Origin of the sequence: Pelistega indica (assembly GCF_000506865.1) — a bacterium.
Lineage (GTDB): Bacteria > Pseudomonadota > Gammaproteobacteria > Burkholderiales > Burkholderiaceae_B > Taylorella > Taylorella indica.
The window spans coordinates 1-56,640 of the sequence record NZ_AYSV01000087.1; the positions used below are offsets into that span (position 1 = coordinate 1).

Annotated in this window: 58 protein-coding genes and 7 pseudogenes (1 of these 65 only partly in view); 43 read left to right on the forward strand and 22 right to left on the reverse strand. The window is 38.7% G+C overall.

Annotation, left to right across the window (positions count from 1 at the left end; all coding sequences use genetic code 11):
- Nucleotides 1-213 precede the first annotated feature (213 nt).
- The 3 genes from rpoN to bfr all read left to right on the forward strand — a co-directional run bounded on the left by rpoN (nt 214) and on the right by bfr (nt 2,684).
- Nucleotides 214-1,662 (forward strand): RNA polymerase factor sigma-54, encoded by a 1,449-nt coding sequence (rpoN, locus tag V757_RS21940; RefSeq protein ID WP_023951171.1) that lies wholly within the window; start codon nt 214-216, stop codon nt 1,660-1,662.
- 186 nt (nt 1,663-1,848) lie between these two features.
- Complete coding sequence (locus V757_RS21945) at nt 1,849-2,064, forward strand: (2Fe-2S)-binding protein (protein WP_023951173.1); 216 nt, start codon at nt 1,849-1,851, stop codon at nt 2,062-2,064.
- A gap of 146 nt (nt 2,065-2,210) precedes the next feature.
- Nucleotides 2,211-2,684 carry a bacterioferritin gene (bfr, locus tag V757_RS21950; protein ID WP_023951175.1) on the forward strand — a complete coding sequence of 158 codons (474 nt, stop codon included), beginning with the start codon at nt 2,211-2,213 and terminating at the stop codon, nt 2,682-2,684.
- A 142-nt stretch (nt 2,685-2,826) separates the two neighbouring features.
- Here the strand turns inward: bfr and V757_RS21955 are convergent, their stop codons facing one another.
- From V757_RS21955 to V757_RS21965, 3 genes and pseudogenes are all read right to left on the reverse strand, one after another.
- A complete protein-coding gene (locus V757_RS21955) occupies nt 2,827-3,393 on the reverse strand; it encodes a hypothetical protein (RefSeq protein ID WP_023951177.1) in 567 nt (188 codons plus the stop codon).
- Between the two features lie 21 nt (nt 3,394-3,414).
- A pseudogene (locus V757_RS21960) lies at nt 3,415-5,032 on the reverse strand (peptide chain release factor 3).
- Nucleotides 5,033-5,159: 127 nt separating this feature from the next.
- Nucleotides 5,160-5,711, reverse strand: a complete 552-nt coding sequence (locus tag V757_RS21965; protein ID WP_081710676.1) for a LysE family translocator — start codon at nt 5,709-5,711, stop codon at nt 5,160-5,162.
- 191 nt (nt 5,712-5,902) lie between these two features.
- Between V757_RS21965 and V757_RS21970 the strand changes: the two genes are divergently transcribed.
- The 4 genes from V757_RS21970 (at nt 5,903) to V757_RS21980 (ending at nt 7,903) form a co-directional block, all read left to right on the forward strand.
- The gene (locus tag V757_RS21970; RefSeq protein WP_023951181.1) at nt 5,903-6,508 is read left to right on the forward strand and encodes a LemA family protein; all 606 of its coding nucleotides are present in this window, start codon (nt 5,903-5,905) and stop codon (nt 6,506-6,508) included.
- 106 nt (nt 6,509-6,614) lie between these two features.
- Nucleotides 6,615-7,160 (forward strand): TPM domain-containing protein, encoded by a 546-nt coding sequence (locus tag V757_RS27580; RefSeq protein WP_245587005.1) that lies wholly within the window; start codon nt 6,615-6,617, stop codon nt 7,158-7,160.
- Nucleotides 7,105-7,422, forward strand: coding sequence for a hypothetical protein (locus tag V757_RS28725; RefSeq protein ID WP_147628862.1), 318 nt, complete (start codon nt 7,105-7,107; stop codon nt 7,420-7,422). Before V757_RS27580 ends, V757_RS28725 begins: the two co-directional genes overlap by 56 nt.
- Complete coding sequence (locus V757_RS21980) at nt 7,358-7,903, forward strand: TPM domain-containing protein (RefSeq protein WP_162146573.1); 546 nt, start codon at nt 7,358-7,360, stop codon at nt 7,901-7,903. Before V757_RS28725 ends, V757_RS21980 begins: the two co-directional genes overlap by 65 nt.
- Before the next feature lie 74 nt (nt 7,904-7,977).
- Here the strand turns inward: V757_RS21980 and V757_RS21985 are convergent, their stop codons facing one another.
- The 5 genes from V757_RS21985 to V757_RS22005 all read right to left on the reverse strand — a co-directional run bounded on the left by V757_RS21985 (nt 7,978) and on the right by V757_RS22005 (nt 12,445).
- Nucleotides 7,978-9,351, reverse strand: a complete 1,374-nt coding sequence (locus V757_RS21985) for a DUF3482 domain-containing protein (protein WP_023951185.1) — start codon at nt 9,349-9,351, stop codon at nt 7,978-7,980.
- Nucleotides 9,352-9,354: 3 nt separating this feature from the next.
- Nucleotides 9,355-10,725, reverse strand: coding sequence for a DUF2868 domain-containing protein (locus tag V757_RS21990; protein ID WP_023951187.1), 1,371 nt, complete (start codon nt 10,723-10,725; stop codon nt 9,355-9,357).
- A gap of 23 nt (nt 10,726-10,748) precedes the next feature.
- Nucleotides 10,749-11,090, reverse strand: a complete 342-nt coding sequence (locus V757_RS21995; RefSeq protein WP_245587006.1) for a YkvA family protein — start codon at nt 11,088-11,090, stop codon at nt 10,749-10,751.
- A gap of 112 nt (nt 11,091-11,202) precedes the next feature.
- Entirely contained in the window at nt 11,203-11,448 is a 246-nt protein-coding gene (locus V757_RS22000; RefSeq protein ID WP_023951191.1) for a GlsB/YeaQ/YmgE family stress response membrane protein, read from the reverse strand.
- A gap of 94 nt (nt 11,449-11,542) precedes the next feature.
- A complete protein-coding gene (locus tag V757_RS22005; protein WP_023951193.1) occupies nt 11,543-12,445 on the reverse strand; it encodes an EamA family transporter in 903 nt (300 codons plus the stop codon).
- Between the two features lie 213 nt (nt 12,446-12,658).
- Between V757_RS22005 and V757_RS22010 the strand changes: the two genes are divergently transcribed.
- From V757_RS22010 to V757_RS22020, 5 genes are all read left to right on the forward strand, one after another.
- On the forward strand, nt 12,659-13,426 hold the full coding sequence (locus V757_RS22010) for an ABC transporter substrate-binding protein (RefSeq protein ID WP_245586996.1): 768 nt from the start codon (nt 12,659-12,661) through the stop codon (nt 13,424-13,426).
- A 19-nt stretch (nt 13,427-13,445) separates the two neighbouring features.
- Nucleotides 13,446-13,625: a hypothetical protein gene (locus V757_RS29290; protein ID WP_245586997.1), complete on the forward strand. Its 180-nt coding sequence runs from the start codon at nt 13,446-13,448 to the stop codon at nt 13,623-13,625.
- Nucleotides 13,626-13,728: 103 nt separating this feature from the next.
- A complete protein-coding gene (locus V757_RS29295) occupies nt 13,729-14,631 on the forward strand; it encodes an ABC transporter permease (RefSeq protein WP_245586998.1) in 903 nt (300 codons plus the stop codon).
- A gap of 28 nt (nt 14,632-14,659) precedes the next feature.
- Nucleotides 14,660-15,370, forward strand: coding sequence for an ABC transporter permease (locus V757_RS29300; protein ID WP_245586999.1), 711 nt, complete (start codon nt 14,660-14,662; stop codon nt 15,368-15,370).
- On the forward strand, nt 15,358-16,401 hold the full coding sequence (locus V757_RS22020; protein WP_023951195.1) for an ABC transporter ATP-binding protein: 1,044 nt from the start codon (nt 15,358-15,360) through the stop codon (nt 16,399-16,401). Before V757_RS29300 ends, V757_RS22020 begins: the two co-directional genes overlap by 13 nt.
- Here the strand turns inward: V757_RS22020 and V757_RS22025 are convergent.
- Nucleotides 16,398-17,315: a LysO family transporter gene (locus V757_RS22025; protein ID WP_023951197.1), complete on the reverse strand. Its 918-nt coding sequence runs from the start codon at nt 17,313-17,315 to the stop codon at nt 16,398-16,400. The two genes, V757_RS22020 and V757_RS22025, sit on opposite strands and share 4 nt — an antisense overlap.
- A gap of 8 nt (nt 17,316-17,323) precedes the next feature.
- Nucleotides 17,324-17,941 carry a GNAT family N-acetyltransferase gene (locus tag V757_RS22030; RefSeq protein ID WP_023951199.1) on the reverse strand — a complete coding sequence of 206 codons (618 nt, stop codon included), beginning with the start codon at nt 17,939-17,941 and terminating at the stop codon, nt 17,324-17,326.
- A gap of 123 nt (nt 17,942-18,064) precedes the next feature.
- Here V757_RS22030 and V757_RS22035 point away from each other — a divergent pair, with 123 nt between their 5' ends.
- The 5 genes from V757_RS22035 (at nt 18,065) to V757_RS22055 (ending at nt 21,990) form a co-directional block, all read left to right on the forward strand.
- The gene (locus V757_RS22035; RefSeq protein ID WP_023951201.1) at nt 18,065-18,850 is read left to right on the forward strand and encodes a transporter substrate-binding domain-containing protein; all 786 of its coding nucleotides are present in this window, start codon (nt 18,065-18,067) and stop codon (nt 18,848-18,850) included.
- A gap of 90 nt (nt 18,851-18,940) precedes the next feature.
- Nucleotides 18,941-19,630 carry an ABC transporter permease gene (locus V757_RS22040; RefSeq protein ID WP_023951203.1) on the forward strand — a complete coding sequence of 230 codons (690 nt, stop codon included), beginning with the start codon at nt 18,941-18,943 and terminating at the stop codon, nt 19,628-19,630.
- A complete protein-coding gene (locus V757_RS22045; protein WP_023951205.1) occupies nt 19,627-20,361 on the forward strand; it encodes an ABC transporter permease in 735 nt (244 codons plus the stop codon). The genes V757_RS22040 and V757_RS22045 overlap by 4 nt, the downstream gene beginning before the upstream one ends.
- Before the next feature lie 7 nt (nt 20,362-20,368).
- Nucleotides 20,369-21,136: an ABC transporter ATP-binding protein gene (locus V757_RS22050; protein ID WP_023951207.1), complete on the forward strand. Its 768-nt coding sequence runs from the start codon at nt 20,369-20,371 to the stop codon at nt 21,134-21,136.
- A 26-nt stretch (nt 21,137-21,162) separates the two neighbouring features.
- Nucleotides 21,163-21,990: a sulfite exporter TauE/SafE family protein gene (locus V757_RS22055; protein ID WP_023951209.1), complete on the forward strand. Its 828-nt coding sequence runs from the start codon at nt 21,163-21,165 to the stop codon at nt 21,988-21,990.
- A 71-nt stretch (nt 21,991-22,061) separates the two neighbouring features.
- Here the strand turns inward: V757_RS22055 and V757_RS22060 are convergent, their stop codons facing one another.
- On the reverse strand, nt 22,062-22,904 hold the full coding sequence (locus V757_RS22060) for a DUF3025 domain-containing protein (protein ID WP_023951211.1): 843 nt from the start codon (nt 22,902-22,904) through the stop codon (nt 22,062-22,064).
- Nucleotides 22,904-23,398, reverse strand: a complete 495-nt coding sequence (locus V757_RS22065) for a CreA family protein (RefSeq protein ID WP_023951213.1) — start codon at nt 23,396-23,398, stop codon at nt 22,904-22,906. Before V757_RS22065 ends, V757_RS22060 begins: the two co-directional genes overlap by 1 nt.
- Nucleotides 23,399-23,563: 165 nt before the next feature.
- Between V757_RS22065 and V757_RS22070 the strand changes: the two genes are divergently transcribed.
- The 9 genes and pseudogenes from V757_RS22070 (at nt 23,564) to sstT (ending at nt 31,859) form a co-directional block, all read left to right on the forward strand.
- Complete coding sequence (locus V757_RS22070; RefSeq protein ID WP_023951215.1) at nt 23,564-23,956, forward strand: RNA-binding S4 domain-containing protein; 393 nt, start codon at nt 23,564-23,566, stop codon at nt 23,954-23,956.
- A 35-nt stretch (nt 23,957-23,991) separates the two neighbouring features.
- Nucleotides 23,992-24,363 carry an MliC family protein gene (locus tag V757_RS0114230; protein ID WP_031274615.1) on the forward strand — a complete coding sequence of 124 codons (372 nt, stop codon included), beginning with the start codon at nt 23,992-23,994 and terminating at the stop codon, nt 24,361-24,363.
- A gap of 110 nt (nt 24,364-24,473) precedes the next feature.
- A complete protein-coding gene (locus V757_RS22075; protein ID WP_023951217.1) occupies nt 24,474-24,917 on the forward strand; it encodes a hypothetical protein in 444 nt (147 codons plus the stop codon).
- A 64-nt stretch (nt 24,918-24,981) separates the two neighbouring features.
- Nucleotides 24,982-25,941, forward strand: a complete 960-nt coding sequence (locus V757_RS22080) for an AEC family transporter (RefSeq protein ID WP_023951219.1) — start codon at nt 24,982-24,984, stop codon at nt 25,939-25,941.
- A 224-nt stretch (nt 25,942-26,165) separates the two neighbouring features.
- Complete coding sequence (locus tag V757_RS22085; protein ID WP_023951221.1) at nt 26,166-27,509, forward strand: alanine/glycine:cation symporter family protein; 1,344 nt, start codon at nt 26,166-26,168, stop codon at nt 27,507-27,509.
- Between the two features lie 231 nt (nt 27,510-27,740).
- On the forward strand, nt 27,741-28,718 hold the full coding sequence (locus V757_RS22090; protein ID WP_023951223.1) for a TRAP transporter substrate-binding protein: 978 nt from the start codon (nt 27,741-27,743) through the stop codon (nt 28,716-28,718).
- 3 nt (nt 28,719-28,721) lie between these two features.
- Nucleotides 28,722-29,230 (forward strand): annotated as a pseudogene (locus V757_RS22095) (TRAP transporter small permease).
- Between the two features lie 5 nt (nt 29,231-29,235).
- Entirely contained in the window at nt 29,236-30,534 is a 1,299-nt protein-coding gene (locus tag V757_RS22100; protein WP_023951225.1) for a TRAP transporter large permease, read from the forward strand.
- Between the two features lie 104 nt (nt 30,535-30,638).
- Nucleotides 30,639-31,859, forward strand: coding sequence for a serine/threonine transporter SstT (gene sstT, locus V757_RS22105; RefSeq protein ID WP_023951227.1), 1,221 nt, complete (start codon nt 30,639-30,641; stop codon nt 31,857-31,859).
- A gap of 246 nt (nt 31,860-32,105) precedes the next feature.
- Here the strand turns inward: sstT and ubiA are convergent, their stop codons facing one another.
- A complete protein-coding gene (ubiA, locus tag V757_RS22110) occupies nt 32,106-33,023 on the reverse strand; it encodes a 4-hydroxybenzoate octaprenyltransferase (RefSeq protein ID WP_023951229.1) in 918 nt (305 codons plus the stop codon).
- A 191-nt stretch (nt 33,024-33,214) separates the two neighbouring features.
- On the opposite strand from ubiA, the gene V757_RS22115 reads away from it, so the two are divergent.
- From V757_RS22115 to aspS, 4 genes and pseudogenes are all read left to right on the forward strand, one after another.
- On the forward strand, nt 33,215-33,703 hold the full coding sequence (locus V757_RS22115; RefSeq protein ID WP_023951231.1) for a GAF domain-containing protein: 489 nt from the start codon (nt 33,215-33,217) through the stop codon (nt 33,701-33,703).
- Between the two features lie 25 nt (nt 33,704-33,728).
- Nucleotides 33,729-35,019: pseudogene (locus V757_RS22120) on the forward strand (putative Na+/H+ antiporter).
- A 114-nt stretch (nt 35,020-35,133) separates the two neighbouring features.
- Nucleotides 35,134-35,340 (forward strand): annotated as a pseudogene (locus tag V757_RS22125) (FmdB family zinc ribbon protein); the annotation flags it as partial.
- A gap of 111 nt (nt 35,341-35,451) precedes the next feature.
- The gene (aspS, locus tag V757_RS22130) at nt 35,452-37,248 is read left to right on the forward strand and encodes an aspartate--tRNA ligase (RefSeq protein WP_023951235.1); all 1,797 of its coding nucleotides are present in this window, start codon (nt 35,452-35,454) and stop codon (nt 37,246-37,248) included.
- Between the two features lie 251 nt (nt 37,249-37,499).
- Here the strand turns inward: aspS and V757_RS22135 are convergent.
- The 3 genes and pseudogenes from V757_RS22135 to acs form a co-directional block, all read right to left on the reverse strand.
- Nucleotides 37,500-38,526: pseudogene (locus tag V757_RS22135) on the reverse strand (methionine synthase).
- A 19-nt stretch (nt 38,527-38,545) separates the two neighbouring features.
- Nucleotides 38,546-39,523 (reverse strand): DUF1852 domain-containing protein, encoded by a 978-nt coding sequence (locus V757_RS22140; protein ID WP_023951237.1) that lies wholly within the window; start codon nt 39,521-39,523, stop codon nt 38,546-38,548.
- 497 nt (nt 39,524-40,020) lie between these two features.
- A pseudogene (gene acs / locus V757_RS22145) lies at nt 40,021-41,986 on the reverse strand (acetate--CoA ligase).
- 172 nt (nt 41,987-42,158) lie between these two features.
- On the opposite strand from acs, the gene V757_RS22150 reads away from it, so the two are divergent.
- Genes V757_RS22150 through ypfJ form a run of 3 tightly spaced genes read left to right on the forward strand, consistent with a single transcriptional unit; the run spans nt 42,159 to nt 45,052 of the window.
- Nucleotides 42,159-42,959 (forward strand): 3-hydroxybutyrate dehydrogenase, encoded by an 801-nt coding sequence (locus tag V757_RS22150; protein ID WP_023951238.1) that lies wholly within the window; start codon nt 42,159-42,161, stop codon nt 42,957-42,959.
- Nucleotides 42,959-44,128 carry a patatin-like phospholipase family protein gene (locus tag V757_RS22155; protein ID WP_023951240.1) on the forward strand — a complete coding sequence of 390 codons (1,170 nt, stop codon included), beginning with the start codon at nt 42,959-42,961 and terminating at the stop codon, nt 44,126-44,128. The genes V757_RS22150 and V757_RS22155 overlap by 1 nt, the downstream gene beginning before the upstream one ends.
- Nucleotides 44,129-44,161: 33 nt before the next feature.
- Nucleotides 44,162-45,052, forward strand: coding sequence for a KPN_02809 family neutral zinc metallopeptidase (gene ypfJ / locus V757_RS22160; RefSeq protein WP_023951242.1), 891 nt, complete (start codon nt 44,162-44,164; stop codon nt 45,050-45,052).
- Here the strand turns inward: ypfJ and V757_RS22165 are convergent, their stop codons facing one another.
- Entirely contained in the window at nt 45,053-45,424 is a 372-nt protein-coding gene (locus V757_RS22165) for a glycine zipper domain-containing protein (protein ID WP_023951244.1), read from the reverse strand.
- Nucleotides 45,425-45,526: 102 nt separating this feature from the next.
- Between V757_RS22165 and V757_RS22170 the strand changes: the two genes are divergently transcribed.
- Genes V757_RS22170 through V757_RS0114255 form a run of 5 tightly spaced genes read left to right on the forward strand, consistent with a single transcriptional unit; the run spans nt 45,527 to nt 50,270 of the window.
- Nucleotides 45,527-46,171, forward strand: coding sequence for a site-2 protease family protein (locus V757_RS22170; protein WP_023951246.1), 645 nt, complete (start codon nt 45,527-45,529; stop codon nt 46,169-46,171).
- 44 nt (nt 46,172-46,215) lie between these two features.
- Nucleotides 46,216-47,166, forward strand: coding sequence for a lipopolysaccharide heptosyltransferase I (waaC, locus tag V757_RS22175; protein ID WP_023951248.1), 951 nt, complete (start codon nt 46,216-46,218; stop codon nt 47,164-47,166).
- Nucleotides 47,166-48,524, forward strand: a complete 1,359-nt coding sequence (locus V757_RS22180) for a 3-deoxy-D-manno-octulosonic acid transferase (RefSeq protein WP_023951249.1) — start codon at nt 47,166-47,168, stop codon at nt 48,522-48,524. The genes waaC and V757_RS22180 overlap by 1 nt, the downstream gene beginning before the upstream one ends.
- A gap of 7 nt (nt 48,525-48,531) precedes the next feature.
- The gene (locus V757_RS22185) at nt 48,532-49,410 is read left to right on the forward strand and encodes a biotin--[acetyl-CoA-carboxylase] ligase (RefSeq protein ID WP_023951251.1); all 879 of its coding nucleotides are present in this window, start codon (nt 48,532-48,534) and stop codon (nt 49,408-49,410) included.
- Nucleotides 49,411-49,421: 11 nt separating this feature from the next.
- The gene (locus V757_RS0114255) at nt 49,422-50,270 is read left to right on the forward strand and encodes a type III pantothenate kinase (protein WP_023951253.1); all 849 of its coding nucleotides are present in this window, start codon (nt 49,422-49,424) and stop codon (nt 50,268-50,270) included.
- On the opposite strand, the gene V757_RS22190 is transcribed toward V757_RS0114255, so the two are convergent.
- Entirely contained in the window at nt 50,243-50,890 is a 648-nt protein-coding gene (locus tag V757_RS22190) for an alpha/beta hydrolase (protein ID WP_023951255.1), read from the reverse strand. The genes V757_RS0114255 and V757_RS22190 overlap by 28 nt on opposite strands.
- Entirely contained in the window at nt 50,890-51,051 is a 162-nt protein-coding gene (locus V757_RS22195; RefSeq protein WP_023951257.1) for a hypothetical protein, read from the reverse strand. Before V757_RS22195 ends, V757_RS22190 begins: the two co-directional genes overlap by 1 nt.
- 141 nt (nt 51,052-51,192) lie before the next feature.
- Between V757_RS22195 and V757_RS22200 the strand changes: the two genes are divergently transcribed.
- The 5 genes and pseudogenes from V757_RS22200 to V757_RS28455 all read left to right on the forward strand — a co-directional run bounded on the left by V757_RS22200 (nt 51,193) and on the right by V757_RS28455 (nt 54,633).
- On the forward strand, nt 51,193-52,548 hold the full coding sequence (locus tag V757_RS22200) for a D-alanyl-D-alanine carboxypeptidase family protein (protein ID WP_023951259.1): 1,356 nt from the start codon (nt 51,193-51,195) through the stop codon (nt 52,546-52,548).
- 26 nt (nt 52,549-52,574) lie between these two features.
- A pseudogene (locus V757_RS22205) lies at nt 52,575-53,454 on the forward strand (aminotransferase class IV).
- Nucleotides 53,451-53,804 carry a DUF493 family protein gene (locus tag V757_RS29305; protein WP_023951260.1) on the forward strand — a complete coding sequence of 118 codons (354 nt, stop codon included), beginning with the start codon at nt 53,451-53,453 and terminating at the stop codon, nt 53,802-53,804. The pseudogene V757_RS22205 and the gene V757_RS29305 overlap by 4 nt, the downstream one beginning before the upstream one ends.
- Before the next feature lie 12 nt (nt 53,805-53,816).
- The gene (lipB, locus tag V757_RS22210) at nt 53,817-54,452 is read left to right on the forward strand and encodes a lipoyl(octanoyl) transferase LipB (protein WP_023951262.1); all 636 of its coding nucleotides are present in this window, start codon (nt 53,817-53,819) and stop codon (nt 54,450-54,452) included.
- 28 nt (nt 54,453-54,480) lie between these two features.
- Nucleotides 54,481-54,633, forward strand: a complete 153-nt coding sequence (locus V757_RS28455; RefSeq protein WP_023951264.1) for a hypothetical protein — start codon at nt 54,481-54,483, stop codon at nt 54,631-54,633.
- A gap of 6 nt (nt 54,634-54,639) precedes the next feature.
- On the opposite strand, the gene V757_RS22215 is transcribed toward V757_RS28455, so the two are convergent.
- The 3 genes from V757_RS22215 to hemB form a co-directional block, all read right to left on the reverse strand.
- Complete coding sequence (locus V757_RS22215) at nt 54,640-55,011, reverse strand: hypothetical protein (protein ID WP_023951266.1); 372 nt, start codon at nt 55,009-55,011, stop codon at nt 54,640-54,642.
- Nucleotides 55,008-55,499 (reverse strand): type VI secretion system amidase effector protein Tae4, encoded by a 492-nt coding sequence (locus V757_RS22220; RefSeq protein WP_023951268.1) that lies wholly within the window; start codon nt 55,497-55,499, stop codon nt 55,008-55,010. Before V757_RS22220 ends, V757_RS22215 begins: the two co-directional genes overlap by 4 nt.
- Before the next feature lie 200 nt (nt 55,500-55,699).
- Nucleotides 55,700-56,640: the 3' portion of a porphobilinogen synthase gene (gene hemB / locus V757_RS22225; protein ID WP_031274621.1), read on the reverse strand. The gene runs 67 nt beyond the window's last position; 941 of the gene's 1,008 nt are visible here — the last part of the coding sequence; the start codon falls outside the window, past its right edge — the gene reads right to left on this strand; its stop codon occupies nt 55,700-55,702.

The following is a 56,640-nucleotide window of genomic DNA, read 5'->3' on the forward strand; positions in this document are numbered from 1 at the left end:
AATCAATTAGGTTAACTGTATAACATTGCTAAGAAAGCAATAGTCTTGTTTAGCGCCAAATGCTAAAATCCATTGTGCAACCATAATCCATAGGATTACACAAATCAGTACCACCACAGAGCGAAGAACTAAGCGTGGAAGGGCGAGCCGAAATAAGGTTTTATTTAGAAGTGAAATGTCTAATTTTTTTGAAGCTGATGGTGTCATAAGATAATGCCAGTAAGTATACGTCAAGGAATTACAGCCACTGTTAGTCAGCAACAGACACTGACCGTTCAACAGCAACAGTCTCTTAAGTTATTGCAATATTCAGGGGTTGAATTAGAAGCAGAATTAAATAAAATGCTGCTTGATAATCCCATGCTAGAACTTGATTTGAATAATGGATTTGATGAAACCAATCAAGGACAGGGAGAATCGGATTCTTTGCTCGAATATGCCAATACAGAGGCTGAAGATTTTTCAATGTATCAATCGACCTTTGATGAGGACGATTATACCCCTGAAATTATAGCAACTATTAGTTTACAAGATTATTTACTTGAACAGTTAAGCACGAGCGACGTGGATGATTTTCAAAAAAGTTTGGTTAGTTATCTAATCGGTGACTTGGATGATAACGGTTATTTAAGTAGTGATTTAGCAGAATTGACAACATTAGTATCAGAGGAGTTGGATAAGGATGTTTCATTGACAGAGCTCCAATATGCTTTAAGGATATTGCAAAGTTTTGAACCGTCTGGGATAGGGGCTCGTAATTTAGCGGAATGTTTGCTATTGCAGCTGGATGATGACATCTTGACACTTTCTTTGGATATTGATGAGGGGATTATTGAAAAAGCGAGACAGATATGTAAACGAGGTTTTGCAGGTCTAGAGGCCTTAGCTAAAGCGGATGTCCAACAATTGTTAACGTGGTTAGAAACTGATATAGAAAGTATAAGGCAAGTCCATCATCTGATTCAGCAGTTGAATCCAAAACCGGGACGCTTATATAGCAGTAAAGAAGCTGATTTTGCTATTCCTGACTTATTATGTCGCTATGTAGAGGGTAAGTGGGAACTTGTTTTAAATCCTCAGGTATTACCTAAATTACGTATTCAACCAGACTATGAACGTGTCATTAAGGTTATGGATAAAAAGCGTTTAGCTGAGAATGCTGCTATGAATGAACAGCTAAAACAAGCAAGGCTCTTTATGTTACAGCTGAATCAGCGGTTTGCAACGATTTTGATGGTTGGACAAGCTATTTTGCAGGAGCAATACGCTTTTTTTGAGCATGGTTTATCCGCCTTGAAACCATTGACTTTAAAGGTGATTGCTGATCAGTTATCGTTACATGAATCAACTATTTCTCGAGCAGTAAATCAGAAATTTATTGCTACTCCTCATGGTATTTTTGAGTTAAAACGATTTTTTACAAATGCGATTGCTACTCAAGAGGGAGAAGATGCATCAGCTGCCTCTGTACAGTTAAAAATTAAGCAACTTATTGAGCAAGAAAATAAAGCTAAGCCGCTATCGGATAGCAAGCTTGTTAATTTGCTGGAAAAACAAGGAATTGTTATTGCCAGACGAACAGTGGCCAAATATCGTGAGGGGATGAATATACCTGCTACATCTATACGTAAAGCGCAAGCATTATTGAGCGGTAGTGAATAAACTCAAACAATCTAGAAGGAACGTTTGTCATTAACATGTTGTCATTTTGCAGCAAAACAACAGACATTAAGGAGTTAATTGCAAACTGTATCATAAAACGAAATGAGAATGATTTTTGCTTGACTTTATCATTGAGCGGACTATAATCAACATTATGTCTTTTCAGAATATAATGAGGCAAACAAAATGTATGTCTGTGTATGCAATGCGATTAGTGAAAAAACAGTCAAAGAGGCTGTGGCTAATGGTGCCCGTACATTAGCTGATTTGCAAGCCCAGCTTGGTGTTGCTACCTGTTGTGGGTGCTGTGCGAGTTGTGCGGAGTCGTATTTACAAACGCCAACGGATTCATCTGCATTAGAAGTTAAAGACGTTACGGCTAAGTGGAAAGAGGTCGCTTAATTAAAATAGTGATTATAATCTATACGATAACTATTCTGTTTTAGGTTAAATTGTTTATTAAAGCCATTCTTAAGTTAATTTTAAATGCTTGAGAGTGGCTTTTTTGCGTGTTAGAATAGAGTAAACCACTCTTCAAGGAGCCTGTTATGAAAGCACCCAAAGAAGTTAATAAATTCTTAAATAAAATTTTAAAAACTGAATTAACTGCCATTAACCAATATTTCTTGCATGCAAGAATGTTAAAAAACTGGGGTGTGGAAAATTTAGGTAAGGCTGAATATAAAAAGTCAATCGAAGAAATGAAGCATGCAGATGAGATTATTGAGCGTGTTTTCTTATTAGAGGGATTACCAAACTTGCAAGATTTAGGCAAAATTCGTATTGGTGAAGATGTTGAGGATATTATTGCCTGTGATTTAGCCTTAGAAAAGGATTTCCATGCTGATCTTAAAGAGGCAATTCAGCATATGGAAGTAGTTAAGGATTATGTGACAAGAGAGTTATTAACCGATATACTCGATGATAATGAAGAGCAAATTGATTGGTTAGAAACTCAACAAGAATTAATCAAAGTAGTAGGCTTGCAAAATTACATTCAATCACAATCTCAGGGTGAATAGTTTTTATCCTGACTCCTAAAACGTATTTTTTGTTAAGTTACCCCCATGGGTGGCTTGAACAACCCCCATAAGTTCAAGTTCACCTATGGGGATAATTTTTACTAAAGAGTTATTTTTTTAATGGTGCTATAGAGAGGGCTAATTAGCGTGCAGGGCAATCACTAATCTTGCCCCAAGCGTTATTGGCGCCACAGTATTTCGCACGAACCGTACTAATACAAGAGGGTCTTTCAGAAAAGCCTAACTGACGACAAGTCGCCATTTCTTTGCGAAACGCTCCTTCCCATGCAAATCCAGCATTATTATTACTAGTATTATTATTACTAATTGGGCGAGTAGTAATATTTTGACTAACAGCACCCGCATTAATAACATTTTCTGTGCTTTTGAGCGGTGCACTATTTGAGAGACTAGAGCCAGAAGATGTTACTGTTTTACCATTCATTAGGTTAGATGATTTTACCTGCCAATCAACGGTGGGTAAGCTTTCTGCTACGCCCATTTTTCCGCTCATAAGTGGTTGTGGCGGTTGATTTAGAATAGGAATTCCATTGGCATCAACTTTTGGTGTAGGGTCGTTCTCATCAATATTAGGTAAATTAGCTTGCTTAGGGGCGTGATCAATTAACCAGTCGCCTGCATATAGACCACCAACGGTTGCTATACCAGCGAGCACTAATAAAGTAAAAAATAATAAACGCCAACTCATAGTAAGAAACCTTTAAAAGAATTAGTTATTGTCATGAAAGACTTGACCACCATGCTCGCGCATTGCATGGAATTTGATATCTGGATTTAATTCCTCGGCGACACGTAATTGTGCCATAGAGCTAATTAAAAACGCTGGTGCATCAACTACATCATAGGCAATATGCTGTGCATTACTCGTCATAAATTTGCGTAATGCCGCTGGGTTATCGCTTGTAAACCATCTTGCCATTGTATAACGAGATGGCATTAAACGTGCATCAACACCGTATTCTGTTTTTAAACGATGAACCACTACTTCAAATTGTAATTGACCAATGGCACCTAGTAATAAAGCGCCACCAGCAGCCTCTGGTCTAAAGACTTGAATAGCGCCTTCTTCTCCTAATTGTGTCAAGCCAGTGCGTAATTGTTTAGAACGCAGAGGATCTTTTACCTCTACAGCTTGGAATAATTCTGGTGCAAAGAAAGGTAGACCGGTAAAGTGTAATGTTTCACCTTCTGTCAGAACATCTCCAAGATGTAAAACACCATGGTTAGGAATACCAATGACATCGCCAGCATAAGCCTCATCAAGTAATTCTCGTCTCTGAGAGAGAAATGACACGACATTATTTGGACGAATCTCTTTATTGGTACGGCTAACTTTTAAACGCATCCCTCGCTCAAAACGCCCAGAGCTTACACGAACAAAGGCGACGCGATCTCGATGAGCGGGATCCATATTGGCTTGAACTTTGAACACAACACCAGTAAATTTTGGTTCGTCAGGTGATACGACACGCTCAAGAGCTTGTCTAGCGCCAGGCTTTGGTGCCCACTCGACAAGCGTATCAAGTACTTCTTGTACGCCAAAATTATTGACTGCGGAGCCAAAGAAAATAGGTGTTTGTTTACCTTCTAAAAAGGCTTGATGAGAAAAGTCTGGTGTTGCTTCTTTGATTAACTCAATTTCCTCAAGGGCTTTTTCATAATAAGCACCAAATTTTTCCTTAATTAAAGGATTATAAAGTCCCTCAATATAATCAGTTTTTTCATTCTAGTCTTTCTTGACCCGCTTTAAAGAGACGCATACGATCGTTGCGTAAGTCAAAAACACCCCCAAAGTGTTTCCCCATCCCAATAGGCCATGAAAAAGGAATCGCATCCATGCCAAGGTGTGATTCAATTTCATTTAATAAGTCTAAGGGTTCTTTAACCTCACGGTCAAGTTTGTTTACGAAGGTAATAATTGGTGTATTACGAGCTCGACAAACTTGTAGCAATCGAATTGTTTGTGGCTCAATACCATTAGCTGCATCAATCACCATAATAGCAGCATCTACAGCTGTTAATACACGATAGGTATCTTCAGAGAAGTCTTGGTGTCCTGGCGTGTCTAATAAGTTGATCACACAGTTTTTGTATTCCATTTGCATCACAGAAGATGCAACCGAAATACCTCTTTGTTTTTCAATTTCCATCCAGTCTGAGGCTGCATGACGACTTGCCTTACGGGCTTTAACACTTCCCGCAATTTGAATGGCTCCTGAAAATAATAGAAGCTTTTCGGTTAAGGTTGTTTTACCGGCGTCAGGGTGAGAAATAATCGCAAACGTTCGACGGCGGGCGACTTCTTGAGCAATGGATAAAGAGGACATCTCTAAATAATAATTTAGTCAACAAAGAGCTTATTTTAATCTGATTTAATGGATAAAACTTACTCTTATTGGCTTAAGTTGAAATGATTTTGCAATGTTTACAGTTATTGGCAATTTGGAGGAGCGATTATTTACGCAGTAATGCCATAAATATTGCCGCCATAATAAATAGAAAACCAAATACTTTATTGAGTCTTGCCGCATGGTGTGGTCGGTGCATAAATTTCATAATTTTTGCCGCTAAACCCGTATAACCAGCCATGATAGTCATATCAGCAATTACTAATGTTGCACAAATAATGATGTATTGTGGAATTACGGGAGCATTGACATTAAGAAACTGTGGAGTAATGGCAATCAGAAACACCGCGCCTTTAGGATTGGTTAAATTAACCAACATACCTTGATAGATTAGTTTTGTAGTAGAAAAGGTTTCTTCTGTAGTAGAAGATGCATCATCAATTCGGATAATGGCGACAGGTGAACGGATTTGTTTATAACCTAAGTAGAGTAAATACAACACACCAACCCATTTAACAATTTCGAAGGCGATGGGGGAGGTTGCAAGAATAGCGCCAACACCAATAATACTAATGAGGTATTGAGTAGCATAGCCAATGGCCAAGCCAACGGCATTCCAATAACCACGAGGGAAGCCATAACGTAATCCAGACGCCATAGATGAAACTGCGCCAGGGCCGGGTGATAGTGAAATAGCAAAGCATAGCAAAACAAAGATTAATCCAGACAGCCCAGGTCATAGTATGTAGTAGGAAATGCAAAAATTGTTAAAATAACAACGGGAAATTATTATATCTCTTATATAATAAGAGCGTCATTAATTTTCTTGTTATAAGGTTATCTCTTTTAATGAAAAAAATTCGTGCTTTTCTAGTTCTAATGGTTGCTACGCTGTTAGCGGGTTGTGGCTATAACGATATTCAAAAGCTTGATGAAAATGTTAAAGCAGCTTGGTCTGAAACACTTAACCAATATCAACGACGTGCAGACTTAGTCCCTCAAATCGTATCAAGCGTGAATGCTTACATGGTACATGAGCGTGAAGTTCTTACTCAAGTAACAGAGGCTCGCTCAAAAGTGGGCTCTATCCAAGTATCTGCCGATAAATTGCCTACTGAGTCAGAATTGGCTCAGTTCCAAGCAGCACAAGGTCAATTAACGTCTGCTTTATCTCGTTTAATTGCTGTAGCTGAGAACTATCCACAATTAAAGGCTGATACAGTATTTCGTGATTTAAATGTACAGCTAGAGGGGACTGAAAACCGTATTGCAACTGCGCGTGGACGTTATATTAAAGAGGTTCAATCTTATAACACGTTTATTCGTCAATTCCCTCAGTTAATCACAGCTAAAATTTTTGGTTATAGCGTAAAACCTAACTTTGGCGTAGATAACCAAGCTGAGATTATGAAAGTGCCTACTGTAAAATTTGATACACCAGCAAAAGCACAATAATGGCGATTTTTCGTTATTTCTTACAGCTTCTCCTTGTATTGCTAGTCAGTACAGGGGGAGTTTTGGCGCAAAATGAGCTGCTATCCCAGCATCAACAAATTATGCAATAGATCAAACAAATACGTTTAGTGCAACAGAATTAGCTTCATTAAATGCCAAGCTAAAAGCGTTTGATGAAGAGACTGGTTCACAAATTTTTGTTTTGATGATTCCTACTGTGCAACCAGAGACAATCGAAACCTATGCAGTACGTGTGTTTGAACAGTGGAAAGTAGGTCGCAAAGGGATTGATGACGGTGTTTTGTATGTCATTGCTAAAAACGACCGTCGACAACGGCTAGAGGTTGGATATGGTCTAGAGGGTGCTATTCCTGATATTCTCGCTTCACGCATCTTAAATGACACAGTAGCACCGTATTTCAAACAAAATCAATACGTCACAGGGATAGATAAGGGTGTGACGCAATTGATGTTATTGATAAAGAATGAAAATCTACCTAGCAAAACTAGTGGGGTAGAGGCAGACACTTTTGAAGAAAGTGATTTACTATCGATGCTTATCATTTTGGGTTATAGCATGTTTAATCGCTGTATTTGTGCATCCAGTCTTTGGTGCAGTTGTTTCAGCTCAATTAGTACTGGGTTTTGTTGACTCTGTTGGATTGGCTATTGGGTTAGCTATTGCTGTATTTGTGATTTCTAGCTTTTTAAGACTATTCTTTAAAAATAATATAAGTACAGCACGCAATCAATCTGCACGCCAAACACGTACACGTTCAAGAAATGATACGTGGGGAGGCTTTGGCGGCGGTGGTTTTGGTGGTGGAGGCTTCGGCGGAGGCGGTTTTGGTGGCGGCTTCGGCGGAGGTGGCGGCGGATCAAGTGGCGGTGGAGGTGCCTCAGGTGGCTGGTAATTTATTAACAAAAATAGGCTTAGGCCATTGGCACGGTAGTTATTTACATCGTAAGTATTTCACCACAGAAGTAGTGAATTCCTTGACTAAACGTATTGAAGCCAGTGAAGATCGTCACGCAGGTGAGCTTGTATTAGCTATTGAAACGCATGCGCCAGTAGCAGGCTTAGTCAGTTCTGAACGGGCATTAGAAATTTTTGGACGCCTGAAAGTATGGGATACTCCCTTTAGAACGGGAGTATTGTTATACATTAACTTATCCTTACATACCATTGAAATTATTGCTGATAATGGTGTGGTAGTTGATGATGCTGAGTGGCAAAAGGTATGTGCTAAGTTATCACAGTCTTTTAGTCAGAAACAGTTTGAACAAGGACTGTTAGCGGCTATTGATGAGATAGAGAGTCTATTAGCGATAAGCTGTGGAGATTTACCTATAAATGCCCAAAATGCGTTACCCAATGAGCCTGTGATATTCTAGTGACTTGTTTTTGGTTTGTATGAGAGTATTGTACGACCATAGCAAGTCACATCAAGGTAACAAATAAAAGACACTTATCGTTTCAATAAATATTGTGCTAAACCATGAATGGCTACATCACGAGCTGATTCCCTTTCATAGTTTTCCCCCATGGTTGACCATTCAGGGTTATAACGGGCTTGACGGATTTGCTCGGGTAAATCACCTTCTTGTAGTTGTTTAACTGATGATTCATTCAATGTAATAATATCTTGAGCAGCATGCCCTCGGTGCTCCAGAGCATCAATAAGTTGCAGACCTCTAATTGCTAACAATCGAATAACAGCATCATCAACACTGAGTTCGTGATAGCCTTGAATGCGTCCCATGATTCGTTTGCCTAGCTTGTCAGCACCTTGCCATACACTGCCAACAATGCCTCCCAGAAGAGCGGCTGTACCCAAACTTAGACCAGCAGTTAGAACATCAATAGCGGCACCAGCCATTGCTCCTGCTGCAAAGCCTTTGCTTAAATGAATACCCATATCAGCCATAGCATCAGGACTAAATAAATCCATCCCCCAACGCTCCCCTTCGATAGGTAGAGATTGGTTAGGATAGTCTTGCACCGAAAAGCGATAATGAGTGAGTAGATTACTGATAAATTTGTTTTCACGCTGTCGAATTTTATCTTGAATAGCTGCCCATTGTGTACTGACACTATGCTCATCCGTTTGACTAGTGACTTTTAATGAGGCCACATCAATTAATAATTCCGCTAGCATATTAAAGGCAACTGTTCTTCTAAGGGAGCGTTGCTGCTTAATGTCTTCAGCCAGCCCTATTAAAGCAGCAGAATGTTTATCTAAAACTAAAGCAAGTTTTTGATAAAGTTGTTCTTTTCCGTCAATAGCAGGAGCAACTGTATCAAATTCAATACTCATATGTAGGCCTAGACGAGCAAGAGTAGTACGCCATTCTTCTAAATAATTATTTTCACTATGGATAAAATTCAAAATGGCGATTAATGGTTTCCCACATCGAGCAAGAATGGCTAATTCATCCTTATGTTTTGCTAATACTGGATCACGAATATCGACTACATAAAGACCAGCATCACAGTCTAAGAGTTTGCGTAAAACACGAGCCTCTTGCTCAAAGCGTTTTGTGCTTTCTGGTGAGTCTAAGAACTGTGTAATGCTCTCAGGTCCATCTACACGAGATCCATAATGTTGTGCTAATTGATCTAAGTAATCATGTAGCCCAATACCATCTTCAAGTCCTGGCGTATCATATAATTCGATTAGTCCTTGCCCATGAACTTGGATGCGAGCGCCTTCAACATGACGTGTAGTACCAGCTGCATTTTTAACCTCACCAAAAGACCTATCTTCTAACAAAGTACGTAATAAAGAGGTTTTACCAGTATTAGTATGTCCAACAATAGCGAGCCTTAATAATTGGTTCATAGCTTACTCCGATATCCAATGAGAGATTTGGCTTGGTTTATTAAAAATATTGTTTATGTTTAAACCAATTGCAGTAAGCGTCTGTTGCCATAAAGCCATACGCTCATGATCGTCATTTTGCTCAATTAAATAAATTGAGGTACGTTCTGCATATCCAGCTACATCTTTAATAAAATAGGCAATACCTCTATCGGGCGTTTGACGACCATCGCAAACAAGTAATAATTCCTTGACAGGATGGTTAATTAGTTTGAGCATTAATTGATGACGTTGTTCACGAGATTCAATTTTACCAACGTCTGTGACAGATGGGTGTAAGATAAATGGAGGCCAAACTTGTTTGCTTGGTATCTCTAGACCTACAATTAAACGCTCAGTGGTCCAGTTAGTTGGTGTGGTTTTATCTATATTCGGTAGCTCATAATTTGGAGCTGAGGCGTCAATATCAATCTTTTCAGCACGCTGTTCAAGGCGTTTTATTAATGTAGAGTAACTTGGTAACGTAATATCAATAGTCGTTCTTTTTATGGTTAAACGAGCTTTGATAAACGAAAAAATAAAGCTGATTAAACGAGTTAGGATTCCCCATACGACTAACTGTCCTAATAGCCATATTGACCATGCTTTTTGCGCATCTATTTGAGAAGCAATATGATTACCACTGGCATGAATAATTTGTACATCTGGAATAGGGAAACCCAATAGTGAAGGAATAAAGCCAATTATTTGTGTAAAACCCACAAAGCCATTGCTTGATAAAATGGTGGTTTCCCAACCAAAAGTATAGCTTTTGGTGGATAGCAACAACAGCATTGTAATTAGGCAGGAAGTCAAACTAATTAGCCAAAAACCATGGCTAATACTACTTAAAATCCAGCGTAGACTTCCTTGTTGATTACTTGTATGAATAAACGATTGCATGGCAAGGGTTGCATCGGGACTACGAGCTAGTTTTTTGCTTAACCATAACCATACACGCCCTAGTAACGTTTGTGTATCCCAAGTCGCAAATAAGGTAAAGAGCCAAAAAATAAAGGTAATAGCATGCAAACCTAATAAAGCGACCAATGCCATAATAACGTTAATATGACTAGTGCTTAATGCACTATAAGCCATGCCTATACCAGATAGTATGGCGAGAAAAATAAATAGGATAAGTGCAAATTTTGACGCACTTATCCATTGATTTACTGTTTCTAATAAACCATCTCGGCGACTTAATAAAAGGGCACGTTGGATAACTTTATCAGCAAGAGAAATTGGTTGGGCACGAAGCTGTAAAACAACGGCATTATCTTCTATAGGTCCCCAGTGTTCCTCGCGCTGTCGTACAGCTTCTGTAACCCATATTTCTTTAAAATTAATTGTTGGCATGAATAAAGTGATAGAAAAACGGTTTACTTAATATCAATGATATTGTCGTTTAAATCATTGATTGGTTGCTTTTTAGAGAACCATTTTGCCATTTTTTCTTTCGCTTGTGCTTTAACTTCAGGGGTAATGTAATAAGAGACTGTTGCTAAAGCGGCTGCAATAACACTTAAATCATCCGTAAAACCGACACCCGGCAAGAGGTCAGGTATGGCATCAACAGGCAGTACTAGATAGGCTAGTGCGCCATAAATCACTTTTCTAGCCCATTTGGGAGTAGAGGGGTTCTTTAAACCATAGTAGAGGTATAGGGCTTTTTCAAGTAGTGGTTCTCCCAGACGTTTAGCGAGTTTACTTAATTGTCCCATTAGATTTTGGGTTTCTTTGACCGATGGATCCTTGTGATTCATTAGGAAAACCTCCAAGAAATAAAAAGCGTGCCATAAAGGCACGCTGTCAGAGGGAGAAAGTAAGCGTGCCTTACTTCTTACTTACGAGACCAAAAATAAATAGTAGGATTAATGCACCTACAACAGAAGCAATCCAACCTGCTTGGCTACCTGCTGGATACATACCAATAGCTTGACCTAAATAAGAGCCTACAAAAGAGCCTGCTACACCTAATAATGTTGTCATGATGAAGCCCATAGATTGAGTTCCCGGCATAATGGCACGTGCGATAAGACCAACGATAAAACCAATAATGATAGCACTAATAATAGACATAACAATCCTCGAACTAAAAAAATGAAAAATAGTTTATTGAAAACTACATAACTATCATTATAAGGATGAATTATGTCGTTTCAATGATTAAATGTTAATTTTTATGAGGATTGAGGGATAATTTAAAAAATTTAACGATTTTTAACCAGAAAACATTAATAATCAATGCCAACATTACTGTAATGACCCCGAACCACTGTATGACAGAAAGCTTTTCGTGGAATGCAATAGCATTAGAAATAATACCAACAATAGGAACCAGTAGTGTTAGTGGTGCAATCAAGTTAACAGGACGAGTGGCTAACAAACGTCCCCACAGGACATAACCCACGAGATTTGACATATAGGCGGAATAAGCAGCGGCTATATAAGCATTGATTGATGCATTGCTTAGACTAGAGGCAATCCGTTCCGGACCTTCAAAGATGTAGGAAGCTAGCATGAACATCGGTGTGGAAATCAGTCCACCCCAGACAACCAAACTGACCATATTTACTTCTCGCATCAATTTGATGGTGATATTACCACATGCCCAAGAAATTGCAGCGCCTACAACACAAATAAGTCCTAGAAAGGGAATGACTGTTTCAGTATTAGCGCCTTGAATCAATAGTGTTATGCCTAGGAATGCAATAAAAATGGCGATTAAGCTGCCCAAGGGAATTTTTTCTTTAAAATAAAGTGCTGCAAAAATGATGGTAAAGAAAGCTTGCATTTGCATTAATAAAGAGGTGAGTCCTCCTGATAGTCCAAAGGCTAAAGAACTTAGCATAAAGGCAAATTGCAAAAAGTTGATGGTAGTCCCATAGGCGATGATTAATTTCCACGGTGCTTTAGGAGGTTTTAAAAAAAATATGGCTGGAAAGGCAACCATGAATACACGAATACCTCCAAACAATAAAGGGGGGAGTTCTGCCAAACCAATTTTGCTAATTAAAAAATTAAGTCCCCATACAATAATGGTCAATAAAGCGGCTAGCCAGTCTCTTAAAGGCATGATGAAGCACCTAGAAAATTGTTAAGTCTTATTAAAATAGATAGACAATTTCAAATAATACACTAATATGACAGGTCGTTGTTTTATGATGAAAAAAGTGTGAAATCAACGTAAAAATTGCTTTACTTGTAGACTGTCACAATCATGAAATATCTGCTCGTTAAGCTACTCGCATCTTGATATAATTTTCGGAATTCTGTATTGGAGAATAGCATGTTTAATAAATTGCTGACTGCCTTAGGTTTGGCGGTATTGTCAGTAGGTGCACAGGCCCAACAACTTACCCTATATACGTCTCAACCTGTTGCTGATGCACAAATGACAGTAGAGGCTTTTGAAAAAGCTAATCCTGGTGTTAAGGTTGAGTGGGTGCGCGATGGTACAACAAAATTAATGACAAAGTTTCGTGCTGAAGTGGATGCTGGAGTGATCAAGCCAGACCTACTATTGATTGCGGACAGTGTTACCCTAGAGCAATTAAAGAAAGAAAATTTACTTGAAGCTTATGACTCAGCAGAAAAAAGTCATTACGATGCTTCTTTATACGATAATCAAGGTTTTTATTATGGTACTAAGCTGATTACAACAGGGATTGCGTATCATAAAGAGGCTAAAGATAAACCAACATCTTGGAATGATTTGTTAAAGCCTGAATATAAAGATTTGGCAGCAATGCCTAGCCCTCTTTATTCTGGTGCAGCATTAATTCATTTATCTGCACTAACGACCAACCCTGAGTTTGGTTGGAAATATTACGAGGGTCTTAAAGCTAATGGCATGAGCCCACAAAAAGGTAATGGTAGTGTATTGACAGCGATTACGTCGGGTGCAAAACCTTATGGCGTATTGGTGGATTATTTAGCAATTCGTGAAAAAGCTAAAGGAGCACCTGTTGAGTTTGTGTTCCCTACTGAAGGTGTCAGTATGGTGACTGAACCAATCGCTATTTTAAAATCTTCTAAAAACAAAGAATTAAGCTAAAAAATTCGTGGACTTTGTATTGTCTGAGGAAGGTCAAAAATTGGTATTAAGCCAAGGTTATCTACCGGCTCGTAATGGTATGCCTTCACCAGAAGGATTCCCTGATCGTAAAGAAATTAAATTATTACCATTTGATGCAAGCAAAGCCTTAGAAAACACTGAAAATGATAAGGCAGGTTTTAGTAAACTATTTGAATAGTTTAAGGTTGTTGATGAAGTGATTTAGTAAAGATATTGTCAGCAATTGTATGACTTTAACAAGCAAAAATAAACTTCCTAGCCCCCTATTATGGGGGTTAGTTTTGTTGATAACGATAATTAGTGTTTTACCGACCGTACGACTAGTGATGCAGGCATTGTCCGATATTAGTTGGCATCACCCCTCTAGTTTATCCAAAGTTATTTCTCAAAAAAATACTTGGTTAGCCTTTAATCACAGTATTTATACCTCTTTCATGGCGATGTGGGTATCGTTATTTCTTGGTGGGGCACTCGCTTTTTTCGTTGTTTTAAGTGATATTAGATGGAAGTCATTATGGGTATTTTTATTTATGTTACCTATGATGATTCCTCCACAAGTCACAGCGCTAAGTTGGTTGCAGCTAATGGGTCCAAGTAGCGTTTTATTAAAAACGTTAGGTATGGCACCAGCCTTAGGTAGTAAACAGCCGTTATATTCTGCTTGGGGTATTATTCTATTGATGGGAATTCAGCATACTTCATTGGTCTTTCTAATATTAAGGAGCAATTTACTCTATATTCCTAAGGAATTGATTGAGGCGGCTCGTTTAAATGGAGCTAGCCAGCAACGTGTTTTTATAGATATTATTTTTCCTTTATGTCGTAATGGGTTAGTGGCTGGAGCGGCCGTTGCTTTTATTTCTGGACTAGGAAATTTTGGGATCCCTGCTATGTTGGGAATTCCTGTCTCTTACTATGTACTTCCTACCTTGATTTATCAAAAAATGGCTGATTTTGGTCCCACGATGATTAGTGAATTATCAAGTTTATCGTTGATTATTGCTGTTCTAGCAGTTGTCGCCGTTTGGGTACAGCATCATTTTCAAAATAAGATGACCTTAATGAGCGCACAAGGAAAACCTTTTAAATTTGAATTAAATCAATGGCGTCTTGTTGTAGAAATAAGCTTGGCAGTGGTTTTGTTAGTCTATTTTAGTTATTCCCTTGCTCGCTTTATTGAGTAGCTCTTTTGTCGCTGCGCAAGGTATACCATTGAGTTGGGAGACTTTTAGTTGGCAAGGGTATATTAATATTTTTAAACCACAAAGTAGTGTTTGGCGAGCATTTACTAATAGTTTTTTCTTATCCTTAATGGCAGCAGTTATTATTGTTTTGATTAGTATCCCATTAGCCTATTGGGGGCAACGAGATTCATCAAGTAAGCTTTATTATGTAAGTAAAGTAATGATGGACATTCCCTATGCTTTACCCGGGGTGGTATTATCAATAGCGTGTATTCTTATCTTTGTGAAGCCTTTGCCGATAGTGAATGTAAGTCTTTATGGTACGTTATGGATTATTTTGTTTGCTTATTTGGCAAGATTTTTAACTGTAGGATTTAAACCCATCCAAAGTAGTATGTTGCAAATGGACGTAGCTTTAGAAGAGGCGGCTCAGCTGTGTGGAGCAAACTTTACCCAGCGATTAAGGGATATTCTTATTCCTTTACTTGCGCCTTCGGTATTTGCAGGAATTATTTTGGTATTCTTGATTGCCTTTAATGAATTAACTGTTTCAGCATTATTGTGGAGCGCTGGGAAAGAAACAGTAGGAGTGATTATTTTTAATATGGACGAAAGTGGCGATGCTATTATGGCTTCTGCTGTATCTGTGGTAGTCGTGCTATTGGTAATCGTATTGATGCTGATATTGAGTTTGTTAGGAAAACGTTTACCTAAAGGAGTAATTCCATGGCAAAGCTAGTCTTAGAAAATGTCTCTAAAGTATTTGCAGATCAAAAGGTAGTGGATTCGGTATCATTAACAGTTGAGTCAGGAACATTTTTGGCCTTGCTAGGCCCATCTGGTTGTGGGAAAACGACTGTTTTACGTATGATTGCTGGTTTTGAGCCTGTCTCGGAAGGACGTATTTTATTAGACGATAAAGAAATCTCTACCTCTCATACCAATATACCTCCAGAACAACGAGAAATGAGTATGGTATTTCAGTCATATGCATTATGGCCACATATGAATGTAATGGATAATGTAGGTTATGCCTTAAAGATTAAAGGGGTTAAAGGCGAGGCTTATTTAGCGGAAGTGAATGACGCTTTAATAGCTGTCAATATGGCACATTTAGCCAAAAGAATGCCTAATGAATTAAGTGGAGGGCAACGTCAGCGGGTAGCATTAGCAAGATGTTTGGTTTCTCATCCTAAAATTGTCCTATTAGATGAGCCTCTAGCGAATTTAGACCAATATTTACGAGCGTCTATGGAAGACACATTTCGCGAATTCCAAGCCAAAACTAATGCTACTTTTATTTATGTCACGCATGATCAAGCAGAAGCTATGGCACTAGCCGATAAAATTGCGGTGATGAAGCAAGGTGTTATTGAACAATTCGATTCTCCCCAAAGCCTTTATCAAACACCATGCTCTGAGTGGGTGGCACGCTTTATTGGACAGGGATCTATTTTGAAAAGTAGTGCGAGATCACCGGAGAAGGGTAAACAACTGTCTAAACAAACAATTGAAACATTATTAGCCCCGGGAACTTTCTCTGCTAACCAACTACAGACTTTTTTGGTTCGTCCTCAGCATATTCATTTAGCGCAAGAGGGTCAGGGGTTACAGGCGTTAATTTTTAATCGCGTCTTTAAAGGGGAACGTTATGCTTACAAAGCACGCCTGCACAATGATCAAGAGATATTGTTTTTTTCAGAATCTTATTTGCCATTAAATAAAACCATATACTTAACCATTGAACAAGGATATTTATTAGGGGACTAAGGAATTAAACTGATTAAAAAACCTAACCAAAAAGGAGCAATCACACTAAGGGCAACGCCAACATAAATTGCTTGGGCGATATATTGGTTACCTGCAGTTTTTTTGATGATAGGTAAGGTTGTATCCATTGCTGTTGCGCCAGCAACGGCTATAGCGGAATCTGGATATCTAGCACCAATAAAAAATAGAGCAACAATTGATAGTAATTCTCTGAATAGGTCTGTTAGTGAGGCAGTGGCACCGTAGAACTCACCTAAATGAGCAGTAACTAGAACGGCAGAAAGAGAAAACCAACCATGACCACCAGATAAGACCAAACCATATCGATAATCTATACCCATTAGCCATGAAAGAAACACGCTGCCAATAGTTGATGCAATGAGAATCCAAACTGGCATGAATACAATGCGTCGATTAATGCTTTTTAGGCTTACAGGTGCATTAATCAAATCAACCCCAATAATAAATAACAAAATATAAAGAAAAACCTCACTTGATGGCATAAAATCCGTACGCAAGCTGAAATGCAGTAAGCTTTGAGCAAATAATCCACCTAGAATAATAGAAAGAAATGCCAGGGCACATTCTTTTAGCACATGAGCAATGCCTAAGTCATGTGCTGATTTGTGAGCTGTTAAGCGAGTTTTTCGACCATAAAGTAGATAAAGAATGAGTGCGACAAAAATGCTCAAGCCTATGGAATAGACAGAGGCAAGTGTTAGTATGTCCGTGACGTGAGTAATGTTTTCTAGTGCTAGACCAAATTTATAACCAATGGCAAAGAGTAGGATCCAAATAAAAGGAGTAATGCTTCTAGCAATACGCTGAGTGATTGTTGCCGGCAAAAAGTGTCCTGCCATCATCCCAACCACAATCGCTAGACAGATGGGTAAAAGTGAAGTTAATGTATCCATTGTTTTTATTAGGTAGGCGTATTTTGGATTTTAGAGAGTAAACGTTGTTTATGTTCAGGCCATTCTTTACGTGCCATACTAAATATCACTGAATCACGAACGGTACCATTTCTTCTGAGTTTATCACCGCGAATTACCCCATCTCTTTTAGCTCCAATGCGCTCAATGGCTGCCAATGAGGGCTCATTCAGGTTGTCTGCACGCCAACCAACCATATTAGCTTTTAAACTTTCGAAAGCATAAAAAAGCATGAGGTATTTACATGCCGTATTGACAAAGGTACGTTGATGGGATTGAGCATACCATGTATAGCCAATCTCTAAACGAGCGCATTCTGGGATGATGTTGTAGTAGCGAGTAGTACCGATGATGGCTTTGGTTTTTGCATGTGTGACGGTGAAAATGAGACATTCACCCTTTGCTTGTTGCTCGAGAGCATTTGTCACATAGAGTTCCATTTCGTCAGGTGTAGGGACTGAAGAATACACGGGAGTCCATAGTTCTCCATCACTAGCCGCCAGAGCTAAACTGGGTACATGACCTAAAGTAGTAGGTAGTAAGACTAGACCATTTCCTTCTAATTGGACAGGATGAAGGGGCATAAAAAATGGTTCGACTGTTGTCATGATAATAACTTATACTAAAAAAATATCTCAATTATAGTTTATGCTAATTGCTCTTTTGAGCATTCGCTATATAATTCAGTGTATTTTATTAATTTTGATTACTTTAAACGGAGGAGACAATCCATGCGATCTCTACTTTTAGCTTTAAGTTTAGCCATTGGTGTTGTTGGTACGACAAGCGCGCAAAATTTAACTGAAATTAAATTTGGTACAGAATCTGCTTATGCCCCTTTTGAATATCGTAACGAAAAAGGTGAATTAGTTGGTTTCGATATTGATGTAGGTAATGCGATTTGTGAGAAATTAAATGCCAAATGTGTATGGGTAGAGCAACCATTTGACTCATTAATTGCAGGCTTGCAAGCTCGAAAATTCGATATTATTCATGCTAGCTTGACACACAATGAAGCACGTGAGAAGGTAATTCTGTTCACAGATAATGTTTATGCTATTCCTACACAATTATTGGCTAAGAAGGGTAGTGGTATTTTACCAACAGTTGATTCTTTAAAAGGCAAAAAAGTAGGTGCTTTACAAGGAAGTGCACAAGAGGCTTATGCTAAAAAAGTTTGGGGTAAGGCTGGAATCAAGGTGGTTTCTTATCTAGAGCAAGATCAAACATTTGTGGATTTGAACGCAGGTCGTATTGATGTGGCTATTTTAGAAAAACCAAATGGCGTAGCTGGCTTCTTAAGTAAACCTGAAGGTAAAGACTGGGAATTTGTCGGTGAACCTTTAGTTGATCCATTATTAGCAAATGAAATCGGAATGGGTCTTCGTAAACAAGATACGAAACTAAAAGAGGCTGTAGACGGTGCTATTAAGGCAATTCGTGAAGATGGCACATTAGCAAAAATTGCTAGCAAATACTTCCAAGAAGGTGAGTTGAATTTGCTTGATAAAAAATAATTTTTTTGTTAAGAGTGAGTGCATTTACGCTCCATACGTAAGTGTACTCATTATTTTTTATACCCTTAATGTTGTAAAAAAGGGGACTTTATGTTCTTAGATGGTTACGGCGAGCAAGTGTTAATGGGAACGTGGGAGACCATTAAACTAGCTTTGTGTTCATTGTTGGTTGCTTTTATTCTTGGCCTATTAGGTGCATTGGGTAAATTATTTGGTAACCGTTTTTTCTACTTATGGGCTCAAGCTTATACGACTTTAATTCGTAGTATTCCAGACCTAGTCTTGATGTTATTGATTTTTTTTGGCATTCAACAATTGCTAAATAGCATTACGGACTGTCTTGGTTTGGCACAGTTTGATTTAGATCCGTTTATTACTGGTGTATTAACGATTGGTTTTATTTATGGTGCTTATTTTGCTGAAACTTTCCGTGGTGCGTTTTTGGCGGTACCAAAAGGTCAGTTAGAAGCTGGTAAGGCTTACGGATTTACGCCAAAGCGTATATTTAGTCGCATTTTGTTTCCACAAATGATGCGATATGCATTGCCTGGTATCGGTAATAATTGGTTAGTGGTTCTAAAGGCGACGGCTCTTGTCTCTATTATTGGCTTAAGTGATTTGGTTCAAATTACGCAATCAGCAGGTAGGGCATCAGGCAGAATGTTCTTTTTTATCTTAATCGCAGGGATGGTTTATTTAGCCCTCACAACCATATCGAATGTGATTTTATGGTGGTTGGAGAAGAAATACTCAGTAGGTGTACGTGAGGCTAATATATGATTGAAGCGTTTGATAATTTTCTCAGCATTCTGAATGAATATTGGAAACCGTTTATTTTTTGGGATGGCACAGAGTTTTCTGGTCTAGCAGTGACTCTTTGGATTTTAGTGCTATCGTTATTAATAGGATTTATTCTTGCCCTACCACTAGCTATTGCACGAGTATCTAAGAATCGCTGGATTAGTGGTCCAGTATGGTTATTTACTTATATATTTCGTGGCACGCCACTATATGTACAACTTTTGCTTATTTATAGTGGTCTAATAAGTCTAGATTTTATTAAAAATAATGATACGCTAAATTCTTTCTTTATGAGTGGGTATAATTGCGTTGTGCTTGCACTAATGCTGAATACTTTGGCTTATACAATTGAGATTTTTGCAGGTTTTATTAAATCAATGCCACATGGTGAAGTAGAGGCAGCGTATGCGTATGGAATGTCAAAGGCTAAAATATATCGACGGATTATTTTGCCATCAGCTTTGCGCCGTTCTTTACCAGCTTATAGTAATGAAGTCATTTTAATGTTGCATTCGACTTCATTGGCATTTACCGCAACGGTACCAGATATTTTAAAAGTGGCGCGTGATGCCAATTCAGCAACATATTTAACATTTGCTTCATATGGGACAGCGGCGTTAATTTATATGGTGGTATCGTTTAGTATTGTGGCGTTGTTCCGTATGGTTGAGCGCCGTGCATTAGCGTTCTTGGCTTACGAAAAGAAATAGGAAGATTATGTTTAAGCTCGATGTGAAAGATATTCATAAATCATACGGTCAGAATGAAGTATTGAAAGGTGTATCCTTACAAGCAAAGGCTGGTGATGTTATTGCCATTATTGGTTCTAGTGGCTCAGGAAAAAGTACGTTCTTACGCTGTATTAATTTTTTAGAGTTCCCAGACAGTGGTTCAATTACTGTATTAGGTGAAACTATTGCGTTAGAAAAAGATAAACGTGGTCGTACACGAGTGAGTGATGAGAAAAAGCTTCAATCATTCCGTACGAAATTGGCAATGGTATTTCAACATTTTAATCTTTGGGCGCATATGACAGCGCTAGAGAATATTATTGAAGCACCTATTCATGTACTTGGTTTGAGTAAAGATGAAGCACTAAAGCGTGCTCGCCATTACTTGCAAAAAGTAGGTTTACCAGAAACAGTTGAAAATCAATACCCTTCGCAGATGTCTGGTGGTCAACAACAGCGTGTAGCAATTGCCAGAGCTTTAGCGATGGAGCCAGAAGTAATGCTTTTTGATGAACCTACTTCAGCGTTAGACCCAGAGTTGGTGGGTGAGGTATTAAAAGTAATGCAAAAGCTTGCTGAAGAAGGGCGTACCATGATTGTAGTGACTCACGAAATGGGTTTTGCGCGTAATATTGCTACACAAGTGATGTTCTTGCACAAAGGCTGTGTAGAAGAACAAGGCACTCCTGATGAAGTGTTTAATCATACGAAGAGCCAACGTCTTCAACAGTTTTTGTCAGGTAATCTTAAGTAATAATTATTCATGGTTAAGGTTGTTTTATGACCATCACTACAGTCGCTCTCTTTCTACTCTTAGGTTGTTTTAGCGGTTTTTTTGCTGGACTATTAGGTGTAGGAGGGGGGATGATTATTGTGCCTTTTCTTACGGCCATTTTTTCTCTCTACCATCTTGTTCCTCCAGAGTATATTGTACATATTGCGATTGCTACAGCGATGGGGACAATCGTTTTTACGTCACTCTCTAGTATGCGTGCTCACCATAAGCGAGGTGGTGTAATTTGGTCTATCGTACTACAAATTACGCCAGGTATTCTTATAGGTGGCTTATTGTCAGGATCAGTGATTTTTCAGTGGTTAAATACAGCTTGGTTATCTTTTGTGTTTTCCTTGTTTGTGTTTTACTCTGGGTTTAATATGCTACGGAACAAGAAGCCTAAACCCTCACGTCAGTTGCCTGGCATGATTGGAATGACATCGGTTGGTATCATCATTGGCCTGATTTCTGGATTGGTGGGGGCTGGCGGAGGTTTCTTATCTGTGCCTTTTATGGTATGGTCAAATGTACCGCTTAAAAAGGCGGTGTCTACATCAGCAGCAATAGGTTTTCCGATTGCTGTTGCCAATAGTATTGGATATATTATTGGAGGCATTCAAACACTGGGTATTCATGGTCATTTATTTGGCTATATTTATTGGCCTGGTTTATTGGTGCTTATACTGATGAGTATTCTATTTGCTCCGATGGGTGCCAAATATGCTCATATTCTTCCTGTCGATAAACTCAAGAAAATTTTTGCTTGCTTGTTGTTTTTGATTTCAATTCTTATGATGCACAAAGCCTTAGTTGAATTTGGACTATTAAATTAATTGAGTGAATAGCTTGCCACGCAAAATTAAAAAAAAGGCTTGTGAACGATCTTAGGCTAGTGACTACTTCTCTAGCCTTTTTTATTTGGCTGATGCTTAGGATGCCTAAAAACCGTAGAGTCTGCATAGAAGTACTCATCTTGGCTCTCCATCCAATTAGGAATACCAAAAATTTGAATAGGAATATAGGGCTTTTCAGATAAGGTTTCTGGTTGTAAAAATGAGGTTAAATACTTATCAATTTGTTTAATGTCTGCAAGTGTGAAACGTTTGGGTGAGTATCCTTGAGTGATGGTTGAAAGCGCTATATTTTCCGAAGATGTCTGTTGAGCAATTGTAGAGGGAATGCGTATCGCGTGTGCAGTTATGCTTTTATAAGGGGTAACGAGCTTTTCTAATAGAGCATGACCAAAAACCATTACTTTGGTTTCAGCCCACAACGGGCGTAATTCACAAAAGGCTTTTTGCCATTCTTTCGCTTTGAGTGCAGTCCAGAGTTCATCAGGGCATTGAATTAAAAAACCATTTTCATCAAACACGGTAAGTGTATCGCGTACAGCGCCCCGAACACGAGTCCCTAAATGCTCAATTTGTTGCTGATGTAAGTAGTTAAAATGGGCTTTGGTTTTTGGAAAATGAAACCAGCATAGAGCATTAAAAAAATCATGTAAACCATCTCTTGTTGGAATTTGATGGTATTGATAGATAAAGGATTCGTAACTTATATCCGTTGGTAAACAGGCTTGAGGCACAAAGCTATGACTATTAGAAAAGTGTGCTGGACGAATAGTATTTAAGTAATTAGCGACAGCTCCTTCACTTGAAACAAGGGTAGGAATAGTATGCAAAAAAGACTCCCACCCTTGCCAGTAAGCATCCTTTAATTGGATGTTTTTTAATGAAGATAAAGGCATTATTTGCGATTAAACTCCACCATTGGTGGTTGGTTTCCCCAAGGCATTAAAGGTACTGTAGAAATACTGTTATAAGGTGAGCCGTCAATGATTTTTTCACTGATAACTAAGTAAACTAACGCATTATTTGCTGGATCAGCAACTCGTGTTACATTTAAATCCTTAAACAAGAGGCTCATACGTTGCGTGAATATTTTTTCTTTAATGGGTGGTATTCCTTTAGACGCTTTTAATGGACCAACTTGCGCACAAGAGATTGAAAAACGAGAAGGGTTTTCTGCAACGCCTAAGGCACCTGATACACCACCCGTTTTAGCGTGAGAAAGATGACAAATAACACCGTCAATATCTGGATCTTTGAATGATTTGATACAGACCTTATCGTTATTAACAACTCGCCATGTTGTGCTGATACAGCCAACTTCTTCAGCATGAACAGTTTGTATAAATCCACCACTGATAAAGCATAGTAATGACAATAGTATTTTTTTCATAGTAAAAGTCCTTTTAGGTTTTTTACCCTATATAATCTCCAATTATTTTAGCAAAACCTAGCGAAAATTAACATTTTGAGACTGTTGATTGCTTGAAATTAGCCGTAATATATATACCGATTAAAATTGCATTAATCTTCAAAAAATCCTGTATAGTAGCGCTGAATGAGTACGTTAGATAAATTACGAATTGATAAATGGCTATGGGCTGCACGGTTTTATAAGACTAGGTCCTTAGCCGTAGATGAAATATTAAAAACCAGAGTATTGGTTAATGGGCAAGCTTGTAAGCCTGCTCGAGAGGTCAAGGTAGGTGACAAGATAAGTATAAAGCAAGGCAATTGTGAAAAAGAGGTTATTGTCAACGCATTAAGTTCAGTTAGAGGGCCAGCTCCAGTGGCACAGCTTCTATATGAAGAAACACCAGATAGTGTCATGAAAAGGGAGATGGAGAAAGAACGCAAACGTTTTGCGAGTGAGCCAGCTGAAAGTTATACACATGGTCGCCCGACAAAACGAGACAGACGCCAATTAGAAAACTGGCGCAACATGTTTTAAGCTAAAAATTTATATTTATAGAAGGAGTAAATTAAATGATGAAATCTAAGCAAATTTTAGTAGCAACTATGGTGGGTATTGCTATGGTAGCAAGTGGTTCAGCTATGGCGGCGACTGGAAAGGCTAAGAAAGTCGCAAAGACTAATGATGAAGTGCAAAAAATTATTTATACTTGCAAAGGCAATAAAAATCTGGATGTTGTATATATCAATACAGCAAAAAGCTCTTATGCCATGATCACTCAATCTGATGAAATTATTCCCTTAGAAATTTTCCCAATGGCATCTGGTGCAAACTATAAATCTATGGATAAAAACTATACTTATCAATTACTCACAAAAGGTAAATCTGCAACGTTAGAAGCAGATGGTAAGGCGATTTATGAGGATTGTACAATCGCTAACTAGTTATATCAGTACGATATAGATGATTTATTCTTAGAAACTAAGAATAGACAAACGCCAACTTTAAAGATTACAATTTTTAAAGTTGGCTTTTTTATGTCTTGAAGGTTTTTATGCGTGAATTACGTTTTTCTTACCCATTAACGGTACTACTATTTACTGTATTACCAGCTCTCTTAGGCTTTATTGTAGGAGCCTTTTTCTTTATTTATCATCTTTTCACGCATATGGGGGGAGACTTAAAAATAGGTTTAGCCTTTCAAACATGGATGCTGACCATTATGCATGGAATAGTAATGTACGGTATTCCTGCACTAGTATTGGGTATTATTAGTGTGTTTCTACTTGATAAGGGGATGTCTAAGAAGGCAATAGTACTATTTAGTGTTATCACGATGATAGTGATGGTATTGTGGGCATTATTTACCGTAGAATTTACAGGAAATACATTACTAGTAGCGCTACTAGCTCTATTTGGGAGTTATCAATGGATGTATTTCTTATCGGTACCACATACTCAAAGAGTAGTGCCTAAATTATTTAATGATGCAGAATAATGATGTATTTATAAGGCATCATTGATGCTTAACGATTAACAATAATATTGTATGTGTGGTACCTATGTTCTCCGACTTTCTTGATGCGTTAGTGTTTGGTTTATCCGTTACTTTACCAAGCATGTTGTTATTGTTCCTTGGTTGGTATGTAAACAAGAGCCATCAAGTAGATGCAAAGTTTTGTGATCAAGCATCTAAAATAGTCTTTCGCTATTCAATGCCTGCCTTATTATTTTTTAGCATTTATAGCAACCATTCTCCTTTTTTAGAACAATTGAATTTAATTTTTTCGGGGATAGTGGCGAGCTTGATTTTGTTTATTGGAGCAGAATTTTTTGCAAGACGTTATGTGGCTAATCCAAAAGATAGAGGCGTATTTGTCCAGGGTGTATTTCGTAGCAATACCATGATTATGGGGCTAGCATTTGTGTCTAGTGCTTATGGTGCCCAAGGGGTGGCTATAGGTGCAATTTTTGGCGGGGCGATGACGTTGTTATTCAATGTGTTAGCTGTCTTAACATTAAGTCGTTCTGACGGAAATAATCAACGGCTTAGTGCTAGTTTTGTGATGAAGCAAATTTTGAAAAATCCATTAATTCTAGCGATTTTGGCTGCATTGTTATGTAAAACCATACCGATACCGATATCTCCTTTATTAGAGGAAACAGGAAGTTATTTATCGCGATTAGCGTTACCACTCGCATTAATCTGTGCAGGTGCCACATTAGATGTTAGAAGTATGTTTAAAATGGTTGACATAGCACTATGGGCAAGCATAGGGCGATTGTTGTTTGCACCTTTGGTAACAGTGTTAGTAGCGTTTTTCTTTGGTTTAGAAGGCGTATCCATGGGCGTAATCTTTCTTATGACAGCAACACCTGTGGCGGCGGCGAGTTATGTCATGGCTAAGGCAATGGGCGCAAATGATGTGGCAGCGGCAAATATTATCGGTATTACAACCGTAGGTGCTATGCCGGTTGCAGCCCTTGGAGTCGTTGCTTTACGTATGATGGGTTGGATGTAAGCTTGAGAAGCAATATTGCTTCAAAAAAGTGCATTTCTGTGGAAAATTTGTGCAAAAAGTCCTGGTTTTTATTAGGTATTACCCTAGTTTTGGGGGGATTAGGGTATTTTTTAGTTGTTTCAATGCTTTTCAAAAAAGAAATAGTTTGTATAATCACGATAAGGATTGGCTATTGAGAGGCCTTTAATCTATGAGTTTTTACAATCAATTCTATTGGAGTAACCATGGAAGCTTTTAACAACTTTATCAATGTGATAAACGGTATTGTATGGGGGCCATATATGCTGTTTTTCCTCGTTGGAACGGGTGTTTTATTATCTATCCGTCTGGCATTTTTACAATTTAGAATGTTGCCGTTTGCATTAAAACAAGCTTTTAGCAGACACCCGAACAGTCATGAGCATGAAGGGGATGTTTCTCAATTTGGTGCACTTATGACTGCGTTATCAGCCACGATTGGTACTGGTAATATTGCAGGTGTAGCCACTGCTGTTGTGGTAGGTGGAGCGGGTGCAGTATTCTGGATGTGGATTACGGCTATTTTTGGTATGGCAACAAAATACGCCGAAGCGATTCTAGCGGTGAAATATCGTGTGGTAAATGCCAAAGGTGAAATGAATGGTGGCCCAATGTACTACCTTGAGAAAGGTTGTAACATGAAATGGTTAGGTCTTATTTTCGCCTTCTTAGGGACGATTGCTTCTTTTGGTATTGGTAGCTCAGTACAGTCAAACTCTGTGGCTGATTCAGTACGTACAAGCCTTGGAATTGATCCATGGATTACAGGTGTCGTTCTAACAGTGTTTACGGCTATTGTAATTTTGGGTGGTATCAAAAGTATTGCTCGGGCAGCTTCATTCATTGTGCCAATTATGGCAATCGTTTATGTAATTGGTGGGTTGATTATTATTTTTGCTAATATTGATTTAGTTGGTCCAGCTATTAGTAAAATTTTCAGTACAGCATTCTCTGGTGATGCGCTTATCGGTGGTGGTATTGGGGTAGCTATTCGCTATGGTGTCGCTCGTGGAGTCTTCTCTAATGAGGCCGGTATGGGTTCTGCGCCAATTGCAGCAGCGGCAGCAAAAACTGACCACCCTGGCCGTCAAGCGTTAATTTCAATGACTGGTACATTCCTTGATACTATCGTGGTATGTAGTATTACTGGTATTGTTTTAGTGATGGGCGATCTTTATGCTGGTGGTGATAAAGGTGCTGCCTTAACAGTATTAACTTTCAATAAAATGTTACCTGGTATAGGTGGAGCAATTGTGACCTTTGGTCTTATTTTCTTTGCTTACTCAACTATTTTAGGTTGGTGTTACTATGGCGAGAAATGTGCTTCTTACGTATTCGGTGAGGGTTTTGTGCCTATTTATCGTATTATTTATGTGGCGTCGGTAATGGCAGGTACAGTACTTAGCTTGGATTTAGTATGGAACTTAGCGGATACTTTCAATGGATTAATGGCTATTCCTAACTTAATCGGTTTAGTGTTGTTATCTGGTGTTGTGGTTAAAGAAACCAAAGATTTTATTGAAAAACGTAAATCTGGTGAGCTTCCATAAGCCTTAAACTCATGTCTTTCTAGATTTCTAGAAAATAACTAGGTTAACCCGATTAAGTATATCTATATGCTTGGTCGGGTCTATTTTTAAAGGCTATTAATCATTCAAAAGTTAACGCAATAGATAAATAGATATATCAGCAAAAGCCCTAGTATTATTGCAATGCAGAAAATGATTAAATAACCATTGTTGTAAGTTTTTTTATTGTTAGTTTGATGAAGGTTTTTCATTATGTTTAAAAAATCATTACTTATTTCTAGTTTACTGATGACGGTTATGGCTAGTACACAAGCGCTTGCTAGTACAAAATGGGATTTGCCGTCAGCTTATCCAGAAAGTAATTTTCATACTCAAAACTTAAAAGCATTTGCCGACAATGTAGCTAAATTAAGTAATAACGAGCTAACAATTACGCTGCATCCTAATGCTTCTTTGTTCAAAGCGCCAGAAATTAAGCGTGCTGTCCAAGGTAATCAAGCACAAATTGGTGAAATTATTTTGACTAACTTTGCTAATGAGGATGCTATTTTTGAATTAGATGGTGTGCCATTTGTTGCATCTGGGTATGATGCTGCGTGGAAACTATATCAAGCACAAAAACCATTCCTTGAGAAAAAATTAGAATCTCAAGGTATGAAATTATTGTATACAGTAGCTTGGCCACCACAAGGTATCTTTGTGAACAAAGAGCTTAACTCTGTCGCTGATCTAAAAGGTCTTAAATGGCGTGCGTATAGCCCTGTAACTGCTAAGATCGCTCAGTTAGTGGGTGCGCAGCCAGTGACTATCCAGCAAGCCGAATTGACTCAAGCATTAGCAACAGGTGTCGTAAACTCATTAATGACATCCAGTGCAACAGGCTATGATATTAAAATTAATGAATATATCAAGTACTTCTATGACAATGAAGCATGGTTACCTAAAAATGCTGTGATTGTGAATAAAAAAGCCTTTGATCAGTTAAATCCAGCTCAGCAAAAAGCATTGCTAGAGGCGGGAGCTCAAGCTGAGAAAGATGGCTGGGCGCTATCTCGTGAAAAAACAGATTTCTTTAAGTCTGAGCTAACTAAAGCTGGTTTGAAAATCATACAACCATCAGAAGCCTTACAAAAGGAATTTGTAGAAACAACTAAAGTTATGCTTGATGATTGGGTAAAACGTGCCGGCGATGATGGCAAAAAATTACTCGAGACATATCAACAAAAATAAGCCATGTTAAGGAAGTTTTTGAATGGTTTATATAATGCGGCTGCGTATGCAGCTGCATTATTTATGGTTGGTATTTTAGTCTGTGTGTTATTACTGGTTATTGGTCGCCAGATCGATTGGCATTTGTCAGGCTAAATGCCTATTCAGGTTATTCAATGGCAGCAGCAGGGTTCCTTTCGTTAGCTTATACGTTCCGACATAATGAGCATATTAGAGTGACTTTGCTATTAAATGCGGTATCTCCAAAATGGCGAAATAGTTTAAATTTAATTTCGCTATTGATTGCTACTTTACTTGCTATTTGCATTGCTTACTTTAGCGTCAATTTAGTGGTGCAATCTTATCAGTTTAATGACTTATCTGTAGAAGAAGATGCTACCCCTCTATGGATACCTCAATTAGGTATGGCAATTGGATGTGTAATATTTGCTATAGCACTTATTGAAGAGTTTGTTCTTACCTTATTTAACAAGGGTGATTTGGATCCACTACATGCGGTATCCTCTCACTAATCACAATGACTGAAAGTTTTGTAATTCTAGTTTTATTAGTCTCTATATTAGGCTTTTTAGCTAGTGGAGTATGGGTTGGTTTGGCGTTATCGGGCAGTGCTTGGATAGTGATGGAGTTTTTTTCTGCTAGACCAGCTGGTGATGCTATGGCTATTTCTATTTGGGGGGCATCATCTAGCTGGACGTTAACGGCATTGCCTTTGTTCTTATGGATGGGAGAGATTCTGTTTCGCACCAGATTGTCTAGTGATTTGTTCAAAGGTGTATCTCCTTGGTTGGATGCTATTCCGGGCCGTCTGTTACATACCAACATTGTAGGTTGTGCTATTTTTGCTGCTGTTTCTGGGTCATCAGCAGCAACTTGTGCCACTATTGGTAAGATGACAATTCCTGAACTACGTCAAAGAGGTTATCCAGATAAAATGATTTTGGGTACCTTAGCAGGCGCAGGGACATTGGGCTTATTAATTCCTCCGTCAATCATTATGATTGTGTATGGCGTATCGGCCAATGTGTCTATTTCTAAATTATTTATGGCAGGGGTATTTCCAGGAATATTATTAGCTCTCTTGTTTATGAGCTATATTTTTATCTGGGGCTTACGTCATCCTGACCAAAATCCTAAGGCAAGTATTAAGTTAAGTTTTTTCGAGAAAATTAAAGCATCAGGTAGTTTAATCCCTGTGGTAGTGCTCATTTTAGCCGTGCTAGGATCTATTTATACGGGAATTGCTACTGCCACAGAGGCGGCGGCTGTTGGCGTTGTTGGTGCGCTTTTGATTGCTACATTACAAGGTGATATGAGTCGCAAAGTGTTTATGGAGTCCTTGATGGGGGCTACACGAATGTTTTGTATGATTTCTTTGATTCTTTGTGGTGCACAGTTTCTGACCTTAGCAATGGGGTATATTGGATTACCTAATGCCTTAGCTCAATGGATTGCGTCATTAGGTTTATCACAACTAGGGTTAGTTATCGTTTTAATGATCTTTTTCATTATTATGGGATGCTTCCTAGATGGAATTTCTTTGGTTGTATTGACGATGGGCGTATTATTACCAACTGTTGAGGCAGCCGGCATTGATTTGATCTGGTTTGGTATTTTCTTAATTTTTGTGATTGAGATGGCGCAAATTACACCTCCTGTAGGGTTTAACTTATTTGTTTTATCAGGAATGGCAAAAAAAGAAATTACTTATATCGCTAAGGTATCAGTCCCTATGTTTTTGATTATGATTGTGGCGGTATTTGCTATTTATTATTTCCCGCAAATAGTACTTTGGTTACCACAGAATATTAATTAGTTAGCCATCTGCATAGACAAAAATTAGTAAAAACAAACGATTTATCATTCTCCTACAGAATAAAACAGTTACAATCACTGAGTTTATTTGTAGGAGGTTTTTTAATGAACTCAACTCAGTTTGTTAAGGCTTTTTTAAACGGTAGTTTAGTTAAGCAAATCATCATTGCCTTGGTTCTAGGCATATTTTTAGGGGCTGTAGCGCCAGAAGTGGCTCTCAAGTTTGAAATCCTTGGATCCTTATTTGTAGGTGCTTTAAAGTCGGTTGCACCGATTCTTGTATTTATTTTGGTGTTGGCTGCCATTGCCCGTCAAGATATTGGTGCATCAGCCAATATGCGTCCTATCATTATGCTTTACATTATTGGGACATTAGCGGCTTCATTAGTCGCCGTGGTGATAAGTTTTCTCTCGCCTGTGACATTGGTATTGCCAAATCCGGAGCAGGTATCTAGTGCGCCAAGTGGTATTCTTGAAGTATTAAAAACGCTAGTATTTAAAATCGTAGATAATCCAATCAATGCCTTAAGTACGGCAAATTATATTGGTATCTTAACGTGGGCTATTCTTATCGGTGCTGCATTGCGTATTGCTGTTCCTCATACGAAAGTAGTGGTAGCAGATATTGCTACAGCAATTACTAAAGTAGTGCAATGGGTAATTCGTTTAGCTCCTTTTGGCGTTTTTGGTATTGTAGCTCATACTGTAGCGACTACTGGTTTGTCGGGATTAGTAAGTTATGCTCATTTACTAATCGTCTTAGTTGGCGCAATGTTCATTGTTGCGTTAGTCGTAAATCCTATTATCGTATGGTTTAAAATCCGCCGTAATCCGTACCCACTTGTTTGGATGTGTTTAAAAGAAAGTGGCATGATGGCTTTCTTTACACGTAGCTCTGCTGCTAATATTCCAGTAAATATGAATTTGGCTAAGAAACTTGGTTTATCTGAAGAAACTTATTCAGTATCAATTCCTTTAGGGGCGACTATCAATATGGCAGGAGCAGCTATTACGATTGCTGTGTTAGCTTTGGCGGCTGCTCATACCTCAGGTATACAAGTTTCTATGATAGAAGCCTTATTATTATGTGTATTGGCTACGTTAGGAGCTTGCGGTGCATCGGGTGTGCCAGGTGGTTCATTATTGTTAATCCCAATGGCTTGCAGTCTTTTCGGAATTAGTAACGAAGTAGCAGCTCAAGTAGTGGCTGTTGGTTTTGTGATTGGTGTGATTCAAGACTCGTGCGAAACAGCGCTTAATTCATCAACAGATGTATTGTTTACAGCGGCATCGGATATGGCTATCCGTGAGCGTGCCTCTAGCTAGAGCATAAGTCTAGGTAAATTATGCTTTTTTAGTAGAGAAGATGGCTTTATGCAGTGAGTTGCTAGTTAACTTGCGCTTAGTGGCCAATTTTCTTAGTGCTGAATGAGGTGCTTCCAAATTACTCCCTATAAGTCGGATGCTTATGGGGAGTAATTCATTTATAGTACTTAATTTAGATCACCACTGATAAAGTTGATTTAAATGACGGTGATACTTTTAGTTTTTTATTAGAGGTTAAAAAAATGTCTAAAACTGAATACATCCTAAAATAGCCGCTAGGATTAATAGTAAGCCAGTATGTATATTAGCCTTAAACAAGGCATGACTTTTTTCAGGTTTATTTAAATCAAAACTTTTGAGTTGCCAATAAAGATGAATAGCGACCAATGCAATGGCAGGATAATAGCCAATTTCCATAGGCATTAATATGCCCGCTACTAGCCATAAGATAATACTAGCCGCATAAAAACCACTTAACCAATATAGACCTTTATCGCCAAACTTGCGTGCAGTTGAGCGTAGTCCTAATTTGGCATCATCTTGAATATCTGTGTAAGCATATAGCGTGTCATAACCAATTTGCCAAGTCACCGCACCCAACCACATAAGTACAGCGCCTAAGGGTAGAGAGTTGATGGTATCTGTCCATGCCATTAACATGCCCCAGTTAAATGCTGCTCCTAAGACTGCTTGAGGCCAATAGGTAAAGCGTTTACATAGTGGATAGATAATAACTAGAGGAACGAGTGCTAGGGCAAGCCAACGGCTATAAGGGTTGATAAAAAATAGTAATAGTGCTGAAAGAGCAAATTGGACAATTAGAAAAATAACGGCTTTTTTTAAACTGATTTGTCCACTAGTTAAGGGTCTAAAGCGAGTACGCTCAACGTGTTTATCAAAATCACGATCCCAGATATCATTGATCGTAGAGCCTGCACTGCGCATTAATAGGGCACCAATAGAAAAAACAATAAGTCTCCACCAATTAGGCATTCCATGATCGGCTTGAATCAGAGCGGCAATACATGGGAGTAAAGTTAACCATGTACCCACCGGTCGATCTAGACGCGCTAAGCGGGCATATGGCCCCCAAGACTTTGGCAGATAGTTAGCTACCCAATCATTATGATAAATATCGCTTAAATCTGGTGTTGTTTGGTTCATGTGTATTTTATAGTTGGACAGTTATTTAGTAACAATGAGTAAGCACTATTGTACCTATTCTTAGTTTTGTTTATTTGAAGAAGATAAGTTATTTAATCTAAAAAAAATATCAATGTTAGAATAAAAAACTATGACAACAGAATAAATAAGAGGATATACGAGTAGTATTCTCTGAACAATAAGGATAAAGTATGTTTGTAATTGAACAATTTGATACAACACTTAGTAAACAAAAACAATATGAGCAATTAGTTGAACAACTTCGCTATTTGCTAGAAGGTGAACATAATTTAATTGCAAATGCGGCCAATATGAGTGCATTGGTTTACCATCAGTTGCCTGACTTGAATTGGAGTGGTTTTTATTTATTTGATGGTAGTGAGCTTGTTTTGGGACCTTTTCAAGGAAAGGTGGCATGTGTACGTATCGCCTTGAGTCGAGGAGTGTGTGGTGCAGCAGCGAGTACTAGAGAAACTCAATTAGTGCCAGATGTCCATGCTTTTCCTGGTCATATCGCTTGTGATTCTGCGTCACAGTCGGAAATTGTGGTGCCTTTGATTAAGGATGGGCAATTGATTGGCGTCTGGGATGTGGATAGCCCTGTGCTTAATCGATTTGATGAGGAAGATAAAAAAGGTATGCAAGCACTGTGTGAGGTGTTTGTGAATTCATTAAGATAATTTTGCAAAGAGTAAGGAGGGTTTAATGTCTAATACCATTGAAATTATTGCTACGGTGTTATTTGTTTTAGCAATTATTCATACATTCTCTGTGCCAGTTTTTGCAAAATTAGCCCATAAAGGAGGTTCACACTCAGGTATTTGGCATTTAATGTCAGAAGTGGAGGCTGTGTTTGGTGTATGGGCTACAGTGCTAATTGTATTTATGGCACTTGCTCAAGGGGTAGACTCTGCTGTTCATTATATGGACTCACGTAATTTTACTGAACCGCTGTTTGTGTTCGTTATTATGGTGATTGCAGGTAGCAGACCAATCATTGAATTAGTTAAATCAATTGTTAAAATTTTGGCTAAGGTAGTCCCATTTCATACCGGTGTGAGTTCTTTTTTTATTACATTAAGTCTCGTTCCTTTAGCTGGCTCATTTATCACTGAACCAGCAGCAATGACGTTGGCTGCCTTAATGCTAAAAGAGTCTTTTTTCAAACGTAGTAAGAATCTTAAATATAAATACTTAGTGGTTGGGGTGTTGTTTGTGAATATCTCTGATTGGGGGGGTATTGACTTCTTATGCTGCTCCTCCGGTATTAATGGTGGCTCAGACCTTTGGTTGGGATAGTAGTTTTATGGCGGAGCATTTTGGATGGCGAGCTGTTATTGCTATTCTTATTAATAGTGCAATCGCAACAATTATTTGTAAACAAGAAGTAATGATGACAACTGATTTTCACAACATGGAAAAGCAGAATAATGCCTCTCAACAAACCCAGAAAAGAGAGCCTGTACCATTTACCTTTATGCTTATTCATGCGTTATTCTTGCTTGGCGTGGTGGTATTTGCTCATCATACACCTATATTTCTCGGTATTTTGATGTTATTTATTGGATTCTGTGGTGCTTATGCTCGTCATCAAAATCCATTAATGATTAAAGAGGGCTTAATGGTAGGTTTCTTCCTGGCGGGGTTAATTATTTTGGGTGGTTTACAAAAATGGTGGCTACAGGACTTATTAGCAGGCCTATCACCTATGGCCTTATTTTGGGGGACGACAGCACTAACAGCTGTAACAGATAATGCCGCCTTGACTTACTTAGGTTCTTTGGTAGATGGGACCACAGAATTATGGCGTTATATGCTTGTAGCTGGTGCCGTGACTGGTGGTGGTTTAACAGTGATTGCGAATGCGCCAAACCCAGCAGGTTTTGCTATTTTAAGAAAATCTTTCCCTTCTGAGGCTATTTCTCCAAGAAATCTTATTTTGGCAGCGTTGGGACCGACTCTAATTTCAGCATGTTTATTTTTATTGCCAGTTTAATAAACAAATAAAACAAAGCGTTGTAAAAGAGTTAAAATAGGCGGTTAAGTTTTTATTTTTACAAGGTTTCTGATTATTAGAAACTGTGTATTATTTTAAAAGAGAGTTTTTAACGTGCCTATTTACGCTTATCGTTGCTCAAATTGTGGTTATACCAGAGATGTTTTACAAAAAATGTCTGATGCACCACTGACAAAATGCCCTGAATGCCAAAAAGAAACATTCACTAAACAAGTGACAGCTGCTGGCTTCCAGTTAAAGGGTACTGGTTGGTATGTGACGGATTTCCGTGGTGGAAATACTAATGGCAACAATAATGGGGGCGACAAATAGCATTTTGTCAGGGAAATAATCATTGGTATTTCCTTTTAAAGCATAACAACATTAGCACAGGCTAGTGTCAGAATATTAAAAAATTTTCGGAGTATTTTCATGACTCGTACGTGTTATACAGGTGATGTAAACCTAGAACATTTAGATCAAACAGTCACGTTATATGGTTGGTGTCATCGTCGTCGTGACCATGGTGGTGTTATTTTTGTTGACTTAAGAGATCGCGAAGGATTGGCACAAATAGTATTTGATCCAGATAACCAAGATGCCTTTAAAATTGCTGAGAGTATTCGTAATGAATATTGCTTACGTATTACTGGTTTAGTACGTCGTCGCCCAGAAGGTACGACTAATAATGATATTAAATCGGGTCAAATTGAAGTGTTATGCCGTACGGTAGAAGTACTGAATCCGTCAGTAACGCCTCCATTCCAATTAGATGAGGATAATTTATCGGAAACTATCCGTTTAACTCATCGTATTATTGATTTGCGTCGCCCTGTAATGCAAAACAACTTGAAATTACGTTATCGAGTGTCTATTGAAGCGCGTAAGTACCTAGATTCCTTAGGCTTTATTGATATTGAAACACCTATGTTGACGCGTTCAACACCAGAAGGAGCACGTGACTATCTTGTACCATCACGAGTACATGACGGTCAGTTTTTTGCACTTCCACAATCACCTCAGTTATTCAAACAGATGTTAATGGTGGCGGGGTTTGATCGCTATTACCAAATTACTAAATGCTTCCGTGATGAGGACTTGCGTGCCGATCGTCAGCCTGAATTTACACAGATTGACTGTGAAACTTCATTCTTAAATGAAGAGCAAATTCGTGAAATTTTTGAAGGTATGATGCGTCATATTTTCAAGGAAGTAAAAGGTATTGATTTACCAAATCCTTTCCCTATCATGTCTTGGGATGAAGCGATGGCGCGTTTTGGTTCAGATAAACCAGATATGCGTATTAATTTAGAATTCACAGACTTTACTGAGTTAATGCGTGATGTAGAGTTTAAAGTGTTTAATAGTGCAGCGAATATGGCTGGTGGTCGCGTAGTAGCTTTACGTATTCCTCAAGGTGGCGAAATGTCACGTAAAGAAATTGATGACTACACACAATTTGTAGCTATCTATGGCGCAAAAGGCTTGGCTTATATCAAAGTTAATGAAAAAGCCAAAGGCCGCGATGGTTTACAGTCACCAATCGTAAAAAATATTAATGATGCTGCGTTAGAAGAAATTTTAGCGAAAACAGGTGCTCAAGATGGTGACATTATTTTCTTTGGCGCTGATAAAGCTAAAGTAGTTAATGATTCAATGGGGGCTTTACGCGTTAAGATTGGTTTAAGTGAGTTTGCTAAAGCAAAAGGTTTATTCACGCCAGAATGGAAACCATTGTGGGTAATCGATTTCCCAATGTTTGAATATGATGAGGGAGAAGGTCGTTACTTCGCAGCACATCATCCATTTACTAGTCCAAAAGATGGTCATGAGGATCTATTAGAAACTAATCCAGAAAAAGCGTATGCTAAAGCTTACGACATGGTATTAAATGGTTGGGAAGTTGGTGGTGGCTCTGTGCGTATCCATAGAGAAGAAGTACAAAGCAAAGTATTCCGTGCATTAAACATTGATGCTGAAGAGGCTCGTGCTAAATTTGGTTTCCTATTGGACGCCTTACAATATGGTGCACCTCCACACGGTGGTTTAGCATTTGGTTTAGATCGTTTAGTAACATTGATGACAGGTTCAGACTCTATCCGTGATGTCATTGCGTTCCCTAAAACACAACGTGCTCAAGACTTGTTAGTTCAAGCACCATCACCAGTAGATGAAAAACAATTACGAGAATTACATATTCGCTTACGTAACCCAATCGAAGTGAAATAATTCAGTCAATTGTGATTATTCAGTGAGTAATGAATTAAAGCCCACTTTTACGTGGGCTTTAATTATTTGAAGATGAGTTTTCGGCGTGCAGGGTTTCATGTAGTCCTCGTAATTTATGATTTTTGTTAGATGTGATGAAAGCCTGCACGTCAAAAATAAAAAAAGAGGAGATTTTAACGTGGTGTTTTCGGCGTGCAGGGTTTCACACGTAGAAATTTTTACGGTTTAGGCGAAAGCCTGCATGTCAAAATTTACGCCAATTCTTTACGGACAATCTCTGCACCAGCACTTAATGCATATAATTTTTCTCTTGCTACCTGACGTGATAGGGGAGCCATGCCACAGTTAGTACAAGGATACAGTTTGTCAGCATCAACAAATTGCAATGCTTTTCGAATTGTGTTTGCCACTTCTTCAGGGGTTTCAATAGTATTAGTGGCTACATCAATCGCACCAACCATTACTTTCTTACCTCGAATGAGTTCAATTAAATCCATTGGAACATGAGAGTTATGACATTCTAGAGAGATGATATCTATCTTCGATTGTTGTAATTTTGGGAATGATTCCTCATATTGACGCCATTCGGAGCCAAGCGTTTTTTTCCAATCCGTATTTGCTTTAATGCCATAGCCATAGCAAATATGTACAGCAGTTTCGCATTTTAAGCCTTCAATAGCTCTTTCAAGAGTGGCGACACCCCAGTCATTTACTTCATCAAAGAAAACATTAAATGCGGGTTCATCAAATTGAATAATATCTACACCAGCTGCTTCTAACTCCTTGGCTTCTTCATTTAGAATTTTCGCAAATTCCCAAGCTAGTTTTTCACGACTCTTATAATGAGCATCATAAAGCGTATCAATCATTGTCATCGGTCCTGGTAAAGCCCATTTGATCGGCTGTTTCGTATGTTGACGAAGAAATTTGGCATCATCCACAAAAACAGGCTTAACACGTGCAACGGCATCATAGACAGTGGGAACGCTAGCATCATAACGATTACGAATTCTGACCGTCTCTCGTTTTTCAAAATCTACACCACTTAAGTGTTCAATAAAGGTAGTAACAAAGTGTTGGCGTGTTTGCTCTCCATCACTAATGATGTCAATACCTGCTGTTTCTTGTTCTTTTAAAGCGACTAATAACGCATCTCTCTTTTGCCTCTAGAAGAGCATCACCTTCCAGTTTCCATGGCGACCATAATTTTTCTGGCTCTGCTAACCAAGAGGGTTTAGGTAAGCTTCCTGCTGTTGACGTAGGAAATAATTTTTTCATAGCAAATAACCTTTTAAATTTAAAGTGAATAATTAGCAGCCCATTGAGTCAGAATGGTTTGATAGGGTTTAATGAAATATGTTTCGGTAAATTTACCTTGATTAATGGCTAATTGAGAGCGCTCCACGCGGTCATACTCAACTTGTACGGAAGAGTAATCCTGATTGGTTAAGCTAGGTTGATAGATTTTTCCCGCTGCCGTATTGGCGTTATAAATCTCAGGGCGATAAATTTTTTGGAAACTTTCCATGGTACTGATGGTAGCGATTAATTCTATATTTGAATAATCATTTAACAAGTCTCCAGAGAAATAAAATGCTAGAGGAGCAACACTATTTTTAGGCATAAAATAGCGAACATGTAATCCCATTTTGGCAAAGTAATCATCGGTCAATGAATATTCATCTTGTTCATACTCAATACCTAGAATAGGGTGGTGATTTTGGGTTCGTTTATAAACTTTACTACTAGAAACGCTTAAACAAATCACGGGTTGTTTTGTAAAGTTTTCTTTATAAACATCAGAATTTAAAAATGCTTTGAAAAGTTTGCCATGTAATTCACCATAAGCATCAGGTAAAGAAAATTCTTTTTTGTTTTTATTATGTTCTAATAGCACCACGCTAAAATCGTAGTCACGAACATAGGAAGAAAAACTATTACCAACAATACCTTCATAGCGCTTATTATATTTGCTATCAACTACGGTCGTTTTTAGTACCTCAATGATGGGAAAATAATTATTATTCTTTTCAATATCCACATCTACAGAAATAATTTCTAATTCCACTGCATAACGATCACCAGTTGGATTATCCCAATCAGCAAGATTATTGAAGCGATTATTGATCATATCAATGGCTTTACGTAAATTGCTTTGTCTGCTTTCTCCGCGAGCTAAATTAGCAAAGTTTGTAGTTAGACGAGTATTAGTAGAAGGCTCATAGTTTTCATCAAAAGGCGTTCGCTTGAGTTTAAATACCAATTCATTAGACATAGTGTTCTTCCTTTATACGATATTTTAAGTGCACAGTGTTTTGCCGTCAGTAAAGAGGGCTATGGCACTATTAGAAATAGAAGATGTGGATAAGCTTGTTACAGCGATAGGAAAATAGTGTAATCTACTATATTTATGAAGTAAAATGATATTTTTTAAATTAAATATGAATTTAATTCATAAAAAAAACATATAGGATAAAATAAAACGTATAGGGTAAAAAATAAGGTAGCAATGAGAAAATAGAATGAAATTATCTCAGTTAGTGGTAATAGTTACACATTGCTATGGCTAATATAGGTAGCGTTAGTTTAAGAAAATGAGTTGACTATGTATCAGAGGTAATTAAATCAACATGAAGAATATATGGATATGTCTAACCAGTCGTATAAAAAGGATAGGTTTCGTAAAAAAACCTATCCAATAAACTATAAAGAATGACCTAGAGGAATATGACTGTTCCAATCTACCGGTATTATGAGGGTGCTTTATTATCTCTATATACTCTGACTAAGTTGCTCCATTACTTGTGGGTTTTCGAGAGTAGAGGTATCTTGAGTCACTTCTTCCCCTTTAGCTAAAGAACGTAATAATCGGCGCATAATTTTACCCGAGCGAGTTTTTGGTAGATTTTCACCAAAACGAATATCATCGGGTTGAGCAATTTTACCAATTTCTTTTGCTACCCATGCTTTTAGTTCAGCCGCTATTTTTTGAGCCTCTTCACCGACAGGGCGATCACCTTTTAACATCACAAAAGCAACGACAGCTTCACCTTTTATATCATGCGGCTTGCCTACCACAGCGGCTTCAGCAACTAGCGGATGAGCTACAAGGGCAGATTCAATTTCCATTGTGCCTAGGCGGTGACCTGAAACATTAAGGACATCGTCAATACGCCCCATGATGCGAATATAGCCATCTTCATCACGTGCTGCCGAGTCACCTGCTAAGTATAGTTTATGACCAAACTCTTCAGGGAAGTAGGTTGATACAAATCGATTGTCATCGTTATAGACTGTGCGTAATAGCGATGGGAATGCACAGCGAATGACCAATGAGCCTCCTTGACCATTTGGTACAGAATTACCCGTTTCATCGACGATATCGACCATAATGCCCGGTAATGGTAACGTGCAAGAGCCTGGTTTGGTAGGGAATGCACCAGGGATAGGAGCAATCATATTAGAGCCAGTTTCTGTTTGCCACCATGTATCTACGATAGGGCAACGAGAACCTCCCACTTTTTCGTAATACCACATTCCATGCTTCAGGATTGATAGGCTCACCTACAGAGCCTAATAACCGTAGAGAAGATAAATCAAATTTTTCAGGTAAGTCAGCCCCTAATTTAATTAGTGAACGAATGGCGGTAGGCGCTGTGTAGAATGTGGTTACTTTGTGTTTTTCAATCATTTGCCAAAAACGAGAGGCATCAGGATAAGTGGGCACACCTTCAAATACAATTTGTGTTGCTCCTACCGCTAGAGGACCATAACAAATATAGGTATGACCAGTAATCCAACCCACATCAGCAGTACACCAATAGACATCGCTTGGTTTGTAGTCAAAAACCCAATTCATAGATAGAATGGCACCAAGTAGATAACCACCAATATGGTGCTCTACACCTTTGGGTTTACCTGTAGAACCAGAAGTGTAAAGGATAAAGAGAGTATCCTCAGCATTCATTACTTCTGGCTCGCACACAGTACTTTGTCCTTTAATAATGTCATGCCACCATACATCACGATTGTCGGTCCATGCTACCTCAGTATCTGTGCGTTTGAATACAATAACTTTTTCAATGGACGGACAATCACCATTAGCAAGAGCTTCGTCTACAGTTGCTTTTAATGGTGTACGCTTGCCACCACGAACACTCTCATTGGCTGTAATAATAACTTTGGCTGCCGCATCTTTAATACGGTCTTTTACTGCGCCAGCAGAGAAACCACCGAATACAACAGAGTGAATTGCGCCAATACGTGCGCAAGCTTGCATAGCGATAACTGCCTCGGTAATCATAGGCATATAGATAATTACACGATCCCCTTTTTGAACATCTAAGCTTTTTAGGGCATTGGCAAATTCGCAAACCTTATCGTGTAGCTGTTGGTAGGTTATTTTTTCACTTGTGCCGTCATCCTTTTCAAAAATAATAGCGGTTTTATCGGCTTTATCTTTGAGGTGGCGATCAATGCAGTTATAAGAAATGTTTAGTTCGCCATCTGCGAACCATTTAAAGAAAGGAGCTTTGCTTTCGTCTAGTACTTGAGTAAAAGGCTTGTGCCAAGAAATATGTTCATTGGCTAGGTCGCGCCAAAAACCTTCGTAATCTTGTTCTGCTTTTGCACATAATGCCTTGTACGCTTCCATTCCACTGATATTTGCCTGTTTAACAAATTCTTCGCTTGGAGGGAAAACACGATCCTCTTTTAAGACAGTCTCAATAGCTGACATAAAGCACTCCTTTAATTTCTTGAATCAATTGTCTTTATTTCTATTGTCTATTGTGCAAAGTTTATGGCTTGAGGTAAATGAGTAAAAACGCTAATTTCTGCAAAGTAGATAGCACATATTTCGTAGAAAAGAGTATGATTATAGGAGTAAATTTAACCGTTGGAGAATAACAATGACAACAGAAATACAAACATCTTTAAAAGGAAAAGTCGCTTTAGTAACAGGTGCCGCTAGTGGCTTAGGAAAAGAAATTGCTGAAACATATGCTAAAGCGGGTGCAGCGGTAGGTGTGGCTGATTTGAATATTGAGGGTGCGAATGCAGTAGCTGCACAGATTCGAGAAGCTGGTGGTAAGGCGATTGGTTTAGCTATGGATGTGGCAGATGAGGACCAAGTAAATAAAGGAGTAGCTGATTTAGTTGCTGAATTTGGTGGTATTGATATTTTAGTATCTAATGCAGGCGTTCAGATTATTGACCCTATTCATAAGTTTGAATTTGCTAAATGGAAAAAAATGTTAGCTATTCACCTAGACGGTGCATTTCTTACAACTAAAGCGGCTCTTGAGCATATGTATAAAGATGATAAAGGTGGTGTTGTTATTTATATGGGCTCTGTACATTCACATTTAGCTTCTAAATTAAAAGCACCATATGTTACCGCCAAACACGGTTTATTAGGATTAGCACGAACATTGGCTAAAGAGGGGGCTCCTCACAATGTACGCTCTCATGTTATTTGCCCTGGTTTTGTAAAAACTCCTTTGGTTGAGAAACAAATTGCTGAGCAAGCAAAAGAATTGAATATTAGTGAAGAAGATGTAGTGAAAAAAGTAATGTTGGGTGACACTGTTGATGGTGAGTTTACGACTGCTCAGGATATTGCTCAAACAGCCTTATTCCTTGCTGCATTCCCTAACAAAGCATTAACAGGACAATCTGTTGTCGTTAGTCACGGGTGGTATGTTCACTAATGCAGAGTCGTTTAAAAGATTATGATAGTATTGCTCTCGTTCTTCAGGGTGGGGGTGCTTTAGGTTCCTATCAGGCTGGCGTTTTCGAAGGGCTGAGTGCACAAAATATTCAGCCTGATTTTATTGCGGGTATTTCAATTGGAGCATTAAATGCTGCAATTATTGCAGGAAATCCGCCAGAAACTCGCATTGAACAACTCAGAAAATTCTGGGATAGGATCTGTACTCCTTACAAGGGCTGGTCTTTACTACCTTGGTTAGAGGGAAATGCTTTATTAAATAACAATAATTTAAGTCGTTGGGGATATTCGCATCTTGGTGGTTTGGGGGCGTTGATGGAGGGGCAAAAAGGTTTTTTTAAGCCCCGCCGATGGGATCAACTTGCTTGGTTAGACAGCTCCCCTGAAACAGTAAGTTTTTACGATACATCTGATTTAAAACAGACATTACTTGATTATTGTGATTTTGACCGGATTAACAGCAAACACTCAAAAATTCATATAGCGGTTGGTGCTGTACAGGTAAGAACGGGTAATTTTGTTTATTTTGATAATCGAAAAGAAGAGTTAAAGCCTGAGCATTTTATGGCTTCTGGTGCACTACCTCCTGCTTTTGCTCCCGTAGAAATTAATGGTGAGTTTTATTGGGATGGTGGCGTAGTTTCTAATACGCCTCTGGATTATGTTTTGAATGAAAGCAAGAAGCGTAATCATCTAGTATTTCAAGTGGATTTATGGAGTGCCAGAGGTGAAGTGCCACGAAATCTTTGGATGGTTGCGAATAGGGAACAGGAGATTCGTTACTCCAGTCGAACTCGTTTTGCAACAAATCAGTGGAAATACAAGCAAAAAATAGCCCATTTGCTGGCTGAACTCTTAAAAGATATTCCGGAGGAGCATCGTAAATCGCGTGTTTATAAAACGGCATTAGCGATGGCGGATATTAAAAAAACGAATGTCGTGCAATTGATTTATCGTAATAAATCTTACGAAGTCAATAATAAAGAATTTCAATTTAGTGAAGCAACAATGCGTATGCGTTGGGAAAGTGGTTTGGAAGATATTCAGAAAGTATTTGATCATCCAGAGCTGATGGATTTCCCTACTGATGAAGAGATTTTTACTTCGCATGACACCCACCATATAGTAGAAAATACGCTTTCAGAGTAAACTACTGCAACGTAATTTGATAAGGAACCCAAAATGCGCTTAGATGATTGGCAACAGAGTAGAAATATTGAGGATAGACGTAACTCCTCAATGGGTGGTGGGCGTCCCTCTTTTGGTGGTGGACGAAAATTAGGCCTAGGTACTATAGTGTTGGCACTTGCCGCATGGTACTTTTTAGGTATTAATCCCATGTCTATTATTGGTGGTGGTGATATCTTAAGCCAGATGACAGGTGACTCAGGCTATTCGGCTCAATATGAGACATCAGGTACGGTAGGTCAGGAAATGACGGATGCTGAAGGGCAGTTTGTGTCTAAAGTATTAGGGACGACAGAAGCTGTTTGGACAAAGATTTTTCAACAGAATGGCTGGGGGACATACCCAAAACCGAAACTAGTGCTCTATAGTGGAGCTACACGTAGTGGTTGTGGTGTTGGTCAGGCACAGATGGGACCATTCTACTGTCCAGCAGACCAAAAAGTTTATTTGGATTTATCCTTTTTCCGTGATACAGGTCGTCGTTTAGGCGTCAAAGGTGATTTTGCACAAGGTTATGTGATTGCACATGAGATTGGTCACCATGTGCAAAATCAATTAGGTATTCTCAATCAATTAGAGCAAGCAAAACGTTCTAATTCTCGTCAAGCTAACATGATTTCCGTATTATCAGAGTTACAGGCAGATTGTTTTGCGGGTATCTGGGCTAATGCGTTGGCACAATCGGGTAATGTGATTGAGTCAGGTGATATTGAAGAGGCGATGACTGCAGCTGAAGCTGTTGGGGATGATAGAATCCAGAAAAGCCAACAAGGCTACGCTGTTCCTGATTCATTTACCCACGGAACTTCTGCACAAAGGGTGAACTGGTTTACACGTGGTTTGAAATCAGGAGATGTTCATCAGTGTGATACGTTGAAATCGTAATTAGCCAACTACTCTGTAACCTCGGTTGGATAGGCATTGTTGAATAATATGTTTTTGTTTCTCATTGCCACTTAATCCTCCGGAGGTACCCCCAGTAATCGCACCGATAGCCGCACCTTGCCCAACAGTACTGCTATTGCCGACAATAGCACCGATGGCGGCACCAATAGCAGCACTAATACCCGCACTAGCTATCGTAGTGCCAGCAGTGTCTACCTGTTTAGCGAGTTCTTGACATTGACGTAAGTCTTCTTCATAGCGACTCATATCTTGACCATAAGTATCTACGATGGGGCGATAGCTAGAACCAGCACAAGCGGTGAGCGTCATGATTAAGCTAATGTTTATGACTGAAAGAGTAACCTTTTTCATGTTTGTTTGCCTTTAGAAGTAATTCAATATCATTTTATAATGCTATTAATACCAATAAGTTACAATGTTTGTGTTTGTTTTTCCATTACTTAACATTTCAATATGTCACTAGACCAGATTCTTTATTATTTTAGTGTGTATATTCCGCCACTATTGTTTGCGATTACCTTGCATGAGGCATCGCATGGTTATGCTGCAAGATATTTTGGTGATAATACGGCTTATGTACTGGGAAGGGTGAGTTTAAATCCTATTAATCATATAGACCTAATAGGTACTGTAGTACTACCAGGTGTACTGATTTTAATGGGATCTGGTTTTATCTTCGGTTGGGCAAAGCCTGTTCCTGTGTCTATCGGTAATTTACGACGCCCTAAGCAAGATATGATTTATGTTGCATTAGCAGGGCCATTAGCTAATTTAGTGATGGCAACTCTTTGGGCTATTGTCTTGAAAGTTTGGGTGAGTGCTGAGATCTCTTCTGATGTACTTATCCATATGGCTTTATTTGGTATTAAGATTAATATTATATTAATGCTCTTTAATTTGATACCCATATTACCTTTGGATGGGGGACGAATTTTAGAAGGGTTGCTACCAACACGCTTATCCATGTCTTACGCCAAAATTGAGCCTTATGGCATGATGATTGTAGTGGCTTTGCTAGTATTCGGTGGCATTAATCGATTTCTTGTTGCAGGAGTCAATCTAATGGCTCAGCTCTTATTAGGGTTGGTAGGACTTTAATTTCGTTAAAATAGTGGGCTTATTAAATTGTAGGATTATTGTTGATGACTACTAAAATTTTGATTGTACGATCATCTTCGTTAGGTGACTTGATTTTTATGTTGCCAGCTATTTCAGATATTGCCAAACACGTTCCTGATGCGGAGATTGATTGGGTAGTCGAGGATGTTTTTAAGGAAATCCCACAGTGGCATCCAGCAATACATACTGTGATTCCGATTGCGCATCGAAAATGGCGCAAGTCATGGTGGTCAGCAGAAAATAGACGGGCACGGCAATTGTTTAAAAAAGAACTGGCTAACACACAATACGATATTGTGCTAGATATGCAAGCATTAATGAAGTCAGCGTGGGTAGTGCGGCATGCCAAAGGGAAAAAACATGGATTAGACTGGTCGTCAGCTAGAGAATCGTTTGCTTCTTTATTTTATGATATAAAACATAAGATTGATTTTTGGCAACCGGCTGTTAAACGCCAACGAGATTTAGCAAGTTTAGTATTTGGTTATCACTATGATGGCCCCCCTGATTTTGGTTTACAAAGATTTACTGACGGTGTAGAAACTCAAGATTATGCGGTGATTATGCCATCAGCAAGTCGGGATGATAAGTTATGGCCAGAGGATAACTGGCATGCTGTGTTTGATGTACTAAGTCAAAAAGGTTTGCGTCTAAAATTGTTGGCGGGCAATGAAAAAGAAAGTCAACGAGCTCAGGCTTTAATTAATGGCTATCCAAATGCAGAAGTGCTACCAAGAATGAGTCTAACAGACGTAGCAAAAGTTTTAGCACCAGCGCGTATCATGGTAGGGTTGGATAGTGGATTAACACATTTGTCGGCGGCATTGGGACGTGACACTATTGGTATTTATTCTGCATCTACACCTATTCGTACGCCATTAGTAGGCAGTGGTTTTACAGCAAGTTTGGGCGACAGAGGTGTGCCACCTAATCGTGATATGGTCATTAGTAAAATAGAACAGGCTCTTTCTTAATGAATCAGTTTTTATATACACTTTTATTGAGGCTAGCAAAGCCGATTATTCTAAACATCCTAGAGAAGAAAGCGAAGAAAGCGGGAGGTTTATGGGATATTCGTGGTAATGAAAGGTTCGGTATTTATCCTAAAAAGGAAAATATTAAACCAGTCTCAGAGCAAAGTGATTTTGACGTACGTGGACATCAATTTGAATTCAAAAATCCTATCTGGGTACATGCGGTTAGCCTAGGTGAAACAAGGGCAGCACAACCATTTGTCCGTATTTTGTTAGATCAAGGACATCCTGTTTTATTAACACACACGACAAGCACAGGTCGAGCACAAGGTGCGCGTCAATTCTCAGAAGATATTGGTGAGGGTCGGTTGGTACAGGCGTGGATGCCTTATGATCTACCAGAAGCTGTAGATGGTTTTTTGACACATTGGATGCCACGTTGTGGCATCCTCATTGAGCGAGAGGTATGGCCAAATATGGTACTATCTGCTGCATGTCAAAAAATACCAATGATTCTTGCGAGTGCTCGTTTTTCTGAAAGTTCCGCCAAGCAGGTTAAGCTTCTTGGAGGAGTATTATTAGAGGCTTATAAAAAGTTAAGTCTTATTTTGGCTCAAACCCAGCAAGATGCTGAACGCTTAGAGTCTATTGGTTTACCTATGCCAAAAGTTATAGGAAATTTGAAATTTGACGTAGATATTTCTATGCAACAAGTCGATTTGGGTGCTATGTTAAGGCAAAGTATAAATCGGCATGTTGTCGTCATTGCCAGCACCAGAGAGGGTGAAGAGCAAGTGTTTATTCAGGGAATTAGCCAGCTTAAGGCGGCTAATGCAAATGTAACAAACGAGGCTGACAAGCAATTGCTTCCACTGTATGTCATCATTCCTCGACACCCACAACGCTTTGCACAAGTGGAAGAAATCCTTAAAAAATCATCATTGACTTATGTTAGACGAACAGATAATCCTTCTGACAAAGATATACGACAAGCAGATGTTTTGTTTGGGGATTCTTTAGGCGAGATGTTTTATTATTATGGTTTGGCTGATGTAGCTATTATTGGAGGGAGTTTTGGTGATTTTGGAGGTCAAAATCATATTGAGGCATGTGCCGTTGGCGTACCTGTTATTGTAGGACCACATACAAAGAATTTTGAGAAAGCAGTTAATGATGCACTTATAGAGGGTGCTGCACGTAGAACAGATAGTGAGCATAATGCATTGTTGTTAGCGAATGCTTTATTAAATGATGATGAACAAAGAAAACAAATGGGGAAGGCAGGTAAACAATGGCTTACCCTGCATCAAGGTGTTAGTCAACGCCTTTACTCTATATTACACGCTTATTTAAATTAAATAATAAATGAATACAGTCTTTCTACCTAGTCCAGAGTTGATGCAAGAAAGTTTGCGTCAAAGCTTAGTTGAATTTGCCAGTGTTGAGTGGTTAAGCCAAATTAACTCAACGAATATTTTTTTATTACAAGCTGCTAAAGATGAGGATCAAGAAAGCTTTCGTCCAGCGTTAGTCGGTGCTCATTACCAGTCTTCTGGTAAAGGTAGATTAGGGAGAAAATGGGCTGGTGAGGCAGGGGCAACATTAATGTTTTCTTGTGCCTATGATGTTTTTTTGCCCGATAATAAATTGCCGATGTTAGCACCCATCGCCGGCATTGTTGCATGTGAAGAGTTACGTAAAACAGTAGGGGAAAAATTTCAATCTAGATTAACGATGAAATGGCCTAATGATATCCAGTATCAAGAGGCTAAATTATCTGGATTGTTGGTTGAAACGATTAGACCGAGCATTGCAAGGCAAACGCATAATCATCGTGTTGTAGTGGTAGGCATGGGAATGAATTTATTGCATGCCAAAGAATTAAGTGTCTCCTTGGGACGTAAAGTAGCAGATTGGACTTCTGTTATTCAAGATATGCATAAAAATGACACTGAAATTAATCAGTCAATTGCCATGTTAGTGGCACGTATTGCTAGGGCATGGCAAGAGGCATTTCAGCAATATGAAAAAGAAGGGTTTGATCCATTTGTAGCGCGTCATGCTAAATTAGATGCATTAGCTGGGCGAGTCATTGATGTTTGGCAAGATGATAAGTTTATTATGCAGGGTATTGCAAGAGGTTTGAATCACGAGGCGCATTTGTTAATAGAAATGAGTAATGGGCAAATATTTCCATTGTTGACGGGAGATATTACCGTCAGAGCCCATGAAACACAAGGCTGAGGCAAATAAATATGCAACAGAGTAAAGCGTTTGTACTACTCATTGATAGTGGCAATTCACGTATAAAATGCCGTGTGTTACGAGTGACAGTACAAGGCCTAGATACAGAAAATTATGTAGATGAATTTGTGCTGAATAATGATCAATATCATCTTTTTGAGCGAGAGTTAAAAAAGTTGCAACGTGTGTTTGGCAGAGCACTGGGTATCTTTGCTATTTCCGTTGCCTCTTTATCCTTGCGTACTAATCTAGACGAAATGTGTATCAAGGTTTTTAATCGATCAATAGAGTGGTTAAGAGTTGAGAAAAGTAGTTTATATTTAAATAATCATTATGATGTTCAGCAATTGGGTGTAGATAGATGGTATGGCGTTTTAGGAGCCTATCAACATTATTCGAGTATGTATCAACAGATGGTAGCAAATGATAAAACAGCTTTTCTATACATTAGTTTTGGTACTGCAACGACTATAGATGCTGTGGTTGGTAATGACTATCTGGGAGGAGTAATTCTGCCTGGTGTGCGGTTGATGCAAAAGAGCTTATATCATGGAACAGCACAATTACCAGATGTTCATGATCTAGTAATCTCTAAGGATATTTTTCCTAGAAATACACAAGAAGCAATTGAAACGGGTATCGTGAGAGCGCAAGCAGGTGCCGTGTTAAGGCAGATTCAAACTATACAACAATTTCATTGTTTGCCCCTACTTTATATAAGTGGTGGAGCAAGAAACAGTGTCATTACCGAAATCCAATCAGTGTTTTCAAATCAAGCTGATATTCCAAAAGTGATTGAACTAGAGGCACCTGTCTTAGATGGGCTCATGGCTTATATTGCGAGTCGTAATTTTTCTTGAATAATATTCTTGAGCATAACGAGCTTTCCGTGGAAGAAATGCCCTGCTGCAGGTATGATAGTTATAGGAACTTCCTTGTTTTCTAGCCAACGATAAGTATCTGTTAGAGGAATAACATCATCTTTTTCCCCATGAACCAATAATGCGTTACTAGGTAATTTTGTGTCACGATAGCTAAATCGCCATACGCCAGTCCCTAATAAAATCAGTTGTGTTGGTAACAATAAACCAGCATCTTCAATTTCAGCGTGAAGTTGAGCCGCTACAGCGCTTCCAAAGGAAAAACCACCTAAGACCCATGGCTGGATAAAGATATCAGGATATTTTTGTTGAATTTGTTGAACCATAGTAAGCATATCTAAGGTTTCACCATGAGCTTTATCAAATTGCCCCTCAGATTTGCCTACACCACGAAAATTTGGACGAAAAGCGACTAAACCATGAGCAACACAAGCTCTTGCTAATGTAGTCACTACTTTATTGGTGTTTGTGCCGTCAAATAGAGGATGAGGGTGAAGACATAGAGCCCACCCCTTGATAGGCGTATCAGCATCTGGCCAATCAATAGCGCATTCAATTGAACCAGCTTTTCCATCAAAAAAAATCGTTTCAGTACGCATTATTTATCTTTAATCAGTTGAATGTTTTGAGGTCTATATTCAATCGGTAAGCGATTATTTTGTGTAATCTTTGTTTCACTCGGCGTAAAACCAAACCAATTAGCACCTAATCCATACAAGATAACATTGAGAAGAATAAGGCTAAGTAAAAATTTAATCACGTTAATAACTTCCAATAATTCTTTTTTATTATTGTACAAGGTAAAAAGCTAAACAGTTTGTAAAATATTAATAACTTGATGAACATCATTAATAAGACGCACTATAATACTGAAATTGCTTATTTCTTTCTTTACTAGCATATGTTTACTTCTAACAAACCCAAAAAAAATAAATTACCCTTGATTCTTTTACTGCTTGTCCTTATCTTAGGTGGTGGATATGCTGTATTTAATTATTTATCAGACAAACAAGCATCCCAAGCTCAAGGTAGTAATAGCGGGCAGATTTCTAATGCCACTACAGTGACTCAGCCATTAGCTAATACCAACAACACACAAACAGGAACTACTGTTGCAATGGCTAATGATGGGCTTAAAGTGACATCATCAATCGTGCCGACGACACCACAAACACCAACCGTACAAAGTTTCTCTAATGTGGCTGTACCAACAGTAGATTCTTCAGCGTGGATGGTATTAGATGTGGATAGTGGTCAAATTATCGCCCAGCATAATGCGGACGAGAAATTAGCACCTGCCTCGTTGACTAAGTTATTGACGGCTAGTTTGACTTTTACGGCATTAGATAATCAACAACTCAATCTGGATCAACAAGTTGTAGTCTCTGAGCGTGCTTGGAAAACAGGTGGTTCACGTACATTTATTAAAGTAGACACGCAGGTGGCTATTAGTGATTTGTTACAAGGTATGATTGTACAGTCAGGTAATGATGCAACTATCCAATTGGCAGAAGTCGTAGGAGGTAGCGTTGAAGCGTTTGTTGAGAAAATGAATAAAGAGGCTAAAGCCTTTGGTATGGTTAATTCTAGTTTTGCTGACCCAACTGGTTTACCTTCTCCACAAACTTACACAACTGTGCGTGATTTGTCGCTATTGGCGCAACATATTATTAAAGATCATCCCAAGTATTTTCACTATTTCAGCCAACAGGAATTTACTTATAACAAAATTCGCCAACCAAACCGTAATGGTTTGTTGAGTAAAAATATCGGTGTAGATGGTCTAAAAACTGGACATACAGATGATGCTGGCTATTGCTTGATTTCTACAGCATTACGCGATGGTCGCCGAGTTCTTACTATTGTTATGGGCACAAAAAGTATGCGTGAAAGAGAGCGAATCAGCCAACAATTACTTGACTGGGCATATATGAATTTCGCTAACCATGTTGTTGCTCCAGCAGGTCTTCCTGTTGTTAGTCCTAGAGTGTATGAAGGCAAGGAGAAAACTGTTAACTTAGGTGCTAAGCAGGGTGTTGCGGTGACATTGCCACGTGGTCAAGAGCAAAATGTGCAGATGCTTACGCAATTAAGTCGAGAGTTAGTTGCCCCAATTAAAAAAGGTGATACTGTTGGGACAGTGCAATTTATTCTTAATGGTAAGGTATTAAAACAAGATACCTTAGTCGCACTTAATGATGTTGAGCAAGCAGGTTTCTTTGGACGTATGTGGGATAAACTTGTTAAGATGTTTTAAGGTTAAAAAATTTTAAGTAGCATAAAATGAACGATTTTTTTATACAAGGTATTACTCAGGATAGTAACGTTTATCTAAATGGTGAGTTTTTACCATTGAGTCAAGCCAAGATTTCAGTGCTTGACCGAGGTTTTATTTTTGGTGACGGTGTTTATGAAGTCGTACCTGGTTATAACCGTAAGCCATTTCGCCTAAAAGAGCATGTTGCTCGTTTAATGCGTAGTTTAGATAAAATTGAAATCCATACAGGTAAAGATGCGGCTTTTTGGGAAAAACTGATGTCAGATATGATTGCTGAGTCAGCTTGGGACGATAATTATGTGTACCTACAGGTAACTCGTGGTGTAGCAAAACGTGATCATCCGTTCCCTAATCCTGAGGTAACACCGACCATTTTTGCCATGACATCGCCGTTTAAGCGCTTAACAGAAGAAGAACGCAAGGTAGGTATCAAAGCGTTGAGTTTTTTAGACCAGCGTTGGTTACATTGTGATATTAAATCGATTTCTTTATTGGGTAATGTATTGGCGAAGCAATATGCTGTTTCTCATGGTGTACAGGATGTGGTACAGTTTAGAGATGGTTTAATGACAGAAGGTGCCTCAGCAAATATCTGGTTAGTGAAAAACGGTGATGTTGTGTGCGCCAAAACGAGATAACAGAATTTTAGAGGGTATCCGTTATAGTTTGCTTCAAGAGTTAGCGCAAAAAGTAGGCGTGCCTTTTGAAGAAAGAGACATTACTCAGTCAGAAGTAGAGCAGGCAGATGAATTGTTGTTGACCGCAGCGATGAGAGAAGTAGTCGCTATTACGACATATGATAATAAACCTGTTGGTGCAGGGGTGCCTGGACCAATTTTCCAAAAATTACGAAAAGCTTACGATGAGGTATTGGCAGCTTTATGAGTTCAATTAAAACACTAACGGCAGAGCAACTAGCAGAATTAACCAAGGGTGTTGATGTAAATAACCCATTCGCTTTAAAAGAAATTCCACCAGAAGAGTCCTTAATTGAGTATCCTTCTGACTTTCCTATTAAAGTAATGGCACATACGCACCCAGATTTAATTGATTTGTTGACAGCGTTAGTACTTGAGCATGATCCAGAGTTTGATAGGGAAACCATTGAAATACGCCCGAGTTCAAAAGGAAATTACACAGGGTTAACGTTTATTGTACGAGCTGTTTCACGTGAACAGTTAGATACAATTTATCAGAAATTACATGGACATGAACTCGTAAAAATTGTGTTATAGTGAGTGCTTTCCGTGCAAGTTAAACATTTCCCTGGCTTATCTGCTTATGAACCTCTGTTTGAGGAGATGCGACGGTTTACTGAGCAACGTCACGATGATACGGAAGATCAAATCTGGCAGGTGGAGCATCTGCCAGTTTATACCTTAGGCCAGGCAGGAAAGCCAGAGCATATCTTAAACGCTAATAATATTCCCGTTATTCGCACTAATCGTGGTGGTCAGGTTACCTATCATGGACCAGGGCAGGTTGTTTTATATCCCTTAATAAATTTACATCGAGCTCATTTATTTGTACGAGAATACGTTAATGTGCTAGAAGAGGCGATTATTCAAACATTAACACAGTTTGGAATAACGACGGCTCAGCGTAAAGAGGGGGCTCCTGGTGTATATGTTCCTATGCCAGAGGGTGATTTAGCTAAGATTGCCGCCTTAGGTGTTAAAGTATCTAATGGTTGCACTTATCATGGGTTAGCACTAAATGTCGCCATGGATTTGTCACCTTTTTATGGCATTAATCCATGTGGCTATGCCGGTTTACGAACCGTAGATATGAGAACGATGGGTGTTCAAGCTGAGTGGCAAGAAGTGGCTGATGTATTAACACAAAAATTAATGCTAATCCTTCCACAACACCATAGCAATTAGAAGCAGAATTTCTTATCAAGGAAATTCAATGAAAATGTCACAATATACCGACAGCCAAGTCATGGTGATTCTTAAACAAGCCCAAACTGATATGCCTGTCTGTGTCAGATTTGTGCCGAGTATGTTGGAGCAAATCATTGAATGGCGAGGGGCGAGGCAAGTCTACGCGCTTACGGTATGATATTAGTTAAGGCAAAAGTAATTTACGAAACGTTGGTTCAGCCAATACCTTAATGCAAGCAAGGCTACGTATCTTAGTGCCTTGATGACTCATCAGATTTGATTTAGCTAAATAATCCACTAAATACTCATTAATCGCTTCATAGACCTCAATTTCATAAGACTGTCGCTCTAATAAAGCTGATGCTGTCAGATACCAATCATCTTGTAATGCTGTCTGACCCGCATCTTTGCTAACCATACCAGCACAGCGTGCAATTGTCCAATATTCTAGGTCTTGGGGGACTAGATTGTGCGTATTAGCTATAGCTCCAAAACTTAAGCACAAAGAAAAAGCACAGACAATTAGCGTACTTTTAATACAATTAAATAAACTCATGGTAACTCCCATAAGTATGCTTCTTCAGGAACAAAACTACCATTGTCAGGACTTTCACTTAAATGACATGAGTCTGAACACTTCGTACCATTCCACAAAGTAATATGACCTTGAGCATCACCCCAACCTGTTCCTTTAACCACAAGAATACCTTTTTTATCTTTAAAATCGGTGTAACTGGGAGCCCCTTTTATAATTACCTCTGGTCGACCAAAAGTACTCTGAAAATATTCTATTGTTCCTACGACTCGATAAAGATACCACTGCCCATCGCGACCACTACTCATAGCAATATTCTGCTTTTTTGTTATCTGAAATCCTGTTTGATTCAAAACATGGCTAATACGAATAGGACAAGCATTATTAAATATTCCACTATCAATATTTGATTTTACTTTGCCCCCTATTAAATCCCCTACCATTTTTACAGGAACATTTACTGTTTCAAATGCCTGCCATGCTTCTCTAAACTTAGGTCTATTTACCATTTAATCCTCAATAATTTTAAAACGTAAATTATTGCTTATTAAGCGTTTTGAGAAATGTAGCAATAATGTATTAGATTATTTTTACAGAATTATTATATTTTTATTACTTATAATATATTTAATCTTGAGACCTATTGCACCACAGAATAATAAGCCTCCCCCATAGCGTATTCGGATGATCCGTCATTGCTCCAATAAATTTATTGACTTTTTAATAACTTAGCGGCTTCAATGGCAAAATAAGTCAATATACCGTCAGCACCAGCACGTTTAAATGCTAATAAAGACTCCATCATCACTTTGTCATGGTCTAACCAGCCATTTTGAGAGGCGGCTTTAATCATGGCATATTCGCCGCTGACTTGATAAGCGTAAGTAGGCATTTTGAAGTGATCTTTCACTTCACGCAGAATGTCCAAATAGGGCATGCCGGGCTTCACCATGACTAAATCAGCACCTTCTTTGATATCAGCAGCCACTTCTCTTAGGGCCTCATAACGATTTGCTGGATCGATTTGGTAAGTCATTTTGTTAGATTTACCTAAATTGCTAGCAGAGCCTACCGCATCTCTAAAAGGACCATAAAAGGCACTGGCGTATTTCGCTGAATAGGCCATGATGCGAGTATAGATAAAATTATTACTTTCTAAGGCATGACGGATAGCACCAATGCGACCGTCCATCATATCACTGGGCGCAACATAATCGGCACCAGCTTCTGCTTGTGTAAGGGCTTGTTGACATAATACTCTGACAGTTTCGTCATTTAATACATAGCCCTCATCATTTAAAATACCGTCTTGACCATGGCTAGTATATGGGTCAAGAGCCACATCACAAAGAATACCTAGCTCAGGAAATTCTTTTTTTAGTGCGCGTACGGTGCGAGGAATTAGCCCATCTGGATTTGTCGCTTCGATGCCGTCAGGTGTTTTTAAGCTATTTTCAATTGATGGAAATAAGGCTAATACAGGGATGCCGAGTTTCACACATTCTTCTGCAACGGGCAACAAAGTATCAATTGAGTAGCGTACAATGCCTGGCATTGATGGAATATCTTGCAAGCTACCCGTGCCTTCTTGCACAAATACGGGATAAATAAAATCATCTGTGCTTAATGTTGTTTCACGTACTAAGCGTC

What these genes read in the sequence shown, in the direction of transcription:
- rpoN (WP_023951171.1), top strand. Translation starts at nt 214, where the DNA reads ATGCCAGTAAGTATACGTCAAGGAATTACAGCCACTGTTAGTCAGCAA.
- V757_RS21945 (WP_023951173.1), top strand. Translation starts at nt 1,849, where the DNA reads ATGTATGTCTGTGTATGCAATGCGATTAGTGAAAAAACAGTCAAAGAG.
- bfr (WP_023951175.1), top strand. Translation starts at nt 2,211, where the DNA reads ATGAAAGCACCCAAAGAAGTTAATAAATTCTTAAATAAAATTTTAAAA.
- V757_RS21955 (WP_023951177.1), bottom strand. Translation starts at nt 3,393, where the DNA reads ATGAGTTGGCGTTTATTATTTTTTACTTTATTAGTGCTCGCTGGTATA.
- V757_RS21965 (WP_081710676.1), bottom strand. Translation starts at nt 5,711, where the DNA reads ATGGCGTCTGGATTACGTTATGGCTTCCCTCGTGGTTATTGGAATGCC.
- V757_RS21970 (WP_023951181.1), top strand. Translation starts at nt 5,903, where the DNA reads ATGAAAAAAATTCGTGCTTTTCTAGTTCTAATGGTTGCTACGCTGTTA.
- V757_RS21985 (WP_023951185.1), bottom strand. Translation starts at nt 9,351, where the DNA reads ATGAACCAATTATTAAGGCTCGCTATTGTTGGACATACTAATACTGGT.
- V757_RS21990 (WP_023951187.1), bottom strand. Translation starts at nt 10,725, where the DNA reads ATGCCAACAATTAATTTTAAAGAAATATGGGTTACAGAAGCTGTACGA.
- V757_RS21995 (WP_245587006.1), bottom strand. Translation starts at nt 11,090, where the DNA reads ATGGGACAATTAAGTAAACTCGCTAAACGTCTGGGAGAACCACTACTT.
- V757_RS22000 (WP_023951191.1), bottom strand. Translation starts at nt 11,448, where the DNA reads ATGTCTATTATTAGTGCTATCATTATTGGTTTTATCGTTGGTCTTATC.
- V757_RS22005 (WP_023951193.1), bottom strand. Translation starts at nt 12,445, where the DNA reads ATGCCTTTAAGAGACTGGCTAGCCGCTTTATTGACCATTATTGTATGG.
- V757_RS22010 (WP_245586996.1), top strand. Translation starts at nt 12,659, where the DNA reads ATGTTTAATAAATTGCTGACTGCCTTAGGTTTGGCGGTATTGTCAGTA.
- V757_RS22020 (WP_023951195.1), top strand. Translation starts at nt 15,358, where the DNA reads ATGGCAAAGCTAGTCTTAGAAAATGTCTCTAAAGTATTTGCAGATCAA.
- V757_RS22025 (WP_023951197.1), bottom strand. Translation starts at nt 17,315, where the DNA reads ATGGATACATTAACTTCACTTTTACCCATCTGTCTAGCGATTGTGGTT.
- V757_RS22030 (WP_023951199.1), bottom strand. Translation starts at nt 17,941, where the DNA reads ATGACAACAGTCGAACCATTTTTTATGCCCCTTCATCCTGTCCAATTA.
- V757_RS22035 (WP_023951201.1), top strand. Translation starts at nt 18,065, where the DNA reads ATGCGATCTCTACTTTTAGCTTTAAGTTTAGCCATTGGTGTTGTTGGT.
- V757_RS22040 (WP_023951203.1), top strand. Translation starts at nt 18,941, where the DNA reads ATGTTCTTAGATGGTTACGGCGAGCAAGTGTTAATGGGAACGTGGGAG.
- V757_RS22045 (WP_023951205.1), top strand. Translation starts at nt 19,627, where the DNA reads ATGATTGAAGCGTTTGATAATTTTCTCAGCATTCTGAATGAATATTGG.
- V757_RS22050 (WP_023951207.1), top strand. Translation starts at nt 20,369, where the DNA reads ATGTTTAAGCTCGATGTGAAAGATATTCATAAATCATACGGTCAGAAT.
- V757_RS22055 (WP_023951209.1), top strand. Translation starts at nt 21,163, where the DNA reads ATGACCATCACTACAGTCGCTCTCTTTCTACTCTTAGGTTGTTTTAGC.
- V757_RS22060 (WP_023951211.1), bottom strand. Translation starts at nt 22,904, where the DNA reads ATGCCTTTATCTTCATTAAAAAACATCCAATTAAAGGATGCTTACTGG.
- V757_RS22065 (WP_023951213.1), bottom strand. Translation starts at nt 23,398, where the DNA reads ATGAAAAAAATACTATTGTCATTACTATGCTTTATCAGTGGTGGATTT.
- V757_RS22070 (WP_023951215.1), top strand. Translation starts at nt 23,564, where the DNA reads ATGAGTACGTTAGATAAATTACGAATTGATAAATGGCTATGGGCTGCA.
- V757_RS0114230 (WP_031274615.1), top strand. Translation starts at nt 23,992, where the DNA reads ATGATGAAATCTAAGCAAATTTTAGTAGCAACTATGGTGGGTATTGCT.
- V757_RS22075 (WP_023951217.1), top strand. Translation starts at nt 24,474, where the DNA reads ATGCGTGAATTACGTTTTTCTTACCCATTAACGGTACTACTATTTACT.
- V757_RS22080 (WP_023951219.1), top strand. Translation starts at nt 24,982, where the DNA reads ATGTTCTCCGACTTTCTTGATGCGTTAGTGTTTGGTTTATCCGTTACT.
- V757_RS22085 (WP_023951221.1), top strand. Translation starts at nt 26,166, where the DNA reads ATGGAAGCTTTTAACAACTTTATCAATGTGATAAACGGTATTGTATGG.
- V757_RS22090 (WP_023951223.1), top strand. Translation starts at nt 27,741, where the DNA reads ATGTTTAAAAAATCATTACTTATTTCTAGTTTACTGATGACGGTTATG.
- V757_RS22100 (WP_023951225.1), top strand. Translation starts at nt 29,236, where the DNA reads ATGACTGAAAGTTTTGTAATTCTAGTTTTATTAGTCTCTATATTAGGC.
- sstT (WP_023951227.1), top strand. Translation starts at nt 30,639, where the DNA reads ATGAACTCAACTCAGTTTGTTAAGGCTTTTTTAAACGGTAGTTTAGTT.
- ubiA (WP_023951229.1), bottom strand. Translation starts at nt 33,023, where the DNA reads ATGAACCAAACAACACCAGATTTAAGCGATATTTATCATAATGATTGG.
- V757_RS22115 (WP_023951231.1), top strand. Translation starts at nt 33,215, where the DNA reads ATGTTTGTAATTGAACAATTTGATACAACACTTAGTAAACAAAAACAA.
- aspS (WP_023951235.1), top strand. Translation starts at nt 35,452, where the DNA reads ATGACTCGTACGTGTTATACAGGTGATGTAAACCTAGAACATTTAGAT.
- V757_RS22140 (WP_023951237.1), bottom strand. Translation starts at nt 39,523, where the DNA reads ATGTCTAATGAATTGGTATTTAAACTCAAGCGAACGCCTTTTGATGAA.
- V757_RS22150 (WP_023951238.1), top strand. Translation starts at nt 42,159, where the DNA reads ATGACAACAGAAATACAAACATCTTTAAAAGGAAAAGTCGCTTTAGTA.
- V757_RS22155 (WP_023951240.1), top strand. Translation starts at nt 42,959, where the DNA reads ATGCAGAGTCGTTTAAAAGATTATGATAGTATTGCTCTCGTTCTTCAG.
- ypfJ (WP_023951242.1), top strand. Translation starts at nt 44,162, where the DNA reads ATGCGCTTAGATGATTGGCAACAGAGTAGAAATATTGAGGATAGACGT.
- V757_RS22165 (WP_023951244.1), bottom strand. Translation starts at nt 45,424, where the DNA reads ATGAAAAAGGTTACTCTTTCAGTCATAAACATTAGCTTAATCATGACG.
- V757_RS22170 (WP_023951246.1), top strand. Translation starts at nt 45,527, where the DNA reads ATGTCACTAGACCAGATTCTTTATTATTTTAGTGTGTATATTCCGCCA.
- waaC (WP_023951248.1), top strand. Translation starts at nt 46,216, where the DNA reads ATGACTACTAAAATTTTGATTGTACGATCATCTTCGTTAGGTGACTTG.
- V757_RS22180 (WP_023951249.1), top strand. Translation starts at nt 47,166, where the DNA reads ATGAATCAGTTTTTATATACACTTTTATTGAGGCTAGCAAAGCCGATT.
- V757_RS22185 (WP_023951251.1), top strand. Translation starts at nt 48,532, where the DNA reads ATGAATACAGTCTTTCTACCTAGTCCAGAGTTGATGCAAGAAAGTTTG.
- V757_RS0114255 (WP_023951253.1), top strand. Translation starts at nt 49,422, where the DNA reads ATGCAACAGAGTAAAGCGTTTGTACTACTCATTGATAGTGGCAATTCA.
- V757_RS22190 (WP_023951255.1), bottom strand. Translation starts at nt 50,890, where the DNA reads ATGCGTACTGAAACGATTTTTTTTGATGGAAAAGCTGGTTCAATTGAA.
- V757_RS22200 (WP_023951259.1), top strand. Translation starts at nt 51,193, where the DNA reads ATGTTTACTTCTAACAAACCCAAAAAAAATAAATTACCCTTGATTCTT.
- V757_RS29305 (WP_023951260.1), top strand. Translation starts at nt 53,451, where the DNA reads ATGAGTTCAATTAAAACACTAACGGCAGAGCAACTAGCAGAATTAACC.
- V757_RS28455 (WP_023951264.1), top strand. Translation starts at nt 54,481, where the DNA reads ATGAAAATGTCACAATATACCGACAGCCAAGTCATGGTGATTCTTAAA.
- V757_RS22215 (WP_023951266.1), bottom strand. Translation starts at nt 55,011, where the DNA reads ATGAGTTTATTTAATTGTATTAAAAGTACGCTAATTGTCTGTGCTTTT.
- V757_RS22220 (WP_023951268.1), bottom strand. Translation starts at nt 55,499, where the DNA reads ATGGTAAATAGACCTAAGTTTAGAGAAGCATGGCAGGCATTTGAAACA.